Annotated in this window: 67 protein-coding genes, 2 pseudogenes and 1 riboswitch (1 of these 70 cut by a window edge); of the genes and pseudogenes, 53 read left to right on the plus strand and 16 right to left on the minus strand. The window is 37.4% G+C overall.

All coding sequences use genetic code 11. The features are described 5' to 3' along the window. Window positions 1-322: 322 nt before the first annotated feature. Together TE34_RS21660 and TE34_RS21175 are read left to right on the plus strand one after the other, a co-directional pair. A pseudogene (locus TE34_RS21660) lies at window positions 323-523 on the plus strand (DUF6199 family natural product biosynthesis protein). Window positions 524-539: 16 nt separating this feature from the next. Beyond that, window positions 540-716 (plus strand): hypothetical protein, encoded by a 177-nt coding sequence (locus tag TE34_RS21175; RefSeq protein WP_169749080.1) that lies wholly within the window; start codon window positions 540-542, stop codon window positions 714-716. A gap of 72 nt (window positions 717-788) precedes the next feature. Here TE34_RS21175 and TE34_RS20880 read toward each other — a convergent pair whose 3' ends face one another. Both TE34_RS20880 and TE34_RS00035 read right to left on the minus strand, forming a co-directional pair. Next, on the minus strand, window positions 789-953 hold the full coding sequence (locus tag TE34_RS20880) for a hypothetical protein (protein WP_157037550.1): 165 nt from the start codon (window positions 951-953) through the stop codon (window positions 789-791). Window positions 954-1,058: 105 nt separating this feature from the next. Next, a complete protein-coding gene (locus TE34_RS00035) occupies window positions 1,059-1,607 on the minus strand; it encodes a hypothetical protein (RefSeq protein WP_047982779.1) in 549 nt (182 codons plus the stop codon). A gap of 488 nt (window positions 1,608-2,095) precedes the next feature. On the opposite strand from TE34_RS00035, the gene TE34_RS00040 reads away from it, so the two are divergent. The 10 genes and pseudogenes from TE34_RS00040 to TE34_RS21665 all read left to right on the plus strand — a co-directional run bounded on the left by TE34_RS00040 (window position 2,096) and on the right by TE34_RS21665 (window position 9,405). Further along, window positions 2,096-2,248, plus strand: coding sequence for a small acid-soluble spore protein P (locus tag TE34_RS00040; RefSeq protein WP_047982780.1), 153 nt, complete (start codon window positions 2,096-2,098; stop codon window positions 2,246-2,248). Window positions 2,249-2,361: 113 nt separating this feature from the next. Beyond that, window positions 2,362-3,144, plus strand: coding sequence for an MBL fold metallo-hydrolase (locus tag TE34_RS00045; protein ID WP_047982781.1), 783 nt, complete (start codon window positions 2,362-2,364; stop codon window positions 3,142-3,144). An 11-nt stretch (window positions 3,145-3,155) separates the two neighbouring features. Continuing rightward, a complete protein-coding gene (locus TE34_RS00050) occupies window positions 3,156-3,689 on the plus strand; it encodes a DUF4269 domain-containing protein (RefSeq protein WP_047982782.1) in 534 nt (177 codons plus the stop codon). 42 nt (window positions 3,690-3,731) lie between these two features. Further along, a pseudogene (locus TE34_RS00055) lies at window positions 3,732-4,255 on the plus strand (GrpB family protein). 458 nt (window positions 4,256-4,713) lie between these two features. Continuing rightward, window positions 4,714-5,697 (plus strand): ABC transporter ATP-binding protein, encoded by a 984-nt coding sequence (locus TE34_RS00060; protein WP_047982783.1) that lies wholly within the window; start codon window positions 4,714-4,716, stop codon window positions 5,695-5,697. After that, window positions 5,675-6,448: an ABC transporter permease gene (locus TE34_RS00065; RefSeq protein ID WP_047982784.1), complete on the plus strand. Its 774-nt coding sequence runs from the start codon at window positions 5,675-5,677 to the stop codon at window positions 6,446-6,448. Before TE34_RS00060 ends, TE34_RS00065 begins: the two co-directional genes overlap by 23 nt. Before the next feature lie 94 nt (window positions 6,449-6,542). Further along, window positions 6,543-7,091, plus strand: a complete 549-nt coding sequence (locus TE34_RS00070; protein ID WP_053074911.1) for a hypothetical protein — start codon at window positions 6,543-6,545, stop codon at window positions 7,089-7,091. Window positions 7,092-7,196: 105 nt separating this feature from the next. Next, complete coding sequence (locus tag TE34_RS00075) at window positions 7,197-7,700, plus strand: CotD family spore coat protein (RefSeq protein ID WP_047982786.1); 504 nt, start codon at window positions 7,197-7,199, stop codon at window positions 7,698-7,700. 153 nt (window positions 7,701-7,853) lie between these two features. After that, window positions 7,854-8,408 carry an SLOG family protein gene (locus TE34_RS00080; protein ID WP_047982787.1) on the plus strand — a complete coding sequence of 185 codons (555 nt, stop codon included), beginning with the start codon at window positions 7,854-7,856 and terminating at the stop codon, window positions 8,406-8,408. Window positions 8,409-8,511: 103 nt separating this feature from the next. Next, window positions 8,512-9,405 carry a GNAT family N-acetyltransferase gene (locus TE34_RS21665; protein WP_064971715.1) on the plus strand — a complete coding sequence of 298 codons (894 nt, stop codon included), beginning with the start codon at window positions 8,512-8,514 and terminating at the stop codon, window positions 9,403-9,405. Between the two features lie 142 nt (window positions 9,406-9,547). Here the strand turns inward: TE34_RS21665 and TE34_RS00090 are convergent, their stop codons facing one another. Continuing rightward, the gene (locus TE34_RS00090; RefSeq protein ID WP_047982788.1) at window positions 9,548-10,600 is read right to left on the minus strand and encodes a hypothetical protein; all 1,053 of its coding nucleotides are present in this window, start codon (window positions 10,598-10,600) and stop codon (window positions 9,548-9,550) included. A 174-nt stretch (window positions 10,601-10,774) separates the two neighbouring features. After that, on the minus strand, window positions 10,775-11,653 hold the full coding sequence (locus tag TE34_RS00095; RefSeq protein ID WP_047982789.1) for a glycoside hydrolase domain-containing protein: 879 nt from the start codon (window positions 11,651-11,653) through the stop codon (window positions 10,775-10,777). Between the two features lie 143 nt (window positions 11,654-11,796). Here TE34_RS00095 and TE34_RS00100 point away from each other — a divergent pair, with 143 nt between their 5' ends. Genes TE34_RS00100 through TE34_RS00115 form a run of 4 tightly spaced genes read left to right on the plus strand, consistent with a single transcriptional unit; the run spans window position 11,797 to window position 14,335 of the window. After that, the gene (locus tag TE34_RS00100) at window positions 11,797-12,510 is read left to right on the plus strand and encodes a class I SAM-dependent methyltransferase (RefSeq protein WP_047982790.1); all 714 of its coding nucleotides are present in this window, start codon (window positions 11,797-11,799) and stop codon (window positions 12,508-12,510) included. A 5-nt stretch (window positions 12,511-12,515) separates the two neighbouring features. Then, window positions 12,516-13,073 (plus strand): NUDIX hydrolase, encoded by a 558-nt coding sequence (locus TE34_RS00105; protein WP_047982791.1) that lies wholly within the window; start codon window positions 12,516-12,518, stop codon window positions 13,071-13,073. A gap of 1 nt (window position 13,074) precedes the next feature. Then, on the plus strand, window positions 13,075-13,572 hold the full coding sequence (locus TE34_RS00110) for an NUDIX domain-containing protein (protein ID WP_047982792.1): 498 nt from the start codon (window positions 13,075-13,077) through the stop codon (window positions 13,570-13,572). Between the two features lies 1 nt (window position 13,573). Continuing rightward, a complete protein-coding gene (locus TE34_RS00115; protein ID WP_047982793.1) occupies window positions 13,574-14,335 on the plus strand; it encodes a nucleoside phosphorylase in 762 nt (253 codons plus the stop codon). A gap of 48 nt (window positions 14,336-14,383) precedes the next feature. Here the strand turns inward: TE34_RS00115 and TE34_RS00120 are convergent, their stop codons facing one another. The 3 genes from TE34_RS00120 to TE34_RS00130 are packed head-to-tail and all read right to left on the minus strand — an operon-like array spanning window position 14,384 to window position 16,480. After that, entirely contained in the window at window positions 14,384-14,851 is a 468-nt protein-coding gene (locus TE34_RS00120) for a CBO0543 family protein (RefSeq protein WP_047982794.1), read from the minus strand. A 24-nt stretch (window positions 14,852-14,875) separates the two neighbouring features. Beyond that, window positions 14,876-15,712: an aminoglycoside adenylyltransferase domain-containing protein gene (locus TE34_RS00125; protein ID WP_047982795.1), complete on the minus strand. Its 837-nt coding sequence runs from the start codon at window positions 15,710-15,712 to the stop codon at window positions 14,876-14,878. 3 nt (window positions 15,713-15,715) lie between these two features. Next, on the minus strand, window positions 15,716-16,480 hold the full coding sequence (locus tag TE34_RS00130) for a GNAT family N-acetyltransferase (protein ID WP_047982796.1): 765 nt from the start codon (window positions 16,478-16,480) through the stop codon (window positions 15,716-15,718). Between the two features lie 156 nt (window positions 16,481-16,636). Here TE34_RS00130 and TE34_RS00135 point away from each other — a divergent pair, with 156 nt between their 5' ends. The 7 genes from TE34_RS00135 (at window position 16,637) to TE34_RS00165 (ending at window position 20,561) form a co-directional block, all read left to right on the plus strand. After that, the gene (locus TE34_RS00135; protein ID WP_047982797.1) at window positions 16,637-16,969 is read left to right on the plus strand and encodes an HIT domain-containing protein; all 333 of its coding nucleotides are present in this window, start codon (window positions 16,637-16,639) and stop codon (window positions 16,967-16,969) included. 10 nt (window positions 16,970-16,979) lie between these two features. Then, window positions 16,980-17,384, plus strand: coding sequence for a VOC family protein (locus tag TE34_RS00140; protein WP_047982798.1), 405 nt, complete (start codon window positions 16,980-16,982; stop codon window positions 17,382-17,384). Window positions 17,385-17,408: 24 nt separating this feature from the next. Further along, complete coding sequence (locus tag TE34_RS00145) at window positions 17,409-18,011, plus strand: zinc dependent phospholipase C family protein (protein WP_047982799.1); 603 nt, start codon at window positions 17,409-17,411, stop codon at window positions 18,009-18,011. After that, the gene (locus TE34_RS00150) at window positions 18,008-18,547 is read left to right on the plus strand and encodes a GNAT family N-acetyltransferase (RefSeq protein ID WP_053074912.1); all 540 of its coding nucleotides are present in this window, start codon (window positions 18,008-18,010) and stop codon (window positions 18,545-18,547) included. The genes TE34_RS00145 and TE34_RS00150 overlap by 4 nt, the downstream gene beginning before the upstream one ends. Then, window positions 18,540-19,028, plus strand: coding sequence for an NUDIX hydrolase (locus TE34_RS00155; RefSeq protein WP_047982800.1), 489 nt, complete (start codon window positions 18,540-18,542; stop codon window positions 19,026-19,028). The genes TE34_RS00150 and TE34_RS00155 overlap by 8 nt, the downstream gene beginning before the upstream one ends. A gap of 12 nt (window positions 19,029-19,040) precedes the next feature. Further along, complete coding sequence (locus TE34_RS00160; protein WP_047982801.1) at window positions 19,041-19,826, plus strand: AAA family ATPase; 786 nt, start codon at window positions 19,041-19,043, stop codon at window positions 19,824-19,826. A 204-nt stretch (window positions 19,827-20,030) separates the two neighbouring features. Beyond that, window positions 20,031-20,561, plus strand: coding sequence for a hypothetical protein (locus TE34_RS00165; protein WP_047982802.1), 531 nt, complete (start codon window positions 20,031-20,033; stop codon window positions 20,559-20,561). Between the two features lie 34 nt (window positions 20,562-20,595). Here TE34_RS00165 and TE34_RS00170 read toward each other — a convergent pair whose 3' ends face one another. Next, window positions 20,596-22,098 carry a DHA2 family efflux MFS transporter permease subunit gene (locus TE34_RS00170; RefSeq protein ID WP_047982803.1) on the minus strand — a complete coding sequence of 501 codons (1,503 nt, stop codon included), beginning with the start codon at window positions 22,096-22,098 and terminating at the stop codon, window positions 20,596-20,598. A gap of 164 nt (window positions 22,099-22,262) precedes the next feature. Between TE34_RS00170 and TE34_RS00175 the strand changes: the two genes are divergently transcribed. From TE34_RS00175 to TE34_RS21350, 9 genes are all read left to right on the plus strand, one after another. Then, window positions 22,263-23,147 (plus strand): TetR/AcrR family transcriptional regulator, encoded by an 885-nt coding sequence (locus TE34_RS00175; RefSeq protein WP_053074913.1) that lies wholly within the window; start codon window positions 22,263-22,265, stop codon window positions 23,145-23,147. After that, window positions 23,148-23,513 carry a YybH family protein gene (locus tag TE34_RS00180; protein WP_047982804.1) on the plus strand — a complete coding sequence of 122 codons (366 nt, stop codon included), beginning with the start codon at window positions 23,148-23,150 and terminating at the stop codon, window positions 23,511-23,513. 154 nt (window positions 23,514-23,667) lie between these two features. After that, on the plus strand, window positions 23,668-24,168 hold the full coding sequence (locus tag TE34_RS00185) for a GNAT family N-acetyltransferase (protein WP_047982805.1): 501 nt from the start codon (window positions 23,668-23,670) through the stop codon (window positions 24,166-24,168). Window positions 24,169-24,192: 24 nt separating this feature from the next. Then, on the plus strand, window positions 24,193-24,654 hold the full coding sequence (locus tag TE34_RS00190) for a GNAT family N-acetyltransferase (protein ID WP_157037551.1): 462 nt from the start codon (window positions 24,193-24,195) through the stop codon (window positions 24,652-24,654). Window positions 24,655-24,740: 86 nt separating this feature from the next. Next, window positions 24,741-25,517: a glucose 1-dehydrogenase gene (locus TE34_RS00195; protein WP_047982806.1), complete on the plus strand. Its 777-nt coding sequence runs from the start codon at window positions 24,741-24,743 to the stop codon at window positions 25,515-25,517. Between the two features lie 19 nt (window positions 25,518-25,536). Then, complete coding sequence (gene fosB, locus TE34_RS00200; protein ID WP_407944344.1) at window positions 25,537-25,956, plus strand: metallothiol transferase FosB; 420 nt, start codon at window positions 25,537-25,539, stop codon at window positions 25,954-25,956. A 12-nt stretch (window positions 25,957-25,968) separates the two neighbouring features. Then, entirely contained in the window at window positions 25,969-26,580 is a 612-nt protein-coding gene (locus TE34_RS00205; protein WP_047982808.1) for a class I SAM-dependent methyltransferase, read from the plus strand. Window positions 26,581-26,699: 119 nt separating this feature from the next. Further along, on the plus strand, window positions 26,700-27,050 hold the full coding sequence (locus TE34_RS00210; protein WP_047982809.1) for a PadR family transcriptional regulator: 351 nt from the start codon (window positions 26,700-26,702) through the stop codon (window positions 27,048-27,050). Then, window positions 27,023-27,511: a permease prefix domain 1-containing protein gene (locus tag TE34_RS21350; protein WP_236687080.1), complete on the plus strand. Its 489-nt coding sequence runs from the start codon at window positions 27,023-27,025 to the stop codon at window positions 27,509-27,511. Before TE34_RS00210 ends, TE34_RS21350 begins: the two co-directional genes overlap by 28 nt. Before the next feature lie 51 nt (window positions 27,512-27,562). On the opposite strand, the gene TE34_RS00220 is transcribed toward TE34_RS21350, so the two are convergent. Continuing rightward, window positions 27,563-27,988 carry a DUF6376 family protein gene (locus tag TE34_RS00220; protein ID WP_047982810.1) on the minus strand — a complete coding sequence of 142 codons (426 nt, stop codon included), beginning with the start codon at window positions 27,986-27,988 and terminating at the stop codon, window positions 27,563-27,565. 153 nt (window positions 27,989-28,141) lie between these two features. On the opposite strand from TE34_RS00220, the gene TE34_RS00225 reads away from it, so the two are divergent. The 13 genes from TE34_RS00225 to TE34_RS00285 all read left to right on the plus strand — a co-directional run bounded on the left by TE34_RS00225 (window position 28,142) and on the right by TE34_RS00285 (window position 42,343). Further along, window positions 28,142-28,468, plus strand: a complete 327-nt coding sequence (locus TE34_RS00225; RefSeq protein ID WP_047982811.1) for a metalloregulator ArsR/SmtB family transcription factor — start codon at window positions 28,142-28,144, stop codon at window positions 28,466-28,468. Beyond that, window positions 28,455-29,153: an SRPBCC family protein gene (locus tag TE34_RS20120; RefSeq protein ID WP_053074914.1), complete on the plus strand. Its 699-nt coding sequence runs from the start codon at window positions 28,455-28,457 to the stop codon at window positions 29,151-29,153. The genes TE34_RS00225 and TE34_RS20120 overlap by 14 nt, the downstream gene beginning before the upstream one ends. A gap of 27 nt (window positions 29,154-29,180) precedes the next feature. Then, window positions 29,181-29,630: a DinB family protein gene (locus TE34_RS00235; RefSeq protein WP_047982812.1), complete on the plus strand. Its 450-nt coding sequence runs from the start codon at window positions 29,181-29,183 to the stop codon at window positions 29,628-29,630. A 249-nt stretch (window positions 29,631-29,879) separates the two neighbouring features. Then, window positions 29,880-31,730 carry a GAF domain-containing sensor histidine kinase gene (locus tag TE34_RS00240; RefSeq protein ID WP_047982813.1) on the plus strand — a complete coding sequence of 617 codons (1,851 nt, stop codon included), beginning with the start codon at window positions 29,880-29,882 and terminating at the stop codon, window positions 31,728-31,730. Beyond that, entirely contained in the window at window positions 31,708-32,358 is a 651-nt protein-coding gene (locus TE34_RS00245; RefSeq protein WP_047982814.1) for a response regulator, read from the plus strand. Before TE34_RS00240 ends, TE34_RS00245 begins: the two co-directional genes overlap by 23 nt. 148 nt (window positions 32,359-32,506) lie before the next feature. Continuing rightward, on the plus strand, window positions 32,507-34,957 hold the full coding sequence (locus TE34_RS00250) for a S8 family serine peptidase (RefSeq protein ID WP_053074915.1): 2,451 nt from the start codon (window positions 32,507-32,509) through the stop codon (window positions 34,955-34,957). A 308-nt stretch (window positions 34,958-35,265) separates the two neighbouring features. Then, a complete protein-coding gene (locus TE34_RS00255) occupies window positions 35,266-36,669 on the plus strand; it encodes a S8 family serine peptidase (protein WP_047982815.1) in 1,404 nt (467 codons plus the stop codon). A gap of 288 nt (window positions 36,670-36,957) precedes the next feature. Next, on the plus strand, window positions 36,958-38,133 hold the full coding sequence (locus TE34_RS00260; RefSeq protein WP_047982816.1) for an NAD(P)/FAD-dependent oxidoreductase: 1,176 nt from the start codon (window positions 36,958-36,960) through the stop codon (window positions 38,131-38,133). Window positions 38,134-38,163: 30 nt separating this feature from the next. Then, complete coding sequence (locus TE34_RS00265; RefSeq protein ID WP_053074916.1) at window positions 38,164-39,051, plus strand: RNA polymerase sigma-70 factor; 888 nt, start codon at window positions 38,164-38,166, stop codon at window positions 39,049-39,051. Between the two features lie 75 nt (window positions 39,052-39,126). After that, window positions 39,127-39,228, plus strand: a riboswitch (purine riboswitch). Window positions 39,229-39,369: 141 nt separating this feature from the next. Next, window positions 39,370-39,945, plus strand: coding sequence for a xanthine phosphoribosyltransferase (locus tag TE34_RS00270; RefSeq protein WP_047982911.1), 576 nt, complete (start codon window positions 39,370-39,372; stop codon window positions 39,943-39,945). A gap of 3 nt (window positions 39,946-39,948) precedes the next feature. Continuing rightward, complete coding sequence (locus TE34_RS00275; RefSeq protein ID WP_047982817.1) at window positions 39,949-41,235, plus strand: nucleobase:cation symporter-2 family protein; 1,287 nt, start codon at window positions 39,949-39,951, stop codon at window positions 41,233-41,235. A 178-nt stretch (window positions 41,236-41,413) separates the two neighbouring features. Then, entirely contained in the window at window positions 41,414-41,902 is a 489-nt protein-coding gene (locus TE34_RS00280; protein WP_047982818.1) for a GNAT family N-acetyltransferase, read from the plus strand. A 39-nt stretch (window positions 41,903-41,941) separates the two neighbouring features. Then, entirely contained in the window at window positions 41,942-42,343 is a 402-nt protein-coding gene (locus TE34_RS00285; protein WP_047982819.1) for a hypothetical protein, read from the plus strand. Between the two features lie 92 nt (window positions 42,344-42,435). Here the strand turns inward: TE34_RS00285 and pdxK are convergent, their stop codons facing one another. Then, window positions 42,436-43,251, minus strand: coding sequence for a pyridoxine/pyridoxal/pyridoxamine kinase (gene pdxK / locus TE34_RS00290; RefSeq protein ID WP_047982820.1), 816 nt, complete (start codon window positions 43,249-43,251; stop codon window positions 42,436-42,438). Window positions 43,252-43,480: 229 nt separating this feature from the next. Between pdxK and csaA the strand changes: the two genes are divergently transcribed. Next, window positions 43,481-43,810: a chaperone CsaA gene (gene csaA / locus TE34_RS00295; protein WP_047982821.1), complete on the plus strand. Its 330-nt coding sequence runs from the start codon at window positions 43,481-43,483 to the stop codon at window positions 43,808-43,810. Window positions 43,811-43,844: 34 nt separating this feature from the next. Then, window positions 43,845-44,534, plus strand: coding sequence for a CBS domain-containing protein (locus TE34_RS00300; protein ID WP_047982822.1), 690 nt, complete (start codon window positions 43,845-43,847; stop codon window positions 44,532-44,534). Window positions 44,535-44,584: 50 nt separating this feature from the next. Here the strand turns inward: TE34_RS00300 and TE34_RS00305 are convergent, their stop codons facing one another. Further along, entirely contained in the window at window positions 44,585-45,349 is a 765-nt protein-coding gene (locus TE34_RS00305; RefSeq protein WP_047982823.1) for an NRDE family protein, read from the minus strand. A 204-nt stretch (window positions 45,350-45,553) separates the two neighbouring features. Between TE34_RS00305 and TE34_RS00310 the strand changes: the two genes are divergently transcribed. Continuing rightward, complete coding sequence (locus tag TE34_RS00310) at window positions 45,554-46,963, plus strand: DHA2 family efflux MFS transporter permease subunit (RefSeq protein ID WP_047982824.1); 1,410 nt, start codon at window positions 45,554-45,556, stop codon at window positions 46,961-46,963. Window positions 46,964-47,010: 47 nt separating this feature from the next. On the opposite strand, the gene TE34_RS00315 is transcribed toward TE34_RS00310, so the two are convergent. Further along, window positions 47,011-47,673, minus strand: a complete 663-nt coding sequence (locus TE34_RS00315; protein WP_053074917.1) for a hypothetical protein — start codon at window positions 47,671-47,673, stop codon at window positions 47,011-47,013. A gap of 167 nt (window positions 47,674-47,840) precedes the next feature. Here TE34_RS00315 and TE34_RS00320 point away from each other — a divergent pair, with 167 nt between their 5' ends. From TE34_RS00320 to TE34_RS00335, 4 genes are all read left to right on the plus strand, one after another. Next, window positions 47,841-48,872, plus strand: a complete 1,032-nt coding sequence (locus TE34_RS00320) for a S66 family peptidase (protein ID WP_047982825.1) — start codon at window positions 47,841-47,843, stop codon at window positions 48,870-48,872. Between the two features lie 65 nt (window positions 48,873-48,937). After that, the gene (locus TE34_RS00325; protein WP_047982826.1) at window positions 48,938-49,534 is read left to right on the plus strand and encodes a short chain dehydrogenase; all 597 of its coding nucleotides are present in this window, start codon (window positions 48,938-48,940) and stop codon (window positions 49,532-49,534) included. Between the two features lie 298 nt (window positions 49,535-49,832). Then, complete coding sequence (locus TE34_RS00330; RefSeq protein ID WP_047982827.1) at window positions 49,833-50,369, plus strand: nitroreductase family protein; 537 nt, start codon at window positions 49,833-49,835, stop codon at window positions 50,367-50,369. A 9-nt stretch (window positions 50,370-50,378) separates the two neighbouring features. Next, a complete protein-coding gene (locus tag TE34_RS00335) occupies window positions 50,379-51,161 on the plus strand; it encodes an HAD family hydrolase (protein WP_047982828.1) in 783 nt (260 codons plus the stop codon). 45 nt (window positions 51,162-51,206) lie between these two features. Here the strand turns inward: TE34_RS00335 and TE34_RS00340 are convergent, their stop codons facing one another. Genes TE34_RS00340 through TE34_RS20885 form a run of 4 tightly spaced genes read right to left on the minus strand, consistent with a single transcriptional unit; the run spans window position 51,207 to window position 54,778 of the window. Then, window positions 51,207-51,806 (minus strand): hypothetical protein, encoded by a 600-nt coding sequence (locus TE34_RS00340; protein ID WP_047982829.1) that lies wholly within the window; start codon window positions 51,804-51,806, stop codon window positions 51,207-51,209. 13 nt (window positions 51,807-51,819) lie between these two features. Next, complete coding sequence (serA, locus tag TE34_RS00345) at window positions 51,820-53,409, minus strand: phosphoglycerate dehydrogenase (RefSeq protein ID WP_047982830.1); 1,590 nt, start codon at window positions 53,407-53,409, stop codon at window positions 51,820-51,822. Continuing rightward, on the minus strand, window positions 53,406-54,563 hold the full coding sequence (locus TE34_RS00350; RefSeq protein ID WP_047982831.1) for a pyridoxal-phosphate-dependent aminotransferase family protein: 1,158 nt from the start codon (window positions 54,561-54,563) through the stop codon (window positions 53,406-53,408). Before TE34_RS00350 ends, serA begins: the two co-directional genes overlap by 4 nt. Before the next feature lie 44 nt (window positions 54,564-54,607). After that, complete coding sequence (locus TE34_RS20885; RefSeq protein ID WP_157037552.1) at window positions 54,608-54,778, minus strand: hypothetical protein; 171 nt, start codon at window positions 54,776-54,778, stop codon at window positions 54,608-54,610. 130 nt (window positions 54,779-54,908) lie between these two features. Between TE34_RS20885 and rbsK the strand changes: the two genes are divergently transcribed. Further along, window positions 54,909-55,750, plus strand: the 5' portion of a protein-coding gene (gene rbsK / locus TE34_RS00355) for a ribokinase (RefSeq protein ID WP_047982913.1). The gene runs 43 nt beyond the window's last position; 842 of the gene's 885 nt are visible here — the first part of the coding sequence; its start codon is at window positions 54,909-54,911; its stop codon lies off the right edge, out of view.

The following is a 55,750-nucleotide window of genomic DNA, read 5'->3' on the forward strand; positions in this document are numbered from 1 at the left end:
ATTATTAGAAGGGCTGTAAACATCATTTGGCGAGGGGTTAGAGGATGAAATGAAGTTAAGGGAGCCTTTTAACATCATTTCCGCTTGAAATTAGTGCTGAAATGATTATTAGAAGGGCTGTAAACATCATTTCACGTGGAGTCAAAGGATGAAATGAAGTTAAGAAGGGTTATTAACATCATTCTGCTACGAATTTGAATATGAAATGATTTTAAGAAAAGCTATTAATATCACTTTAACAAAAGATTGAGTATGAAATGAATATAAGATGCCTCTACTTATATGGAATTGTGTTAATATTTAATTAAATGGGGTGCCTATCATGTTAGTACTCGGTATACTATTAGCTGCAGTTGGCTTGATGATGATTTTAAAACCTGGATGGATCTGGTTAATCACAGAGAGCTAGAAGTCTAATGATGGAACGGAACCTTCTGATTTATATATTTGGTCAACTCGTTTTGGTGGTGTCATGTGTACTATTGTTGGCCTTGCATCCTTTATAGTTAGTTTCATCGATTAGAATTGTGGGGGATAAAATGGAGAGGTTCATATTTTTATTTGGTATACTCGTGTTTTTCTTTAGCTTTATATTTTTTGTCATGAATTTCATAGGTGATTATGACGGAGTTGCTATGGTTATATCTGTATTCGCTATGTTAAATGCCAGCATCGCTATAGGTGTTTCGGAAATATTAACTAGAGTAAAAAATTAAATGAACGAACAAAAAAAGCTTTGAGGGCAACTACTCAAAGCTTTTCTACAAAGGAGAGATGTAGCAATTAAGTTATCGGTTGGTAATTCTATTCACTAAGCTCTGTATTACTTGTTGTACTGTAGAGGTATTTCGGATGGAATGCATCTCGGATCGAAATGCATTCATATTTTGATTGAAATTGTTTCCTGCTGAACGCATTAATTGCTGCAATTGACATCGTAAATCTTGAAACATATTTCTACCTCCTTTCTATTAGCATCTTATGAAAGGAGGTAGAGGGTGCTTTGTATGTTTTCCTCACTTCTATTAAAAATGGTAGATAAAATAGGCTTCATGGCATTATTTATTATTATCCGGGTTAAGCATTTTTGACATCATTTCTGTCATTTCTGCCATTTTCTTCTCGTCACTCATCATCTCCTGCATCATATCCATAGCAGTTTTCTTCATTTCTGGATTGTTCATCATATTTTGTAGCAATTCTGATGAGTTGCCATCTCCTCCTAGGTTCTTTAACAGGTCTGAAAGATTTTGGTTATTTGACATTGGATTCACCACCTCTTTATAGGGTAATTTTTTCATTACCTTTTTCGCGCCATTCATAACGTTTTGGGCATATTTTTTTCCATCCTCGGTCTGTAGTACTTGAAGTAATCCCTGAAAGCGATCCAATGATTCCGTATTTAAATTCCTGCTACGCCATTCTTTTCTTAACTGTTCGATGAAGTTTTCTAATTGTGGATTGTTAGTTGAGCGACTTTGAATTGAAAAGTTAGTAGGAAGGATTGGCATTCGATTGTGTCTCACAGTAGAGGATGGATTTCTTTGGTTTGATTTAGCTTCTCGGTATTTTCCAGCACCAGTACGTTTAAAGGTTGCATTAGTCATTTTATCACCACCTTTACAAAATTCCTTACGCTACATACGTACGCAAGGAAGAATCACTCGGGAAGTGTGGGAGTCTATTTTTTTAATAGAAAATATATGCTTGCCTACTAGAAGTAGTGTTAATAGGTTATTAATCCTGTTTGATTTAACCATTTTTCGGTAGAGGGGTTACTTCGTCCAAACTAAAGTGCTAGAAGTACATAGTTTATTAATGTGAGGCCTCACAGTAAAGGTTTGGGAGGTGTTAATAGATGTTAGCAGCATTAGTGTTACTATTCGTTTGGTTCGTAATCTTTACACCAATTATCTTGTTAATTGCGGTTCTTGCAGCTTTAACTTAATAAATAGCGTGTAGCAAGTCCATCCATTAAAATCTCTTCCATTATGAAAAGGTAGTAGTTTCTTGCCAGAAGCTACTACCTTATTTAATAGATGTATAAATTCTAATCTCCTCCCAAAACTAACTACATATGGAAAGGAGGAGTAGCATGAGTCCAAGACCAAAAGGACCAAAACAACAAGAGCAACCAAATCTTCCAAAAGCACCAGAAATGCCATATGGAGAAGGATTAGACGGATCAAAAAAGGTGAAACAACGAAATCACTCCCGTCAAAAACGCAACCCGCATCATGATATGTAACACGCTTAAAGACAGTCTTCGGGCTGTCTTTTCTTATGAAAAAATTGATTATATGGATAGGTTAACCTATTATAAAAAATATACGAACAAATGGAAAAAATGGGGGAAATACGATGCAAATAAAAGATCCATGGTTTACGGTGCAGGAAATTGATTCTACAACCTATGCAATAAGCGAATACGGCCATTGGGAGAAAGTACATTCATTTTTACTTATTGGTAAGGAAAAAGCTGCGTTAATTGATACAGGACTTGGAATTGATAACATGAAGCGGATTACTGATCAACTAACGGACTTACCGATTATTGTGATTACTACTCACGTTCATGCAGACCATATTGGTAGTCATGGCGAGTACGAAACGATTTTGGTGCATGAGGCAGAAGAGGATTGGTTAGTGAATGGAATAAAAGGGCTGACGGTGGAACAAATTCGAAAAGAGATGTGTCGAGACATCACAAAGCCGACTCCTGAAAACTTTAATCCAGATACCTATACGCCTTTTACCGGTAAACCAACGGCACTAGTATCAGATGGGGATTTGATTGACTTAGGAGATCGTTTACTTTCTATTTTCCACACACCAGGTCACTCGCCTGGACATATTAGCGTATTGGATAACGACAGAGAATATTTGTTTACAGGAGATTTACTTTATACCGATACTCCAATTTATGCTTTTTACCCGACGACAGATCCGGTGGCATTAGTGGATTCATTAGAGCGTATTTCATATTTACAAGTACAACGAGTTTTCGGGGCACATAACACATTAGGACTTGATCCGAGTATATTATGGGAAGTCCAAGATGCGGTTTATGAACTACGTAGAAAAGATGTTGTAAGACATGGGACAGGCTTACATACGTTTAAGAACATTAGCATTAAGTTTTAGGGGGGAGCTTGTTGTTTGATTCATTAAGGGTACTTAAGGATGGTACGGAGAAACAACAAAGAGCTTACAAAGCGATTCATCAATTGAATATAATGAATGATTTAGCTGACTTCAATCCAATCGTATGTGGCACGATACCAATAGGGATTGGTGTGGATCAGTCCGATTTGGATATCATTATGGAAGTTTATGATGGTGAAAACTTTAAGAGGAGGATTTATCAGCTTTATCATAGTCAAACTGGCTTTCGATTAAAAGATAGCTTTATTAGAGGGAAAAAGGTAGTTAAAGCTAATTTTCAATTCAATGGTTTTGAATTTGAATTGTTTGGTCAAGCGCAAGCGGTACCTGAGCAAAATGCATATGTACATATGGTTATCGAGTTTGAGCTATTAAAGAAATATCCAACTATTAGGGAAAAGATTATACGGTTAAAGCAGCAAGGGGTTAAAACTGAGCCAGCGTTTTGTCAGGTGCTTGGCATATCATGTGACGACCCCTATGAAGATTTATTAGTTTATGGTCGAGAATTGTTAGGAGATTAGCATGGGGCGTTAGCTAAAAGCTAAGGATGAGAGGTGTGACTAATGAGATTAGGATTGAAAAGAGATGAAGTGAAATTAGAAGCACATACCGAAGAATGGAAGGAAGAATTTCTTAGTATCAAACAAGAAATTCTGAACGCAACTCCGATCAATGAAGGTCGAATTGAACATATCGGTAGCACAGCCATTATAGGAATTGTTGCCAAACCAATATTGGATTTAGTTGTGGGTGTTAATGATATTGAGAATGTGGATGAAGCAATCTTCCATGGGCTTAAGGAAGTTGGATTTTTAAGACTTCGAGTGAAACGTCCAAATGAGATTGTTCTTGCTAAGTTTACGGATGAACGTATGAAGAAAAAACGCACTATATTCATCTCGTAGAATTTGAAAAAGAACTCTGGAAGGATTTAATATTCTTTAGAGATTACTTAAATGCCAATGAAACAGCAAGGGAACAATACAACGAATTAAAACTGAAATTCTTGGAAGAAAAAGATGGTGGAATCAAGGACTATACAGATTATAAGGAACAATTTGTAAAAAGTATTTTTGCGAAAAGATAATTAGAAAACAGAGGCTGTGACACAAGTTAAACAAAGGTTTCTAAGACGAACAATGCACTAAATTAGCCCCGGAAATATACGGAGACTCCTGCGGGAGGAAAGGCATCGGTGAGACCCCGTAATGCACCTGCGTCTGCTAGTAACGCTACGAAGAAGGATTCCTCGGTGCAAGGCAGCAAAGAAGCCTATTCAAGTAGTAGCCTGGCTCACCAGCCGCCCGCGGAAAGCGCAGTATATTTCCGGGGCGAGGTATATGCGCTAAATATCACTGTTCGGATTTATCTTTGTAATGAACGCTTATGTCCCAGCTTCTTTTTAATACATTAAATCAATATTGGTCCGAGTTATCCCTCCGCCTTAAGTCTGAAACTTTTTCGAACTGAGGGCCGTAGTAGGTACTATTACATTCGTTTACACTGAATATAGAAAATAAGTAAATAAAGAGGGGATGAGAGAAGATGCAACCGATAGTTGAAGTGAAGAACTTAAAAAAGTCTTACAAAAAACGAAAGACCAAAGAGTACATAACAGCTGTAAATGACATATCGTTTACCGTAAATAAAGGAGAGATCCTTGGTCTACTTGGTCCAAACGGTGCTGGGAAAACAACGACTATTAAAATGATTTGCGGCCTGGTAAAACCAGATAGTGGTTCGATTTCGATTAATGGGATTGATAATCAGAGTAAAAGACTCCAAGCACAGGAGCATATTAGTGCTGTTTTGGAAGGAAATAGAAATTTATATTGGCGTTTAACGGTTCGTGAAAATTTGGAGTATTTTGCCGGGAATCGTGGAAAGTCTCGTAAAGAAGTTTCCACACAGATTGATGATTTGTTAGAGCAATTTAACCTAAAGAATAAAGAAAAAGAAATGGTTAATCGTCTTTCGAGAGGAATGCAGCAAAAGTTAGCAATAGCGGTCGCTCTCCTTGCCGGTAGTGAGGTTATTTTGCTAGATGAACCAACACTAGGGTTGGATATTGAAACTGGCTATGAGGTACGTGAATTGCTTCGGGAAATAGTGCGAACACAAAAGAAAACAATCATTATTACCTCACACGATATGGATGTTATCCAGGATTTGTGTGAACGTACAGTGATTATTAATAGTGGAAAAATAGTTACGAATGATTATGTAGAAAATCTAATGAAATTGTTTGATGTGCGTGCGTATTCGATTAAGTTGGATGGCCATCTCAGTGAGGAGCAGCATCATCTTCTTCTAGAAAAATTCCCACAACTCGTGTACACCCCTGATACCTATCAATCGGTACTGGAAGTAGATCTAACACAGAGTCAAGAAATGTATGACCTATTTGATATTTTAAAATTAGAACAAATACCAGTCGATACCATTGATCGGAAGACAGTAAACTTTGAACAAGTGTTTATGAAGATTGTAAAGGGGGAAAGTGAAGATGCAATTCCTGAACGTGCTTAATGCGAATATCCGTAGAGAGTATATTTTATTAAAACGATATTTACCAAATACAATCGCAATGCTTATTACGTTTTACGTGCTATTTTTGGGAATGTTTTTCGGTATTACGTTAATTGGTGACCCTAGTACACAAGATGCGAATATCCAATATGTGATTGTAAATTATATTTTTTGGTTTTTAGCAATGGTTGTCGTCAATGATATTGGCTGGCAAATTACGAATGAAGCGACACAAGGGACGTTGGAGCAACTCGGTATGTCACCGATGGGGATTTGGAAAATCATGTTCTCTCGGTTGCTTTCAACGACATTAATAGAATTTGTTATTATTATTGGGTTATTGTATTTGAGTATGTTTACCGCTGGACAGTGGTTAAATGTAGACGTGTTATCCATTTTACCTGTATTAATCTTAACGCTGATAAGTATGTTTGGACTGGGGCTAATTATTGCTGGTTTTACAATGATTCTCAAACAAATTCAAGCTTTCTTACAGATTTTACAATTTATATTGGCAGGGCTAACGTTTGTGCCTTTATCTGTTGCACCATTCTTAGCATTTTTCCCATTTGTTAAAGGAATTGATATGGTGAGAGAGATTATGATTAATGGGGTAACAATAAGTGAATTTGCAATGGCAGATATCGCGATTTTAGTATTTAATGCCATCTTCTATTTTGGAATAGGATTATTTATTTTCTTACGTTGTGAGCGGTTTGCAATGCAGAAAGGGTTACTGGCTCATTATTAATACTTACGGTGTATTCCTTGGAATGACACCGTTTGATATTTTTTGAATCTTTTTTTAGTGTGTCTTCGTCTTATAGTATAGGGGGGAGTTTTTGATGAAGGCTTTACGTATTTCGATGATTTTTATTCTGATTATTACATACATTCTACTTTTTCCAGTCCCTAGTGGTGCTTGTTCTTGTGTGGAACCACCTGCTGTGCAGGATGAACTAGACCGTTCCTCTGCAGTTTTTCGTGGGGAAGTGATGGAGATCAAAGATGCTGATTATACGAAAAAAGTGCTCTTTCAAGTAAAGGAAATCTGGAAAGGGATTGAACAATCCCAAGTTATCCTGCTCACTGCAGAAAGTGGGGATTCATGTGGTTTTAATTTTAATGTGGGTCAAGAATATGTGGTCTATGCGACTGGAGAAGGAAGTTTTTCCACGAGCATATGTGACAGGACAGCTTCCGTCCAGTCGCTAAAAGTAGAAGAGGATTTAGAGGCACTTGGGCAAGGAGTGTCACCAGTTGAAATTGTAGACTTATCAAAAGAGATGAATAAATTACCAATCGCACTTGAAGTTGGATTGTGGGTTATTGGTGGCATAGTTGCCTTAATTTCCATATTGGCATTTATTCAATTGAAGAAAAGGTTACCATAAGAATAAAATTAAACTTTTTCCCCATAAATAGGTACATGTCTGATACAAGTACCGGTCACTTGTCATAGGTTAATAGTGAACTTATCACAAGAAAGGGGAATTTAAATGAGACACCGACGCGGTTGCAGATGTCCGAAATGTGTTGTTTATCCAACAAAGCATAATGTCGTGCATAACTGCACAGAAGAAACTGTTCAACATGTTCATCCTTCCCATACAACAGTAATGAATCACCATTTAATCAAAAATCAACATGTATTCCCACACTCAACTTCCGTTCAAAATACGGTTAATAGTGTAGATGTATATGGAGGTTCATTCGAGGTTCCTGCTGGACCAGGAATGGGTCCTGGAGCAGGACCAGGTCAAGTAGCAGGTGCAACATCACCAGGCATGGGACCAGGAATGGCACCAGGCATGGGTATGGGCCCTGGGATGGGACCAGTCATGAACCCAGGTCCTACTCTTGGAGGAAATGGAGGGTCTCCATCACCTAATCAGGTAGCGGGTGCAACATCTCCAGGTATGAACCCAGGTAACCCAGGCATGGGAATGGGCCCTGGTCCAGGGTGGGGACCAGGAAATCCTAACTCTCCTTGGAGAAAATAAACAACAGTAGCAAGAATGAGCTAGTAGAAACTGGCTCATTTTTTGTTTTTGCGAATGCCTGTTTAAAAGAGTAGTATAATGGACAAGTAGTTGTGAATTCGTGCAGAATAATTAATAAGGAATATAGATTTTGTAGTAAAAGGATGTTGTTAGATGAAAGTACTAACGGTAACAGGATATAAATCTAGAGAAATTGGTATTTTTAAAGAGAATGATCCAAAGATAGCTATCATAAAAGCGGCGCTGGAGAAGCGTTTGTTAGAATTTATTGAGGAAGGGCTAGAATGGATTCTTCTTTCCGGTCAGATGGGAATTGAGTTATGGACGGCGGAGATCGTAATGGACTTGAAAGAACAGTATGATATTCAGCTTGCTATAATCCCTCCTTTTGAGAATCAAGATGAACGCTGGCCAGAGGATTTAAAATTTAAATATGAGGAACTAACCATGGTAGCGGATTTTTATCAACCCCTGTATCAAGGGGACTATAAGGGACCATATCAATTCCGGGCAAAGAATAAGTGGCTTGTGGAGAAAAGTGATGGTTGCTTAATACTATTAGATGAAGAATATCCAGGAAGTGGAAAGTTTTTTTATGAAGAGGCGAAAAGGTCAAGTAAGGATTATCCAATCTATTTGATTACTCCTTCAGACTTAGATGATATGGCAGAAGAAATCCGCATGAGCGACCCAAATTATTGGAATTAGCGATATAATTTGCAGGAATTTCCTTTTTTAAAATCGAATACTATGTTAGATAGAAGGTTTTTAGTTGGAAACGACTAATATCGAACGAATAAGGAGTGGGAAAATGAAGAAGTTCCCTATACGCTATACTTCTAGACTTACTTTAATAGAAATCGAACAGCAACATGTCGGTGCAATCTTTGATATATTATCCAAGGATGATGTAACGAGATATTATGGTAGAGAAAGCATGAAAACGATAGATGAAGCCGAAGAGTTAGTGAACCACTTTCACATGCTGTTCCAAGGTGGTCGTGGTATTAGGTTCGGAATTGTTTGGAAAGAAACCCAGGAATTTATCGGTACAATTGGTATACATAATTACTCTCCTGCTATGAAGAGAGCCGAGATTGGCTTCGAACTTCATCCTGATTTTTGGAGGAAGGGTATTTTAAGCGAAGCGCTTGCTAGTATTCTCGAATATTGTTTTGTAGAGTTGGGACTCTATCGAGTTGGAGCTATCACTTTCCCGGATAACCTTGCATCGAATAGGCTGCTAGAAAAAGCAGGTTTCAAGCAGGAGGGAGTGCTCCGTGGTTACCTGTTCCAAAATAACCGTTCCCACGATGCCAATGTGCTGTCCTTGCTGAAGCCTGAATGGAGACGGAAGCAGCTGGAAGATGAGGAGCCAATCCAGTATACCGATTATATGACAGAGATTGTCAAGCGTTCAGAAGCTGCTGGCGATTTCGATGATCTACCTGGTAAAGGTAAACGACTCGATCTCGGTCCGAATTATGTGAATCCTTCAGAAGCGCAGCTGTATAAAACATTGAAGGACAATCATGTGTTACCCCAATGGGTCGAACTAGCTAACGAGATTGATAAATTAAAAGAGCAACTTCCTGATCTGGAGGGAAAAGAAAGGCGTAAACTAATAAAAGAGATCAATAAAAAAATAAAAGCATACAACTTCGCTTGCCCGCCTTCGTTGCAGAAGAATAAAGTGGCAGAGTAAGTGAGGAACAGCCCTTCTAAGTATATCGTGGGATGTATATTATAACGAATGAGAGGTTGGTCCTTAGAGTACGCTAGTATAAAAGGAAATATGAAAAAACCCGAACTAGGGTCTCTAGGACCTGGAGTTCGGGTGAGTTATTTTATTGGATGCTTACAATTTTGTAGTTATCATCAACCGAAGGGCGATCGAATTCATAATACCCAAAATGTGTTACTGTTTCAGTTTGCCCATCTGGAGTTGTTAAGTAAAAAGTAACATCTATGACGCCACCAAAACGAAAATCACTATATTCCATTAACGTGCTTTCATCAATGTAGACTTCTACATCAACAGAAGTGTAATCACCATGAAATGCATCTAAATAAGTAGAGTAGTTCTCATCGTAGTTTGTAAATGACTCTGCAATAATTTGCATATATTCTTCTTCTGTTTCTACAGTATAAACATTAGCGTAATGTTGTATTAAAAACGTTGCTATTCCAGCAAGGTCTGTTGGTTGGTCTAAATCTCGTTCTTGAATTTCTAAATCATCAGTCTGTTCTTCGCTATACAAGTTTTCCAGATATTTACTTGGAAGTATATCTTGGGCAATCATTTCATTAATGTGGTTATCCCATACCTCTACTTCATCCGTTGCTGGGTAGATTTCTCCAAGTTCATCTAATGTGCCATCCTCTTTTAACCATGCCTGTTTCGTAATAATCGTATTCTTGATTTTCCACCCTTCATCAGTTAGGTGTACAATATGGATTGCAAATGCATCATTTTGATAGTTGCTTTCAGGATTAATTTCATCCGTTCTGGTATTTTGTTGTACTTTTACTACAGCTTCATTTTCTTTATAATAGACAACTTCTTCGTTACTAATTTCTATGTTTAACCCAATAGATTCATATGTAGAGAAAGTAGTAGTGAAGTAGTCTTTCATCTCAGCTATCGTTTGTTCAAATGTTATTTGAGAAACATAAGTATCGACATCACGATTATTAGCAGCCGCTACATTTTCTCGAACCAATGCAATAACTTCCGATTCTATATCTACCGGCACATTATATTCGTTAACCTCTGCTTCTTCAGAAATTTCATTCGAACCATTTACCTCAACCTCATCATGTGTAGAAGTACTAGTTCCACAAGCAGTTAATAACATAAACGGTAAGATTAATAATAAAATATAAGTACTTTTCCTCATTTTGTTTCCCCCTGATGAATATATAATTATGTACAAAGTTGATTATACCATGACTTTTAGCCTATACTACTGGTTTATTTTACCAATCAGGGGTTGGTTTAGTAAATGGAGATAGATAGATTACTAACATCAAAAATAATCTCAAAAAAAGCGGGCCACTAAGCCCGCTCCTTCTTACCACAAATACTCCAACATATTCCCATTAAATAAATTCGTATCGATATTACAAGTTTCTGCATCAATAGCGTATTGCCAGCCGTATACTTTTGCGTTTTCTGGTCCTTGAGGATTATATTCTGGGGCGTTATCCTTTGTGGTGATTTCTTCTTGAGGGTATGCGGTCCAAACGATCATATTTTCTTGAGCATCTTTTTCCATCGAGTTGAAGGCATTCATGAGTTCGCTTTCTTCATCAAAGACACCGTAGACGCCTGGTTCATAGTCGGAATCACCTAAAGTCGAATACCAGCCTTCCATAAAAGCAGCATCCACTGGATAATTAGGTTCAATGTCTAGAAAAATAGCAACGCCTTTTGGAATTTCGAGCTCCTTTGCCATTGCGATAGCTTCTTCTGCATGACTAGCACCGTTGTCAGAGCCACGAGCATCTTCTACGTGGTTGTAAATGATGAGTAGTTGAATATCATTGTCGTGTAGTAGCTTTACTTCTGCGTTGTCAATTCCTGCGGATACTCCCTCTTTCTCTCCAAGGTACCTACCCCAAACTGTTGGTTTTCCGAAATTGTCTACTACGCAACCAAGGAACTCTTCATCCGTATAGCTTGCGGAGTCAACTCCCCAATGGATTTCATCACTTTTATCTTCCTTCTTTGCATCATCATTGTTTTTGTTGTCCTTATCTGACTCTTTTTCTTTATCCTTCTTTTTGTCTTTTTCCTCATCTTCTTTGTTCTTATTATCCTGTTCTTCTGTTGCTGGATCTGAGTTTCCATCGTTTGTTGGGGGAGATGGTGTATAGAAGAAATAGAAGAGTAAGGGAATGGATATGACAATAATCAAACTAATTAGGGTGAAAAGTTCATACTTTTTCATGGGTTTAACCTCCCTTCAGCCCCTATAGCATTTTATGGCTGCAAGGTGGAGGAAGTGTGGGCAAGTAGTATTGGAATATTTTGAAGGAATTCATACAGCGATGTCGAATAATAAACTATAAACACTTTGAACTAGGGGGAAGTATGGGAGAAATTCGAGAAATTCGTAAACGAGAGAAAGCTTATCATGATTCCTGTTATGAAAACTATAAATTATTTGAGTCGGGGTCTTGGTTGCATAAGCCAGTAGCAACAGTGATGAATTTACTACCTACATTTGAAAGCTACCAAACTCTAAAAGTTCTTGATTTAGGATGTGGGGTAGGCCGAAACAGTATACCAATTGCAGAGTGGATTCGCGATTCAGAGAAGAATGGTCAGATTGTATGCGTCGATCTACTAGATTCTGCAATTGAAAAGTTAACCACCTATGGGAAAGACTTTGGCGTATCCAATATTATTCAGCCTATTAAGGCATCAATTGAATACTTTCACATAGAAGAAAATACATATGATTTCACTGTGGCAGTTTCAAGTTTAGAACATGTTGAAAGCATGAAGATGCTCCAGGATGTACTAGTCAAAATAGCAAAAGGGTCAAAGCCAGGTGGGGTTGTTTGTATTATTATCAACTCTAATCTAGAAGAAATTGATATAGAGACCGGAGAAGATTTGGAAGTAAATGTAGAAATCAATATTCCTACTGAAGATATGTTTCAGGCTTTAGAGGAGGCATTCTTTGGATGGTCTATAATCAAAAGCATAACAAAACCACTAGCTTACGAGATTACTAGAGGTAGTCGTGAAGTACTCTTGAAAACAAATGCCATAACCTATGTAGTTAAAAATGAGAGGTGAACACCATGGATAAATGGAAAACATTATCATCTGATTATATCTATAAATCGCAATTTGGTAACCTTCGGAGAGATAAATTAGAACTTCCTGATGGGAACCTTGTTGATTCGTACTATGTGAATGAATATGAGGATTGGGTGAATGCCATCGTGCTTACGAAGGATCAACATATTGTACTTGTAAGACAATACCGTCATGCAGCACAAGATTTCTTTTTAGAAGTCCCAGCTGGAAAGCCTGAAGGAATGGAATCCTATCAGGAAGCAATAATCCGTGAGGTACGTGAAGAAACGGGATACATCACAGAATACGAGCCTATTAAACTTGGAGAATTTTTTGTTAATCCTGCAACGCAAACAAATAAGGTAATTAGTTATTTATTCCTAGATGCTTATCAAGCCTATGAACAAGACTTGGATCCTACTGAGTTTATCGATGTTCATTTAATTGATCTGGAAGAGATGGAGAGAATGATATCCTCTGGTGAAATCAATCAGTTATTCACAGCAAGTGCCTATTACATGGCAAAGTCATTTCTAATGAATCGGTTGAAGGAGGATTAAAATGACATCTTTGTATGTGAACTGGGGTGGTGGTATCGTTAAACTTACCTGGAAAGAGGATTACATCCCATCAACAGAGATAATTACGAGTGTACATGGGTTTTGTTTTTTAGATGGAAAGGTATTATTAGTAGATTTAAATCACCGTGGTTGGGACTTTCCTGGAGGACATATTGAAGTAGGGGAGACTCCAGAGCAGTGTTTTCAAAGAGAAGCAATGGAGGAAGGGTATGTAGAAGGAGATTTGAAACTCCTTGGTGCTGTTGAAGTTAGTCATCATGAAAATCCAAAGTGGGATGAATCTAGTAAGTACCCAATTGTCGGTTATCAATTATTCTATCGTATGGATATTACAAAGGTACATCCATTTGATGCACAATTCGAGTCAGGTAGAAGAAAATTTGTTCCGCCATCAGAATTAGCAAAAGAGAAAGACTGGCATGATATTTATCAGGCAATCCTGAATGCAGCATTATCACTTCAAAGGGGAAGAGTATAATATGAAACTTTATGGCGATTTCAACAGAGAAGACTGGATGCAAGCTCTAAAACTTAGTAAAGAAGAGATTCCAGAAGCATTTATTCTTCACGGCGAATGGGAACATCAAGAAAATATTGCGCTGTGGAAAAGGATATTGTCAGATGGGCAGTCGCTCCCGGAGTGGAATACGGTTATTGGAAAGTATCAAGGTACGAGAGTAGGATTTTCCAATGTGTTTGGAGGTCCTTCCGCAGCCATTTCAGCGCATAAATTTGGGATTATTGGAACTGAAAAATTCATCCAAACTGGATACTTTGGTGGACTTTCTCATGACGTTCAATATGGTGATATCCTGATTGTGACTAGTGCTTATATGGAAGATGGGGTTTCACAATGGTATTTACCTAAGAACACGCAAGTATATGCAGATCAGAAGCTAGTTGAGGATGCAATTGAATTCTGTGAAGCAAAAGGCTATCGCTATGTAACTGGTTCAGTCATGTCTACGAGTGCGATGTATATGGAAACAACGGATATTGTAAAAAGTTGGTCTGAAGATGGGCATATCGGCGTGGATATGGAAACAGCAACAACCTTTGCTATTGCGAAATATTTTAATAGAAGAGCTATTGGGTTGTTAAATCTATCTGATCATATTATTCAGGGGGATACTTTCTATACAACTACGCAGAAAACAAGAGATGTCATGGATGAAACAGACGAGAAAATTCGTGCTTTGGCATTGCATTTAGCTTCCAATAATGTAAATGCTTCCGTCTAATATCGTGAAAAAGGAGAACGAAATTGTCGTTCTCCTTAATTATTCCCATTATAACTTTCTACTCTCCAACCATCTAAAGAACTTAAAATGTAAAACGAAAAACAAAATGATAAATGGATAACACAAAGCGGAATACCACAACTTCCACTCATTATAGTTAATAAATTCAAATTGATGAGAAATAAACTCAAAAATAACAGCTAGCATGGAGCAAAGTAAGATATAAGCTATTTTCCATTTTATTGCTTTATGAAAAGGATAATAGTTCAAGATAATAACACAACCTGTAAAATATAAAACAACCTGTCCAACTAAAGGAGGTATTTGTACTCCGGCAGAATCCAACACATAAAACTTATATTTTACCGCTAGTACCATATCAACTATTAGCCCAAAGAGCGCTGCGAATATGGAGGTAGTATAGAGTTCGTGAGGGTTAACTTTTTTTGGAATGAAGTAAGCTATGAGTATAAAAACGAAGCTCGCAACAAACACAAAAGCAGTTTGTATATTCATCTGCAACCCCCATTTGTAGTTTTTCTAAGTATTATGGGTGTATTTATTTGGAAATATACTACTATTACAACTATCAACTAGGTATTTTGAAAACTCTATCAACGCAGTAATTCTTTCGTGAGATGGTTGAGATTCTCGCTGCTTTGTACCATTACGAATATGAATAGCTTCATTGATTAGTGGGTGCCATTTTGGTGGCATGTGACGTATTCCATATTCACCAGCTCCGAGTTTAGAAATGATACCGATTTCTTTTAGCGTGTAAAATTGGCGCAATAATCCTAGAACTGTCCATTCAATCTCTGTATCAATATCGTTCGTGGATAGTTTACTAATTTTATCGATGGAACCCTCCATCTGCTGAATTCGGTTTACCCAGTAGGAATTCATATTTTCTTGGACATAGTTAACTAACTGATTGCCATCAATATCCATTCTATATGCCTCTAACGAAGGCCCGAGGACACTAACTCCATTCTCTTTTAATAACCACCAAGTAATTGGATTAAAATTAAAGTAGTTTCCGAAGTAGAGTTGACCATCGTTATAATATGGATAGGAATCATCAGGGTGTTGGTCAAGCTTCCCTACATCCTCTGTCATGATATAAACGCCATCCATTTCAGGCTTATTATAGTTGGTTGCTAGTGTTGTATGAATAGCAGTTAACGCTTCTGTATCTTCTTCCGTTAATCGGCGGTTTGTAACCGTGATAAAGTCGATGTCACTTGATCCGTCCACATATGCATCTAATGCAATAGAACCGTGTAAATAGAATCCTTCCAATGTCTTTGGAAGATGCTTATTAAATAGTGAAATATAATTCTTAATCACTATTTCAACTTTGGGTGATAGCTTCATATGTCAATCTCCTAACTCTCTTAGTTTCTTTATAGCAGAATGGATGGTCAGTCTATGATAGGATAATAATTGATTCTTGTAGATAACACCGTAGACCCCATAAGGTGTAGGAGAAAGCCTCATTAATTCTTCCCGATTCTCTACGTCAATGATCGTGGCTTGTATCCCCAGTTTGTCTGCTCCTGTCACAACATTATCCGTTGCAATATCAATAAAAGGGCATTGCTGGGTACGAATAATCGTTAAATCTTCAAAACGTTTAAGGCGATCATCCCAGTCACTTGGAAAGTACGGCTCGGGTGCGTCTTTTAATTGATGAACGAGTAATTCAAAACCATACGGTGCCCGTGCAATTTCTTCAAAATTATTCTTGATAAAAATATCTTTACTGGGGGTCCAAGAAGTATCCGGGTTAGTAACAACCACAACCCCAGCTTTATTCTGTTCTTTAGCATCTTCTATACATTGTTGAATAAGCTTGGATGCATAACCTTTTCCAGTTATGCTTACCCATAAGCAATGAATCACGAGGTAATCCTCACCAAATACAACTCTAGAAGAATGCTCGATTGGCGTGTATTCAATAAATCCTGCAGGCTTATTATCTTCCATGATTTTAATGTACTTTAATCCTTCACGAAATCTATTCTTCAGCCAACCATTTTTGTTTTGATAGCCGGTTGAATTTGGCTTGCTTCGAAGACAAAAACAACCTTGCTGCTCTATATTTCCTTCTTCCAATTCAACCAATTCAATAGTTTGTACCATTAGATTTACCCCCACATTAACTATTCGCTATGATTCTATTTCACACATTTTGTTATTTGTGATTCCCTTGGTAAAAAATACCGATTTTGTCTTTATACTACCATAATAAGTGTTATAATGTTTACAAAATTTATATTTTTACAATTAGGAGGTTAGATGGTGACTAGTGATTTCTATTGTGAAGAGGTATTGAGTGGAAAGACAGAGGTAGAAAGAGTTTACGAGACAGATAATGTTCTAGCATATTATCACACTCGTCCCTTTTATCCAGTACATATAGTAGCAATTCCAAAGAAACATATACCATCATTAACTAGAATAGATGTAGCAGATACTGCAATTCTCCATGAATTATTAGAAGTTATTCAGAAAGTTGCACTAGAAGTAGAAGAAAAGCACGGTGCATGTAGAGTAATAACTAATTTGGGGGAATACCAGGAATCTAAGCATCTACATTGGCACATAGTTTCAGGCAAAAGTTATTCTTAGGAGGATGGATATGGAATTTAACAGCTTTTCTGCAGTCCAGGTTCGAATTGCGAGACCTACAGATAAATATGATGAAGTAATCGATTTCTATGAGAATGGCTTAGGACTAAAGAGATTAACAGATTTCACAGGGCATAGAGGATATACTGGCGTTATTTATGGTCTGCCAAACGCCCCCTACCATCTAGAGTTTACAAAGCATGTGGATGGCTCACCTTGCCCGGCACCAACAAAAGATAATTTACTAGTATTCTATATTCCAAACCAAGCAGAAATCCTATCAGTAAAAGATAGACTTGAGAAGATGGGTTACCTAGAGGTTGAACCAGAAAATGGATATTGGGAAGAAAAAGGAGTTACGATTGAAGACCCTGATGGCTGGCGAATTGTGTTAATGAATACAGAGGGTATATAACGTTTTTCGGAAAGGAGTAATCACATGGGTTCAAGAATCATGCACTTAATTATTGCTAAAAGAATAGCAGAACAAATCGAGATTAAAGATAAGGATGCTTTTATGCTTGGAGGTGTTGCTCCTGATGCTGTATATCCAAAAAATCTTTCTCATTTTTTTAGTGGAAGTGAAGACGATTATTCAACTACGGTTAAATTAGATAGGTTTCTGGAAAAATATCCTGAACGTAGCGATTACCTCTTAGGTTACTACACACACTTAATAGCCGATTATGTCTGGATTAAAGGTTTTTATTTTGGCTGGTTAAAGAATCGAATGAATGCAGATGAAACACTTTATGAAACATATCATCAGGATTTTCGTTTGTTAAATGGGAAACTACTTCATCATTACCAGATAGATTCCACTATCTTAGATGACCTTCAATTGGATGGGATTCATAATACGAAAGAAGTAAAAGCTGAGGATGTTATCAATTTTATTCCTTACGTGAAAGGGGATATGAATTATCCGAAAGAGCATCTTGAAGCTCCACTAAAAGTTTTTACATTCCAACAGATTATTGGTTATGTAGAAACTTCTGTAGAGCGAGGAGTGATGAAATTACGGGAGTTGGGAATCTCATGATGAAAATTCGGAATGTGTTGTTTAATGACCCTGAGATGAGCGGTATTGCACGTCTTTATAAAAGCGTTTGGGATACTAGCATGGAGGACTTCTTGGAACGGTTTAAACGACATGCGACATATCCTGGTTTCAGAGGAATAGTTGCTTGTCAGGAGGAAGAAATAGTAGGCTTTGCTTATGGCTATACCTCGATGAAAGGTCAATATTATCATGAACTTCTTTGTGAATCCCTTTCGAATACTGAACAGAAGGTGTGGTTAGCAGATTGTTTTGAATTGGTCGAACTTGTGGTTGACCCATCCTACAGAAGGAATAAAATAGGAGAAAAATTAGTTGCTGAATTAATTGGAAATGTCTCAAATCAGACTGCTCTATTAACAACACAAATGGATAACCTAGCAGCTCGAAATTTATATGGGAAAATTGATTGGGAAATCATTCAAGAAGATTTTATTCCAAATAACCAAGCAGTTCCTTATGTTATCATGGGTAAGAAACTAAATGGATGTACAACGGGAGAAGAAACGAATGCTTAAATATACAATAGGATTTATCAAGCGTGGGGATGAAATTTTGCTATTAAATCGAGAGGCTTCAACATGGATGGGCAGCTGGAATGGTGTTGGAGGAAAGCTAGAAGCAAATGAAACACCAATGGAATGTATTCTTAGAGAAGTTCGTGAAGAAACAGGTATTATTTTAGAGAATATGCAGTTTAAAGGGATTGTGACTTGGAAGGTAGATGATCAATATGATGGTGGCATGTATGCGTTTGTAGGTGAGGCCCCTGAAATATATGAGTACTCTACACCGATTAAGACAGATGAGGGAATATTAGATTGGAAGACGATTGATTGGATCTTTCACCCAGAGAATACAGGTGTAGCTAATTTGCAATACTTTCTAGCAGAGATGCTTCAGGATGAAGAAAATTATGAGCATCAGTTTATTTATCAAGAGGGTGAAGTGGAGAAGTTCGAGCGCAAAAAGTTACCTATTCTGGAAGAAATATACTAAGGAGCTATTGTAATGATTCATTTAAAATCAGTAACAAAAGGCGGTAAAACAAATAACGAATCCTATCCTTTCCATCTACCATTTATTAAAAACTTCAAGGAAATCTCGTTTTCTAATCCCGTAACTATTATCGTTGGTGAAAACGGCACTGGGAAATCAACCTTGCTTGAAGCAATTGCAACCAATATGGGGAGTATATTAATTGGTGGAGAAAATATTGATTCAGATCCAACCCTTGGTCCGGCAAGAGAATTAGGAATGGAGATGAAGTTAGTCTGGACAATAAAAACGAGAAAGGGATTCTTTTTTCGTGCAAATGATTTTATAAATTTTGCAAGTCGTCTTGCTGCCATCAGACAAGAATCAAAAGATACACTTCAAGAAATAAAGAAAAGAGATCCTCACAGTCTGGAAGTTCTACCCTATGCTCGTACTTTGTATGACCTTCAAAATTTATATGGAGAGGGTCTAGACGTTCGGTCGCATGGTGAAAGTTTCTTGGATTTATTTCAAGCTAGGTTCCAGCCAGATGGAATATACATATTGGATGAGCCTGAGGCACCACTCTCTCCGTTAAAACAGTTAACCCTTATTTCTATGATTAATGACATGGTGGTGGAAGGTGGCCAATTTATCATTGCTACACATTCACCTATTTTAATGGCAATTCCAAATGCTGATATTTTCGCCATAATCGAAGATGAATTAAAGCAAGTAGATTATGAAGAAGTAGAGCACGTAAAGTTAACTAGAGATTTTCTTAATAACCCCGAAAGATTTCTACGACACCTAAATTAAGACCCAATATGGGTCTTTTTGATTATTTTCCAATATTTTGAAACCTTTTACGATATATAAACGTCTATATAAGAGAACGAAATTAGAACCTTCAACAATATATTGTACATTATCCTCATAAAAATATTTCCCACTATTATTGGTTCGAGAAGAATAGAAATAGAATTGCGGGCGGAATGGTGCCCTGTTATCAGGGAGGAGAAAATGAGAAAGTTACTAGCAATCTTAGTGTTCTTAATATTATTTACCATAGGTTGTTCATCACAGACGCTACACGATGCCATTAATGGAAAATATGAAAGTCCTGAGATCTTGTATCAGAATGATGATGTAGGGGTTGTCATATTTTTAACGAAGAATAACGATGGAGATTATATTATTTGTCGGAGTTCTTATGAGCGGAACAACTTTAATCGCTATGTATTTGATTCTAATGATGATTTTTCATTCCCAATTGATATCAGTAACAAATCAGAATTTATTTATATGGATATTATCGGAGAGCATACGGAAACGCCACTTCATATGGTTTGGGGGGGGATTTTTCATTATCCTAGTGCAAAACATGTGGCATATAAGGTTCAGAATAATGAAGGTACTGTAATCCAGAATGAAGTAGACATCAATAAAAAACATATCTTTGTCGATATATTAGCAGAAGGTATTGAGGAATCCCATTCGATAACATTTGATGTGATGGACAGAGATGGAAATATATTATTTAGTTATAATTAAAGGCCCCTTTAGTTGAAGGGGCCTTTGCATGTCGTTATTTTGGTGGATTTGTTAGATCCACGGAATTTTCTTGTTTATCAATTGGGACACGCTTGATGAAAAATGCTAAGACCAAAGCTATGGTGACAATCAATGCGGAAACGAAGAAAGAAAAGTTTATCCCGTTTAACATGGCTAAGTTCGATAGCTGTTTCGTCACTTCGACTGAAGACTCCGGATCGATTAAACTCATATCAATCGGTTCCCTCGTTATTTCTTCCAGTCTTGCTTCACTTCGTTTATTCATGACGGTAACTAACAAAGCCGATCCAATCGCACCTGCAACTTGTGACAATGTATTATTCATTGCGGTACCATGTGGATAATCTTTCACAGGTAATTGGTTCAATCCATTTGTCATAACTGGCATATTCACTAAAGACATACCAAATGCACGAATGGAGAACATCAGACCAACGAGTAAATAAGGTGTTGTCATGGAAAGCTTACTGAATATAAGTGTAGTCACGGTAATAATAATTAATCCAACTATACTCAAAGTCTTTGCACCGTGTTTATCGAATAGTCGACCAGATATTGGTGACATAATACCCATCATTAATGCTCCTGGAAGCATTAACAATCCAGCTTCCGTTGGGGAGAACCCACGCACCTCTTGAATATAGAGTGGAATTAAAATCATCCCAGAAAAGAGTGCAAGTGCAATCGTAACAGAAATCGCTGAAGAAAGTGCGAACATCGGATATTTAAAAATACGAAATTCTAATAATGGTTCGTCTAACTTAAATTGGCGTGTAATCAGTAGAACTAAACCGAGAGTACCAGCGGTGATTGTACCGTAAACAATTGGATTGCTCCAGCCTAATTCACCTGCAGAACTGAATCCGTATAATAATCCACCAAACCCAATACTTGATAATAAAATGGATAGTACGTCGAGTTTAATTTTATGTTGTGGTGTGAAGTTCTTTAGACGTAAGACCGCAAATACAAGTGAAAAAATGGCGAATGGTAACACAATAGTGAAGAGCATTCTCCAACCGAGATGTTGCACTATAACACCTGAAAGTGTTGGTCCAAGTGCTGGCGCTACAATCATAACTAAGCCAAAAAAGCCCATCACTTGCCCGCGTTTTTCAATCGGAAATGCTACTAGCATTACATTCATGAGTAATGGCATCATGATAGCCGACCCAGATGCTTGGATCATGCGGGCTGTTAATAAGATACCAAATGTTGGTGAGATACTTGCTAGAAGTGTTCCTAATGTGAACAATCCCATTGCAGCTAGAAAAATGCTGCGGTTTGTAAACCGTTGAATGAAAAATGCACTTGCTGGTATTAGAATACCATTTACTAACATATATCCAGTTGCTAACCATTGTACTTTTGCTGGACTAACAGCAAATTCATTCATGATAGAAGGTAATGCAACATTTAAGAAGGTTTCATTAAGTATCGCTACAAATGCTCCAATAAAAAGTATGGCAATAATACCATAAGGTGGTTTTTGTTCTTGTGATATATTTTCTGTCATTCATTTTCCTACTTTCCGTTTCAAATAAGCACTTAAGTATTTTATACCGATAGTATATTTTTTGCAATGCTAAAATTTAATTTTGTTCTGTTCATTGAAATTAACCCGTTTATACTGTTAAAATAAAATTATACTATCGTTATAATTAGGTGATTATATTGAAAATGAATAAAAGAAAATGGAAGATAATTGATGCAGCCCATCGGCTATTTATTGAGAAAGGATTTCATGCTACTTCGATACAAGACATTTTAGATGAAGCAGAAATCTCAAAAGGGACCTTCTATAATTACTTTACGTCCAAAAATGAATGCCTTTTAGCAATTATTGAATATGTCGAAGCAGAAGGCTATCAGAAGCGAATCGAGCTTGCAATTGGTAAAGACCAACAGGATGAAGAGGTATTTATTAAGCAACTAGCAGTGCGGTTAAATATGAATAAAAAGTATAATATGCTCGCTTTATTTAATCATGTCATGCAACTGGATGATAAAGAAATCAGGAAGTACATGGACAAGCAATATCGTGCAGAGCTGAATTGGGTTTCAAAGCGAATTGCTGACGTGTATACCCCGGGGAAGAATGATTATTCGCTCGATCATGCTGTCATGTTGCTCGGAATGGTACATCACTTTTTGCATGTATGGAAAATGGGGATGGAAGAGGAAGTCGAACCAGAAAAGGTAATTCGTTTTATCCTAAAGCGAATGAAGTCAATGATGAACGATCAAATGAAGTCAGGTGAGAAATTCTTTTCCGAAGAATTGTTTTCTTTCGAATTAAGTGGTGAAGGTAGAGCACAAAGATTGCTCGACTCTTTTATCAAGAAAATAGATTACATTACAAAAAAGGCAGACTCAGAACAACTAGATTACCTTCACTTTCTACAAAAAGAAATAACCTCTGAATCCCCAAGGAAATTTATCATTGAAAGTATGATGCTTTCCTTGAAACATGTTTTTAAAGATACGGAATTGGAGTATGAGATTAGTCAGGTGGTACAACTTGCTGAAAAATATATAAAATGCCAGGAAGGAGAAGAGGTTTAAGTGGGATACGAACAAGCATTAGCAGATTATATTACTGCTACGAATTCACATGATTTTAGAAATGTAAGAAGTATGTTGGCAAAAGATGCGGTATATTGGTTTTCGAATAAAACTTGTAGATCACTAGAGGAAATCCAGCAATATTTCGAAAATGCATGGCAAACCATTAAGGATGAAGTGTATCGTGCGACAGATGTGGAATGGATAGCAACAGAAGAGAATACGGCTACCTGTATCTATACATATCAATATGAAGGTTATTATAATGGGGATTATGTTCAAGGTAGTGGTAGAGCAACGAATGTATTTATAAAGGATGTAGACGGTAGATGGAAGTTAGTACATGAGCATCTGAGTAGATTATAAAGGGTTAAAAAGCCTTATCAGAAATCCTGATAGGGCTTTTTAGTTCAATAAAAAAGCCAAATATCGTCAATTTTGATTATATTCGTAAACGAAAAAGGATTTTCTAAACAAAAGATAGAATTATAGAGAAGGGACATAATGGGGAGTGAAAGAGATGATACGTCTATTAAAACCTACGGACGCTGAACAATATTATGAACTACGACTCGAAGCTTTAAAAGAAAATCCAGAAGCTTTTGCGGCTAGTTACGAGGAAGAGCTAAATAAAGCGAACCCAATTCAATTATATGAGGAAAGATTCAGTAGCCCTAGCCATTATAACTTCGGGGCGTTTGAGGATGAAAAGCTAATTGGTATGGTGTCATTAATCCCTGAAACAAGGGATAAATTAAAGCATAAGGCTAACATTTTTGCGATGTATGTGACTCCAAAATATAGAGGTAAGGATATTGGGAAGGGACTAATAGAGACAGCGATTAAGCAAGCAAAAGAAATTGAGGGGCTGATTACGATTAATCTTACAGTAGTCTCGGTTAATCATGGTGCAAAAGCTCTCTATAGAAAATTTGGCTTCGAAACGTTCGGTCTAGAAGAAAAAGCATTAAAAGTAAAGAATGTTTATTTTGACGAGGAATATATGTCTTTAACATTATAACTTCTTGAGAATTGAGGGAAACAATTGAAATTAACAACTAGTAGAATGACAGACAAGTATGCTATCGAAATTCTGAAATGGAAATATGATAAACCCTATGATTTATACAACAATGTTCTTTCAGGTGATGCCATCATTGAGCTGACAAGTAACGCTTATAAAGCAATACTTTCTGAAAATAGGGTTGTCGGTTTCTATTGTACGGGAAAAGATGCCCAAGTACCTGCTGGAAATGACATAGATGCTTATGAAGATGAGTGTCTCGACATTGGATTAGGGATGCGGCCCGATATGACTGGCAAAGGTTTTGGAACAGCATTTTTTGAATACATTTTGGGAGATGTCAATCGTGAGTCTGTTAAATGTTTGCGGTTAACCGTAGCAGATTTTAATAAACGTGCGATCCGTCTTTATGAGAAGTTTGGCTTTAAAACAGTTAATGAGTTTTGGCGTGGGGAAATGAAGTTTATTGTAATGGTGAAATAGTAACGATTGTTAGTATTAATCACGTAGGAAGTGATATCTTTCAATTATTGGAATAAAATGTAATACATGTAGAATGGGGGGATTAGATGAAGTTTGCGGATAAAGTAGCTTTAATTACTGGTGGCACATCAGGAATCGGTTTTTCTGTTGCAGAACGTCTGATGCGGGAAAGAGCAAAAGTTGTTATTGCTGGTAGAAGTGCTAGTAAAGGGGAAAAGGCATTACAGAAACTAAGAAAAATCCACTCCGATGTTTTATTTGTCCAGACGGATGTTAGTAGATCCTATGAGGTAAAGAAGATGGTAGAAAGTGTAGTAGAGGCTTTTGGGAAACTAGATTATGCTTTTAATAATGCTGGTCATGCGGAAGGAAAACCAGCACTCACTCATGAATTCAGTGAAGTTGATTTTGACAATATGATGGGTGTAACGATTAAGGGAGTTTGGTTGTGTCTAAAGTACGAATTACAAGCAATGCTAAAGAATGAAAGTGGTTCTATTGTAAATACCTCTTCTTTAGACGCTCTAATCTGTTCACCGGGTACAACCGCTTATGCAGCTGGGAAGAGTGGTGTTATCGCATTAACGAAAGCCGTCGCTCAGGAATACGGAGGGAAAGGTATTAGGGTTAATACTTTAACACCTGGTGCGATTAGAACGCCTATGATCGAAGCTAAATTTGAGAACCTATCCGTTGAACAGGGACAATTACTTGAAGAGAAATATAATAGTCTGAACGCATTAGGTAGAATAGGTAAGCCTGAAGAAGCAGCGTCTACTGTAATGTGGTTGTTTTCAGATGAAGCAAGCTTTATTACAGGGCAAAATATAATTGTAGATGGTGGAGTCAGCTTTGTTGGGTAAGAAAGGGGAAAAAAAGAGACTGAGTGGGATTAACCATCTATTATTTTCCGTATCTGACTTAACTAACTCTATTGATTTCTATGAGAAAGTCTTTAATGCTAAGCTATTAGTAAAAGGAAGAACAACAGCTTATTTTGATTTAGGTGGTCTATGGATTGCTTTAAATGAAGAAAAAGACATACCTCGAAATGAGATACATAAATCTTATACGCATATCGCATTTTCTATTGATGAAAAGGATTTTGATTCCTATTATGAAAAGCTAAAGAGACTAAATGTTACGATATTAACAGGAAGAGAACGAGATTCTCGGGATAAGAAATCGATTTATTTTATTGATCCAGATGGGCATAAATTCGAATTCCATACGGGGAATTTGGAAGATAGATTGGCTTATTATAAGGAAGCTAAGCCTCATATGGATTTTTTTATAGAATAAGGGGGATATAATTTGGGGAATACAAAAGAAATTATTGAGTCTTATAATCAAAAAGCAAATGAAAGAGACAGGTTAACTGTACAGGATTGGAAGGTAGCAGAACGTAATACGTTCTTATCATTCCTGCATAAGGAAAACAAGAAGAGCTTGTTAGAAATTGGCGCAGGGCCAGGGAAGGATAGTCTTTTTTTTCAGGAGAAAGGGTTAGAAACTTTCGCTACGGATATTTCTGTTGAGATGATTAAACTGTGTAAGGAAAAGGGTTTAACAGCTAAAGTAATGGACTTTGCAGATCTTGATTTTCCTGATAATCACTTTGATGCTATTTGGTCCCTAAATTGCTTGCTACACGTTCCTAAAATGGAAATAAGAGGGGTACTGCAGGAAATAAAAAGAGTATTAAAACCATCTGGTTTATTTTATATGGGCGTTTACGGTGGAGAGAATCATGAAGGGATATGGGAAGAAGACCACTATACTCCAAAGAGGTTTTTTTCATTTTTTGAGGATGAAACGATAAAGGAATTAGTTTCGGAGTTTTTTACTATCGAATATTTTGAGGTTATCCCGAAAGAAGTGGTTGGAGGAAAATTTCAATTTCAATCAATTATTCTGAGAAAGTAACATTATAAGGAAAATGTATCCGGATCATTATTAATTTTTTAATATTGATCTTATTTTTTTGAAATATACCTTGTGCAGCGATGTATTATTTGTTAATCTTATGAAAAGAGGTGATTGAAATGGATAAGGATTTAATGCGTGGGAGTATTGACATCCTTTTGCTTTCTTTGATTGCAAAAAAAGATACCTATGGCTACGAAATAGTAAAAGACCTTAGAGAATATAGTAATGAAATATACAATATGAGTGAAGGAACATTGTACCCAGCACTAAAACGGTTGGAAAAGAAAAATTGGATTGAATCGTATTGGGGTGACTCCGACACTGGTGGTAGACGTAAATATTACAGAATAACGGTTGATGGTGAAAAGGAGCTGCGTGCTAAAGCTAACGAATGGTTTCAAGTAAGTGACTTAATCAATGTATGTTTGGAGGGAGTAAATTGGAAAAGGAATTTGAAGTCTACATAGCGAAAATTGTGAAGAGGTTGGATTGTAGTGAGCGGGAAAGGGAGGAAATTGCAGAAGAAATCCAAGATCATTTGATACTATTGAGGAGAGAATTCCTTGAGAAAGGGAATACAGAGAGGGATGCTGTTAAGTTAGCGATCTCAACATTTGGAAATGAGAAAAAGATAAGTGAGGAATTACAGCATGAAATGTCTCCTTATTTAAAATTTATAAGACTGTTTGCTGTTATAATATGCAGTGCATTAACCGTTTTGATGATCCACAAAGGAATTACCCTTTGGAATATGGGTAGTTCTGTTGATGGTCAGGGGATTGGGATTTATTTCTTATCTTTTGAAATTAATGATAGAGTACCAGAACAAAGTATACCAAGGTATGCTATTGGATTTTTTGTAGCTAGTATTATAACAGCACTTGTACCAATTGCACTTGTTGCTAAGAAGGTTCTAGCCTATAGATAATCGATTTTAAAAAAGCTTGGGGTGGTAGCTTACCCCCAAGCTTCGTATCTTTTATTCAAATCCAAGTTGTTCTATTTGATCCATGAAACTTGTAATACTTTCAATGGTTTGGACAATCTCAGTGTTTTTCAACTCTTCTAGAGCAATTTCCCCATTGGATTGCACTTGATCTATCGTTTCGAGTAATTTCTCATTTTGTGCTGTGATATCATCATGAATACCTTCTGCTAAGGCAGGAACTTCAATGGAATTAAATTCTTGAATAGTTCCTTCAATCTCAGTAAGTTTCCCATCTAAATCTGCGGTATTGCCTTGATTCATTAACGTTTGAATTTCTTCAGCTGCTGTACTAAGCTCATTCAAGTATTCTGTTGTTTCGGTAGCGTAGTTTATCGTATTTTGAGTATCTTCTAAAAAACCACATCCTGATAGGAATAATACGGCTGTGAAAATAATCATACTAACTAGTTTCTTCATTTATATATAATCTCCTTCGTTTAAGAATCAACCACTTTAAGAATAACATGGATGGAAGATTAAAACATTTTTTCAAAAAAATATTGACCTCAAATTATTACCCTGTTATATTATATATAACCAAAAGGTTATACGTTGGAGGTGAGTGAATCAATGTCTGATATTTATCGAGCTTTAGGTGATGCAACAAGACGGCGCATTATAACGATGCTTAAAGAAAGAAGTATGACCCAAAAAGAGATTGTCGAGGCATTTGATATCTCTCAACCAGCTATTAAGAAGCATCTAAATGTTCTATTAGAAGAGAAAATTATCTCTGCAACGGTTCAAGGGAAATATCGACTGTATAACTTGAATTTAGATATGCTACAAAGGGCATACAATGAGATGCTTCATTTCATCGGAGAACTACTTGATGATCAGCTTGCCAGCTTGAAAAATTATGTGGAAAAAGGGGAAATGCAGGATGGCGAAAGTTAAAGATTCAGTGAGAAGAGAAATTGTAGTGCAGGCATCACTAGAAAGAGTTTGGGAGGCACTAACTAAGCCGGAACACCTTAATCGCTGGTACACGAAAGAGGCTGAAATAGATTTTCGTATCGGTGGAAAAGGATATATGAATCACGGTTGGGGCGCTACGTCTGAGGGTGTTTACAAAGAAATTGACGCAATGAAACGATTTGTATTAGAAAGTCCAGATGGGGATTTTAGAACCATAACGGAATTAGTCGAGGTGGAAGATGGTATTAAAGTAAGTATTGAATATCGAGCTACCTTTATTTCGGAAATGGATGAGGCGGCTAAAGAAAATATGTTATTTGGTACTGGACAGTTTTTAGAAAATCTAAAAAGTGTTTACGAGACTGGACATGATAATCGTAACAATCTATGGAGAACATGGATAGGTGTTTCCCATACTACGAATCAAGGCGGCAGTGGTACGAAAATCCTTCGAGTAAAGGAAGGAAGCACCGCTGCGAAAGCGGGAGTAAGAATAGGTGATATTATAACCGATATTGATGATGAGAAAGTGTTAGGCTATGAGTATTTTGAAAGATTAATCAACTCGAAGTCAATAAACCAGACTGTAATGTTACATGTAGTACGTGGATCTGAAGAATTGGATTTAGCATGTGAAGTCGATACATATCCAGTTCCATATTAAATTTGGACTTTCCATAGGAGGGGAATCATGAGTAACATTCTTAACCGATTTGAAAAAGCAGTAGTAGATATAATTCAACTAAAGGAAATTGAGGAAGCGAGATTGCTAGAATCAATAAGTGAGGGAAAGTGGTCGATTCGGGATATTGTAGCACATCTTTATTATTGGGATAAGTTCAATCTCGAGAATATGTTACCTTACATGACTGATGGAGCAAATTTACCAGTTTTTCCCGATCATGATACACATAATGCAGAGGGTTTAGCCTTGTTAAGGGATCATTCAATAGAATCAATTGTAGACCTTTTTGTTAAAGAAAGAAGAAAACTAATTGAACAATTGAATATGATTGATGACGATATTAGATTTACAATTGGAAAAGGTAAAAGGAAATTTTCTGTAGAAAGCTTTGCTAAAATATTTTTAGAGCATGATCTACATCACCTGAAGCAAATTAATTTGAAATTATTGGCTTAGAGAAATTACTTCAGGGTTAGTAAGGCCGAAATGTTATACCCATATGGATTAGAATTCAATATATCCAATTAACAGAGACGAAACGCCTTCACTTAATAAGAGAAGGCGTTTGTTGTATATTAATTATAATAATGGTTTTTAATCATGAAGAGATAATTGAAGAATTAAACCAGAAATATTCTATCAGTCTAGACATTTCTGCTCGATTGATTCATAATTTAGAAAATTACTAATTAGGAGGAGGAGTAAATGCAGACTAGTAGTTTTCGGTTAAGAGAAAATATATCTAGAATCTTCATGACTAGTGTATCCATTGCTGGTAGTTTATTGATATTAACTCATTTAATGAATGTCGAAGTACCACATAACCCTATTATTCTCCTGCTTTTTTCTGTCTATATCATTATTTGCGAGTATTTTCCTATCCCTGTTTGGAAGGGGAATACGACGTTAACATTTCCAATTATAGTGACTTTGTATTTGCTGTATGGACTAAGCTGGACCATTGTTATTTATGGTCTTGCGGTATTGCTCGTGAACATTCTAAGTAGGCGACCATTACGTATTGTTCTATTTAATCCTACAACTCTAGTTTTGAGTTTCTTTATAGGAGTAAAAGTAATGGAAAGTCTAGACTTTTATATTCATTATGATTCATTAGTATTAGATAGTTTTGTTTCTTATAGTATTCTTCTAATTGTATTTATAATAGTGAATAATCTAATGGTAGATATTGTGCTATGGCTACGCCCACAAACATACTTTGGAAAAGCGTGGATGCAAAAAAATATAGTAGAAGGTTACAGTGCAATTATTTCCCTCGTATATGGTTTTATGGTATTTCTACTTGGCAATGAGAGAAAAGAGGTTCTTGATTTCTATTCCTTTTTCTTCTTCTTTTCTCCACTGGTAGGTTTTTCGTTGCTTAGTGCGGTAATTACACGATTAAGAAAAGAAAAGAATAGATTAAAAGCTCTATTTTCAGTCACTACTGATTTAAACAAATTGGTACCAACCAATAGATTTATAAGTATTATGGACTCAAGCTTTCAGAAGCTAATTGATGTTGATGCTGAAATGCTGTGGTTGAAAGAGAATGATAGTTGGGAGGTTCAACATATTAATGGCATGGTGCAATCAACTGAGCCACTCTCTTCTGAGCTTATTCAACTAGTGAATACAGTTACCAAACCAGTCTTAATTGATAACAGAAGGAATGACATTGGGATTGCAGATGCGTATTTTGATTACGATCTAAAGTCTTTTATTTATGCGCCTCTCGTTATAGAAAATGGCCAAGTCGGGATGCTTATCGTTGGTAGAAGCAGAACGAAAAGCTTTTCTGAAGATGATTTAAGTTCAGTTGCAACTTTTGCTAATCAACTAGCAATCGCGGTAAAGACACAGTCACTGATTAAGGAAAAGGAGAAACGCTTACTACTTGAAGAACGTAATCGAATTGCTAGAGAAATCCATGATGGGATTGCCCAATCCCTAGCTGGAGCGATTATGAATTTGGAAACAGCCGAACGAAAATTTCCTCATCACCCAAACGAAACCATACAAATCGTTTCTGATAGTACTAAAAAATTGAGAGATAGTTTAAAAGAAATACGTCAATCTATTTATGCATTGAGACCTTATCCAACCGAACAAGTAGGGCTAGTCCCAGCAATGAAAAATGTCATTCAGTCACTTGAGAAAGAGGGTGGTCTAGATATAAGATTTGAAATAAGAGGAAAAGAAGTAAGCCTTAGTTCGGTGGTAGAAAAGTTGTTATTTGAAGTGTTTCAAGAGGGTATGGCAAATAGTGTTAAGCATAGTAGGACAAAGCGAATAGATGTCTTATTAGGGTACCAATCTGAACAAATATTACTAAAAATAAAAGATTACGGTATAGGATTTTCATTGATAGAAGAAGTGATTCGAGCAAAGAGTACGCCACATTTTGGCATATTGAATATGAATGAGTCCGTAGAAAAAGTAAATGGATCCTTGCAAATTGATAGTAAGGATGGGGAAGGAACGGAAATTACCATAATCGTCCCAATAGCAAATTTAGGAAGGGGGAAGGAATATGATTCGAGTTTTGTTAGTTGATGATCATGCAGTTCTAAGAGATGGATTGAAAAATATTATTGGTATGGAAGATGATATAACAGTAATTGGAGAAGCTGTGTCCGGTTCAGAAGCGTTAAAGAAAGTGGAAGAACTTCAGCCAGACTTAGTCTTGCTAGACATTAATATGCCTAATGGGACCGGTATAGAAATTATACCTCAAATTAAACAGAGAAGTCCCCATGTTAAAGTTTGTATATTAACCATGTATAGTCATGAAGAATATTTTATGACAGCCATTCGTGAGGGGGCAGATGGTTATTTACTAAAGGACTCTCCATCAGAAGAAGTTGTTTCTGCCATTAGGAATGTGGCTAGTGGCCAATCTGTCATTCATCCTTCTATGACCAAGGCGCTAATTTCAATTCATCAGCAACCCCAATCACAGGAAAACGAGTTAAGTGCTAGGGAAAAGGAAGTACTGCTCTGTCTGTTGGAAGGGATGAGTAATAAGGAGATTGCTTCCAAACTATTTATCAGTGATAAGACAGTTAAAATACATATTAGTAAAATTTTTAAAAAGTTTGGGGTAAAGAGTCGGTCTCAAGTGATTATATATGCCGTACAAAATCAAGTTGTCCCTGTTCCTGATAATTTTAAGAACAATTAACTGAAAGCACTAGTGTATTACTACTTTTGGCTAATCAAAAATAGTTCTTTAAAGGGCAGTTTTTATATCTTTTGATTGATAGAAAAGCGTCCCCACTTATTCCATAATTAAGAAAAGTAACTATACTTTTAAAAATGGAGGGGACTAGATGAATAAATTATTAAAGTGGATTGCAGTAATCGGGGCTTCACTTATTCTTTTAACAGTAGGTATAAAACAGACCGACGCAAATATAGAGCAAGCAACTTTGGATCCATTATTATTGGATGCGATTGCTGAAGGGTTAAATGAATTTCAGGTTATTGTAACATTTGAGGGTGATCAAGCTCCAACAGAAGCTAATCTAAATGTATTAGAAGAATTAGGAATTACGGAAGGTATCTCTCTTAATTCCTTACCAATGGTAGCAACTATTCTTACCAAAAGCCAAATTGAGGCTTTGAAAGAAGAGGGTATGGTTCGATCTATTTTTCTAAATAAAAAGCTAGAATATTTTAATGAAGATTCTCGTAATATTACTGGAGTTGAGGAAGTTCGAACAGATAATGATATGCGAGTTCAAAATGGTGGACTACCCGTTACTGGGAAAGGAATAGGTGTCGTAGTCAATGATAGTGGGGTTGACGGTTTACACCAAGACATCGAGTTTGGCAATCATTTAGTTCAAAATGTTATGGCTAACGCAAATCTTAGTAGTTTAGCTCCTGGTATTTTACCGATTACATACCTGGAGAATGTTCCGAGCACCGATACCAATTCTGGTCACGGTACCCATGTAGCTGGGACTGTTGGTGGAACAGGTGAAATGTCAGGTGGGAAATATGAAGGTGTTGCTCCTGGTGCAGATCTAATTGGTTATGGTTCTGGTGCGGCGCTATTTATTTTAGATTCACTTGGTGGGTTTGATTACGCAATTACTAATCAAGCGCAATACGATATTAGAGTTATTACGAATTCTTGGGGATCATCAGGTGACTTTGATCCAGATGACCCAGTAAATATCGCAAGTAAAAAGGCGTTTGACCGTGGTATCACCGTGCTATTTGCAGCTGGAAACTCCGGTCCTGGTGAAAATACCCATAATCCGTATGCAAAAGCACCTTGGGTCATTTCGGTTGCGGCTGGAGAAAAAGACGGTACATTAGCTGACTTTTCTTCCCGAGGAACAAAAGATGTTGGTGGAACATTTACAGCAGATGGAGAAACATGGGAGTGGAAGGATGAGCCTTCTATTACGGCACCAGGAGTAGATATTATTTCAACCCGTGCAGTGTCGCCAATTCCGCTACTAGCGACCGATTTGGATTTAGAATTAATTGATCCAGCGCATATACCTTACTATACAACAATGAGTGGAACATCCATGGCTACTCCACATGTAGCAGGTGTAGTCGCATTAATGCTTGAGGCAAATCCACTCCTTTCACCAGATGAAGTGAAAAATATCTTACAACAAACTGCAACAAATATGCCAGGGTATGAATCTTGGGAAGTTGGTGCTGGTTATGTGAATGCCCATGCAGCAGTGGAAGCAGCATTTAATTCTGTTGATAATTATGGAAGTACGGTCAATATGTTTAAGACATTTAATAGTAGTGTAGAATCAAGTACATCTTCACAAGATTTTACTGTTGACTATAACCCAATTACCGCTGTTTCAACAAATCAATATACTTTTGAGGTCGAAGAGGGTGTAGCGAGTTTAGAAGCAAGAGTGGATGTTGGAGGTCTATTACAACAGACTGGTAATCCGCTAAACTTAGTATTGATAGCGCCTGATGGAACTGAATATAGTTCAGGGATTAGCTTATTATTTGCAATAGAATGGGCAAGAACTGTCTCCGTTAATGCACCTCAAGCAGGTACTTGGGCAGTGGAAGTTCGTGGTTTACGAGGTGTGGAGGAGAATCCATTAGGAATTGGGTTACCGGAAACCGTTCAAGGAACCATAAAAAGTACAACAATTAGTGGTTTTTCTGGGTTGAATGATATTGAAGGTCATCCAGCAGCTTCAGCAATTCAAATGGGTGTGAAGGAGCAATTGTTTGACGGCTATGCGAATGGAAAGTTTAAGCCGAATAAAGCAATAACGCGTGGAGAATTAGCAGAGTCATTAGTAATGGGAGCTGGTATCCGCCAAGCCTTACCTAGTGAGGATGGACTTTCACCAGTTGAATCTGCGGTAACACAGCAAGGTGCTGCCATTCGCGATGCAGCACAAGTACAAAATGGCGTTATGCTACTGGATAGCAACGGTGCTTTCAATGCAGATGCTAGCGTTACTAGAGCAAGTCTTGCCTATTCGTTCGTTCAAAGTCTTGGCCTTCAGGATATGGCGATGGAGTCTGTTGATCAAGTTACAGTTCAGTACGGAGACCAACGTATACCTATCCAAGACGCTAGAGATATCCCAGAGGAATGGAAAGGATATGTTCAATTAGCGTTAGATTTGAATATATTAAATGCGTCATTTGACGTAGAACAAGGACCATTTGATCTTAAACCAACTATTACTGCAACCTTTTCACCAAATCAAAATGTAACAAGAGGTGAATTTGCGGTTGCGATGACTCGATATTATAATGCTTTTTTCAAGTAGTAGCTAAGAATTAATGAATTTGATTCCTCCCCAACCAGCACTGAATTTTAGTGCTGGTTTTTTATTTGTTAAGAAGCATATTCCTTTAGTTATCTGTACTAAGGAAAACGAATCAGATAAAAGTAATATAATTCCATTTAAAGTAAAAATTGTAAATAAAGATAACTAGTGTGTCCAAAAGGCTACAAAAGTATGGCATCAAAAGTCCTTTAATAAAGGGAAGATTGTTACTATTAGGCGATAGTATTCTTCTTCTCCTTTCTCCATAATAAATTTATATCCAAATATTCGAAATAGGAGGAGAATACATGAAGTATATTATTAAACTTGTCTTAGTAATTGGTGTGATCGGCCTTTTCTTTACGTATAACGTAAAGGATACAGAAGCAACGTTAGACCTGACAAAGCTTGGGCCGACACTAGTTGAAGAGCTATCGAAAGGGTTAAGTGAATATCAGGTTATCGTTACCTTTGAGGGGGAGGAAGAGCCATCATTAATAAATTTAGAGCTACTAGAGGATCTTGGGGTAACGAAGGCGATATCTTTATCCTCTTTACCAATGGTAGCAACTGTTCTGACGGAATCACAAATTGAAGCATTACAGAACGAAGCTTCCGTTCGCTCTATTTATTTAAATAAAAAAATGGAGTACTTTAATGAAGACTCAAGAAATATCACAGGTGTCGTGGATGTGCGTAATGATGCCAATATGATTGATCAAAATGGTGGATTACCTGTGACGGGTGAAGGTGTTGGTGTTGTGGTGAATGACAGTGGGGTAGACGGGCTTCATGCTGATGTTCAATTTGGCGATAATCTAGTTCAAAACGTTGCGGCAAATGTGAATTTGGCAAGCCTTGCTCCTGGACTTTTACCCGTGACCTATTTAGAAAATGTACCAAGCACCGATGTGTTATCCGGACATGGTACACATGTAGCGGCAACAGTAGGAGGTTCTGGTGAGCTTTCCGATGGGAAATATGAAGGAGTTGCTCCTGGGGCCGATTTAATTGGATATGGTTCTGGGGCAGCTGTCCTCATGTTAGATGCTCTAGGTGGATTTGATTATGCGTTAGAGCATAAGGATGAGTACAATATTAAAGTTATTACGAATTCATGGGGATCTTCTGGGGATTTTGATCCGAATGATCCAATTAATATTGCTAGTAAGCAAGCATTTGATGCTGGGATTACGGTTCTGTTTGCTGCTGGTAATGAAGGACCAACAGAAAATACACATAATCCATATGCCAAGGCACCATGGGTCATTTCTGTAGCGGCAGGTAACAAAGATGGCTTAACACTTGCAGATTTTTCATCTAGGGGTACAGAAGGTGTTGGTGGGACGTTTGAAATCGATGGTGAGACTTGGGAGTGGAAGGATGAACCAACTGTAACAGCACCAGGTGTTGATGTAATATCTGCCCGTGGAGTATCACCACTACCGTTACTAGCAACAAGTACGGATTTAGCTTTAATATCACCATTGCATCTACCTTTTTACACTACTATGAGTGGTACTTCCATGGCAACACCTCATGTGGCTGGTATTGTAGCGCTAATGTTAGAAGCTAATCCATCATTAACTCCTGATGATGTTAAGAGTATATTGATGCAAACAGCAACTGATATGCCGGGATATGAGTCTTGGGAAGTTGGAGCGGGTTACGTCAATGCGTACTACGCAGTAGAAGCAGCATTTTCACATTAATAAACACATTCCATGGGATAAGCGAAATTCTCGCTTATCCTTTTTTTAAAAAGATAAGAAAGTATAAATTCAGAGATGTCTAGCTCCGGGCGCCTGCGACTAGCGAGACTTCCCTCACCTCCGTACGATAAGTCAACATCGACTCCCTCCGGTCATCGTGTTTCCTTTATCTCCTACGGCTCAGTCCAGTCCGTACGTCGCAAAGCGGGCTCCCTGCGCTTTTCTTTTGTTGTCACAAAACTAGCCACTCAATCGTTCTATTAGTAAATGCAGAAGGAGTTGTAAATAATGAAAGAATTAACTTGTGTCGTAATTGGTGGTGGCTATGCTGGTATACATGCCGTTAAAGCAATTCAGAAAAGGTTGCAAAATAAGCAAGCATTACGAGTCATATTAATCAATGCCAAACCTTATCATGTTAAGAAGGTATTGTTATTTAAACCCGCAGCTCAAGAAACTCCTATAAAAGTACCGTTAAAGCAAATCTTTCCAGAAGATGTAGATATTGTTCAAGGTAACGTTTTCTCTGTTGATTATATAAAAAAGTCCATTGCAATTAGGAACGATAAAGAGGAGCAGCAGCAAATAAATTATGATTTTTTAGTAATAGCTGCTGGAAGTTCTTTTCAACAGCTAATTGAGGTGCGTGGTGGGATTAGTCTATCTAGTTATGAGAATGCTCAGCGCATTCGCCAACAATGGTTGAATAATTTACGTATAGCTAAGGAAACAAAAGACCCTATGGAGCGTAAAAGGCTTTTAACTATTGCAGTAGCAGGAGCAGGTATTAGTGGTATAGAAACATCGGCTTATCTAGCAGAGCAAGTAAGAAATACTGCTGAATCTAATGACTTCAACCTAGAGGAAGTCCGTGTCTTACTAATTAATTCCAAGGAACGGCTATTTGTTGATGGACCTAAAAAATTAAGTGGAAAATTGGAAAAAAGGCTAAACAAGTTGGGGGTTAAAGTCATTCATGATGAAAAGGTTGTTAGGGTGAAAGAAGGAAAAGTAGATTTAGAAAATGGTAACAGTATTCCAACGGGATTATGCATCTGGACGACAGGCTTGATCCCGAATCCCAACCTTGCTTCTTGGGGCTTGCCTTTAACCGAAGACGGTAGATTAGTAGTGGATAGCTCCTATCGGGTGAAAGGTATGGATAGCATATACAGTATAGGGGATTGTGCAAGAATAATCGACCCTAGTACCGGGGTTGAAGATAAGATGACCTGTAAGGAAGCAACCATCCAAGCTAGAAGATTAGGAAAGGTCATCCGAGCCGATATCTACCAAAAAAAAGCACCAGTTCATCAAACGCCAATAACAACCTATTGCTTTGGACTTGGTGAGAAGAAGGGGTTAGTCTGGGTAGCGTTACCTAAGCTCGATCTATATTTATCAGGAAAAATTGGCTATTGGATAAGAAAAACAACCTGGGATATTGCTAGTTTGGTAAAATAAGAGAAAAGCAGGTACTGGAGTGTGTGATAAATGGAGATAGACCAGTTGTACCAAAACTATAAGCCCTTACTTTTCACCTTAGCTTATCAATTAACAGGAACTAGATCCGATGCAGAGGATGTTGTCCAGGATGTATTCGTAAAGTTGCATGGGATGGATGTGCAGCGTTTAGAACATGAAAAAGCTTATCTCTGCAAAATGGTAACCAATCAGTGCTTGGATTATTTGAAGTCTGCAAGAATGAAGAGAGAACAGTATGTTGGTACATGGTTGCCAGAGCCGGTTAGAACAACTCCTGAAGATTTAAGCGATATAGTGATCCAAAATGATTTGTTATCGTACGCCATGCTCGTCGTAATGGAACGGTTAACAAACGTAGAAAGGGCTGTATTTGTCCTGAAAGAGGCCTATTCCTTTGATTACCGGACCATTGCAGAAATGGTAGATAAGAGTGAGGTGAACTGCCGTAAGCTATATAGCCGGGCAAAGGAAAAACTAGGAACCGATAAAGAAATGATGAATCCTCAACAGATAGATAAAAAGTGGATGGAGAACTTGCTATCCGTCTTACAGGTAGGCGATATAGAGCAATTATTACCACTATTATCCGAGGATGTTACTGTTTACTCCGACGGGGGAGGAAAAGTTCCAGCAGCTGTACATCCTATCCGCACGCCAGAACTGGTACTTCGCTTCTTAGGCGGTTTATTAAAACGACTTCCGATGTTTGGAGAGAGTACACGTTTTAAAGCGATATCTATTAATGGCGAGGAAGGGCTCGTTTTATACAATGATCAAGAAATTATATTAGTCGCCATGTTTGAATTGGATTCCAATCTATTAAAAAATATATACTTTATACGAAATCCAGATAAGCTAGAAATATTAAAACACCAACTGATTAATACAGTACAATAAATGGAATTGAAGATGTCTGAATCTTTTTATATTCATATTTACTATTGATTTCGTCGGATTTTGTCGGTATACTAAATAACAATTTCATACGATTTTCATATAATCGCAGGGATATGGCCTGCAAGTTTCTACCAGCTTACCGTAAATGAGCTGACTATGAAAAGTACTAGAATAAAATACAATCCGTATTGGGATTGTATAATTGTTCTATTTTTTCGACAGCCTTTTAGCTCGAAAACATTACTTTTTCATAGTGATGTTTTCGAGCTTTTTTTATTGAAAATTCGTCTGGAAATTCTCCTAGAAGGGAAAGATTCTGTGAAACTATTAAAGCAAGCAATAATGGAAAAGGGAAGGGTTTTGTCTAATGATGTGCTCAAGGTAGATGCCTTTTTGAATCATCAGATTGATCCGGAATTGATGCAAGAAATTGGGAAAGAATTTACAGAACGATTTAAGGATGAAGGCATTTCTAAGATTCTAACAATCGAATCATCAGGTATTGCACCTGCTATGATGGCGGGACTGTATTTAGGAGTACCTGTTGTTTTTGCTAGAAAAAGAAAATCATTAACATTAGTGGATGGTTTGTTTACGGCAAAGGTTCACTCCTTTACTAAAAAGGAGACGAATGAAATCTCTGTATCTAGCGAATATTTGCTTGCAGGTGATGTTGTGTTAATTATTGATGATTTTCTAGCTAACGGTCAAGCAGCACGTGGCTTAGTAGACATAGTGAAACAGGCCAACGCAACCTTAGCGGGAGTTGGTAATGTCATAGAGAAAGGATTTCAGGCTGGTGGAGATTTACTACGGGAGCAAGGCATTCGAGTGGAGTCCTTAGCCATCATCGATTCATTAGAAAATAATCAAATCACGTTTCGGGAGGAATAATAGATGAAAACAGCGGCACTTGGTATTCAACATGTATTAGCGATGTATGCGGGGGCAATATTAGTCCCATTAATTGTTGGTGGAGCACTCGGCCTAACGCCTGAACAGCTAACGTATTTAGTAGCAATCGATATTTTGATGTGTGGCGTTGCTACATTACTTCAAGTGGTTACAAATCGATTCTTTGGTATTGGTTTACCGGTTGTTCTTGGTTGTACTTTTACGGCAGTTGGACCGATGATTGCTATTGGTAGTCAATCTGGTATTAATGCTATGTATGGAGCAATCATTGTTTCTGGATTAATCGTTGTACTAGTTAGTGGTATTTTTGGTAAGCTTGTACGATTCTTCCCACCGATTGTGACAGGAACAGTAGTTATGATAATTGGTGTAACATTAATTCCGGTTGCTATTAATGACCTTGGTGGTGGACAAGGTGCGGAAGACTTTGGATCACTTTCTAATATTGCGCTTGGATTTGGGACATTGATTTTTATCGTTTTAATGTACCGATTTTCAAAAGGTTTTGTTCGTTCGATTTCTATACTAATTGGTTTAGTCGGAGGAACAGTTGTTGCTGCTTTTATGGGTAAGGTTGATTTCAGTGCTGTTCGTGACGCTACTTATTTTAAATTACCGGAGCTTTTCTATTTTGGAATGCCTACTTTCGAGTGGTCAGCGATATTAACTTTGACGTTAGTTGCATTAGTTTCATTGGTAGAATCTACTGGTGTTTATTTTGCATTAAGTGATATGACAGATAAAAAGCTATCAGAGAAGGACTTATCAAAAGGTTATCGTGCAGAAGGTCTGGCGATTTTCTTTGGTGGGCTCTTCAATGCTCTTCAATACACAACGTACTCCCAAAATGTAGGGCTTCTTCAGTTAACAGGTGTAAAAACTCGTAAGGTAATAATTGTAGCTGGAATTATGTTAATTGGTTTAGGGTTAATTCCTAAAATTGCTGCTTTAACAACGATTATTCCAACTTCTGTTTTGGGTGGAGCTTGTATTGCGATGTTCGGTATGGTTATTTCACAAGGGATCAAAATGCTAAGCAAAGAAATCTCTCAATCTACTGGGAATTCAATGATTGTTGCTTGTTCGGTTGGTATGGGATTAGGTGTTACCGTTGTTCCTGAGCTATTCGCCCAACTACCAAACAGTGTTCAGATATTAACAAGTAATGGAATTGTGGCAGGAAGTATTACGGCAATCGTGCTGAATATTGTATTTAATATGTTGCCATCCAAACAACCCATTGCAGTTCTACAAGAAAAAGAAGCATAGGATATTATAGAAGGAACTCTCATGATACTCATGGGAGTTTTTTAGTTAGCAATACATTTAGTTATCCCATTAATTATCTAAATAATAACAAAATTTTTCTAATTTGTTATGATGGTAGAATTTTATGGTAAAATTTATTGGAATCATAAATTATGGTATTTAGGAAGAGGTTCGTAGGATGTTAAATTTGACCAAGGTACAAGTAAAAGAAGAAGAGGTATTACATAATTTAATACAATTTTACATCTATGAGTTCAGCAAATACATTCCAACGATTAGAATGGAGGAGAATGGTGCATATAAGCCATTTAATTTACAGAAATATTGGGATGAAAACAACTTTCATGCATATTTTATCAAGCTAGAAAATGAATTGATTGGATTTACGCTTGTGGAAAGTGCAACGGAGTCTGAACCTAACACCATTGAAGAGTTCTTTATTATGGCTAAACATAGTGGTAATGGCTACGGGAAGGAAATTGCTAAAAAGTTATTCCATATGTTTCCTGGTGATTGGTTTATTACTCAAATTGAAAACAACAAGCCTGCTCATGCATTTTGGTATGGATTAATAAAAGAAATTACTAATGATAGATTCTCGGAGCGATTTCAAGAGGGAATGTATATCCAAGAGTTTAATACAAAACAAGTTTGTAATTTACAATAAGGAGAGCGTTGAGAGAAATCGCAAAGGGGGAGATGGGCATTGAAAAAGAAGAAAAAGATTTTCCTGACAATAGTAGTTGTAGCCATTATATTTGGAGGACTATATGCTACTACATACATACCTAAAAAGCTTATTTCTATAAACCCATCCGAAGTATCAAAATTAGAGATCTTCGACGGCAATCAGGGTAAGGCACTAACTGTAAGCGATGGAGAACATATAAAACATATCATAACTAATCTTAATGGAATCACGTTTAGCAAAGGGAAATCTAGTTTAGGATACTTGGGTTATCGTTTTCGAATGACGATTTACGATGAAGACGGGGATGAACAGAAAGTACTGATCATTAATAGTAATGATAAAGTAAGATATAAAGGTTTTTTCTATACGGATCCAACTAAGCGCATTGATATTGATTATATTGACAGTCTCTTTTAGAAGGAAAAACATTAAGTGAATATACCGTGGTTACTGACGGGAAAACATTAGAGGAGCTTGTTTTGTACAAGCTCCTCTTTTTATAGAAAAAATTAATTATTTGCTTCTAATTTATTGTAAGCACCGTGCATAACAGGGCCAACGTAATCATTTAACTGCCAACCATGTTTGATAGCTGCAGAAACAAATTTCTTTGCATTTGTGACAGCATCTAATACGGATTGTCCATTAGCAAGATTTGCTGTAATGGCAGCTGCAAAGGTACAACCAGCACCATGGTTATAGGTCGTGTCAATTTTTTCACTTTCTAGCAATGTAAAGTCTTTTCCGTCAAAGAACAAGTCAACTGCGTTTTCGTGTTGAATTGCTCTTCCGCCTTTAATTACAACATTTTTCGCGCCTAGTTCATGGATTTTTACTGCAGCTTCTTTCATATCATCAATAGTTCTAATTGGACCAGAAGTTTGCGCTAATTGCCATGCTTCAAAAAGGTTTGGAGTTGCAACTAAAGATACTGGAAGAAGTACTTCACGCATTGCATCGGTATTCTCAGGTAATAGAAGTTCATCTTCACCTTTACATACCATTACTGGATCTAGAACATATTTATCAATATTATGCTCTCTAATTTTTCTTGCACCGAGCTCTATTACGTCTACAGTACCAAGCATACCAGACTTCATTGCGTCTACACCGACGGATAGTACGGTTTCTAATTGTTTTTCTACTACACCTACATCGATCGTAGTTACATTGTGATTCCAACCATTTGGTTCCATTGTTACGATAGAAGTTAATGCATTCATTCCATATACACCATGCTCTTGGAATGTCTTCAGGTCAGCCTGAATGCCGGCCCCACCACTTGTATCAGAACCTGCTAGGGTTAATGCTTTTTTCAATGCCATGATAAATCCCCCTTAATATTAAGCCTACACATTCACTAGGATATAATATTTTACCGATAAAATAAAGGATACAAACTTAGGGTTCCCTTAATAAGTATAAAATACTTTAACAATAGTATAAGAGCTTGTAAAATAGTAATAATAGATGATACTGCAACTAGACTAAGTAGCCTCCCAAGATAAGTTTGTTTATTTTTGGGAGGTATTATTTTTATTGGGGGTTATACATATGGCAACGATTGAAGACTTTATGGAGCTAGATTTTCGCATAGGTACGGTAATAAAGGCAGAGCCTTTTCCTGAGGCACGTAAGCCAGCAATTAAGTTAGAAATTGATTTTGGTGAACTAGGCATTAAACAATCTTCAGCACAAATTACGAAACGTTACGAAACTGAGCAATTAATTGGCAGACAGGTAGTTGCTGTTGTTAATTTTCCACCTAGAAGAATTGCAGGATTCAAATCTGAGGTCTTAGTCCTTGGTGGCGTTCCGTCAGAAGATGACGTTGTGTTGTTACGGCCAGATGAAGTAGTGGAAAATGGAACGAAAATATCCTAGCTAAGCTACTTTTACTATAGAAGGAGATTGTGTCATGACAAGAAACTCAGATCGTTTTATTACTGCATTTAATCGCATTGATAAAGCAATGGATAATGAAATTGGAAATAGTAAAGGTATCGGATTTTCCAAGGCGGTAAGAATTCTTACAAAATATAATCCGGTTGTTCGCCGATATAAGGATGATTTATTAGAATTCGCCGAGCTTAGGAATGCAATCGTGCATAACCGGATGGATACGGATCAAGTAATAGCCGAGCCCCATGACTCTGTCGTGGAGCAAATAGAACAAATTGAAAGTGAAATCACGAAACCTAAGCAAGTCATTCCTCAGTTTGAGAAAAGAGTACTATCTTTTGATTTAAAGGATTCTCTATCCCGTCTATTAGATGCCATTCATGGGAAAGGTTATTCCAAATTTCCTGTATATGATGGGGCAGACTTTAAGGGATTAATTACAGAAAGTGGTATTACCAAGTGGTTAGCAAAGAATAAAGATGCTATCATCGCTGAAGTTACTATTGAACAAATTATGCCCTATCAAAAGGAAAATAATTACGAATTTATTGCAAAGAATGCTTCTGTCTATGAAGCGGTAGAGGTGTTTAAAGAGAATATCGGTAAAGGAAACCGAATTGATGCACTTCTTATTACAGCTGATGGTGAACGAACCAATAAACTAAATGGTATTATTACTACTTGGGATATTATGGGGATACAGTAACAAACTAAATGAAGTTCAAACACGACTACTGTCAATGTTTGAACTTCATTTTAGTTTACCGAGAACTGGTAATTCACTTCTTCTACGAACTCTCCAGCTTCAAACGTTCTTTCTGTAAAAGATACCTGATTGTCGTAATCAACAGTTAGCACTGTCGAACAACGTGTTCCATACTCCGGAAGCTTGATAAACATCGAGGATAACTTTTTCTCTAACTGTAATCCTATTCCTGTATCAGGAAGGGATTCTTCGTGCGCTTGATCCGTGTTAGCTAGAATTTGGAATAATTCTTCTTTTTCGACGTTATCAGTAGATTTTAGATAGTTACGTAATCTTTCTTTACCCTTTACTACCTTTGGCCAGGGTGTGTTAAGAAAATGATTGCTTAATCCGTGTGTTCCTGGTGGGATGGTAGTAACTTTATCCTCAATGTTGTTGAAATACAGGAGTTGATCCACATCTCCAACGAGAACATTAAAACCGACATAGTCAGATTTCTTTTTACTTAACTGATCTAAAAAGGAGCTTGCGACTTTACTTGATTCTAAATAATCTGCTACAATATGACCCCGTGAATGTTTGCTTGGTTTCATATGTGCTGGGTCTCTGTAGTTCGTTATCGCAGCGAATCGGCCACTCTTGGTCATTCCTAACCAAGTCCCCATTTGCAATAAATCTCTTCCTGCTAGGATATTTGGCTTATCCTGCCAAAACTGTGCTTGTGCAGTAGGGCGATTGTAGGACTCATCTCGATTTGCTGCTAGGACTAATTTATATTTTGGATGTTCTTGTACTTGGAAAAGAATCAGACACATAAGTTAACTTGGCCCCCCTTTTTTTTATTATAGGTTATTGTTATTGAGCGAGTACATTCGTATGTTTTGATGATATTTGCTATAATAGGAAGTTATTAGCATCAGTGGCTATTGGATACGGAAACAAATAGCTTACACACAGACATAAAATAGTTGTCTTGTGGTATCAATAAACATGAGACGTTAGAGAAAGAAGGCTACATTATGGTACATCATCAAGAGGTACAAACTGGGGAGAATGTACGGAAAGTTCCCCTTTTAATTGTGTTGTTAACAGGTGCGTTTGTAGCAATTTTAAATCAAACTCTGTTAGTTACAGCTTTACCAGTTATTAAAGCTGATTTAAATATTGATGATAATACGGTGCAATGGTTACAATCTATCTTCTTATTAGTTAATGGGATTATGATTCCGATAACTGCATTTTTAATTGCTCGTTTTTCAACAAGAGGATTATTCCTTTTTGCAATGGGATCATTTGCCGTTGGTACAATGGTGTGTGCAATTGCACCTGAATTCTATACATTATTAATTGGAAGAGTCCTCCAAGCAGCTGGGGCAGGTATTATGATGCCACTCATGCAGACCATCATGTTTTTAATTTTCCCTATCGAAAAAAGAGGTGCTGCGATGGGACTATTCGGATTAATTATTTCCTTTGCACCTGCAATTGGACCAACATTATCAGGTTATTTAGTCGAGCATTATCCGTGGCGAAGCTTATTTTATGTAGTTCTTCCAATAGCAGTTATTGATATTATCGTAGCATACTTTGTACTAGTCAATGTCACAAAGCAAACCTTTCCAAAAGTGGATATTCTCTCGATCGTGTTATCCACTCTAGGTTTTGGTGGGTTGCTATATGGATTTAGTGTTGCTGGGTCGAAAGGTTGGACTAGTGGAGAGGTAATCATCACAATGATTGTTGGTGGAATTATTCTTACCTGGTTCATATTAAGGCAGTTAAAATTAAAGACGCCAATACTAGAATTTCGAATATTTAAAGATAAGTTATTTACATTAACTACAGCACTTGGTATGACTGTCTTTTTAGCGATGATAGGTGGGGCGGTGATCCTACCATTGTTAATGCAAGATATGTTAGGGTTCTCCCCAGTAGAATCTGGTTTGGCTTTATTACCTGGTGCAATTATTATGGGACTAATGAATCCAGTAACAGGGAGACTGTTTGATAAGTTTGGGGCGAAGTGGCTATCTCTAGTGGGTCTCATCCTTATTACTTTTACAACATTCATGCTGAGCATTCTCACGACTGAAACGACTTTTACTTATATAGCGACCGTGCATGGATTTCGAATGCTTGGTATTGCGATGGTAATGATGCCTGTTACAACAGCTGGATTAAATCAACTCTCCAATGAAATGTTGCCACATGGTACAGCAATGAATAATACATTACGTCAGATGGCAGGAGCAATTGGTACAGCGTTACTCGTCACAATTATGACATCAACTGCCATTCCAGAAGAAGGACTAAGTGGAGCAATACATGGTGTTAATATGGCATTTGCAGTAGCTGGGATAACAGCAGCAATTGGGTTAGTGATTACATTGTTTATCAAGTATGACCAGCCAAAAAGAGCTAAAGGATAAACTATATGATGGAGACAAACAGACGAACCGTGATGGATTCGTCTGTTTTATTTTTTTGCAACTATAGCTTTCAATATTGTTCTGAGACCTGAATCTGTATCTTTATGAATACTAACCTTTTCAATAAAAGGAAAATCATTTGGAGTAACAGATAATTTTGCTAGTGGTTTTATTCTATCCTCACATACCCATTCATCCCCAATACCACCTTTTTTAAAGGGAGACTTTGGAAATATGTAAATTGTTCCATTAACCCAGCGGTTGAGTACATTACTATTATTTGTAGAAAAATAATAATAGTGTTTTTTACCTTTTTTAGTTGTAACGGTTAAACAGAGGTTTCTAATCGACCCATCATATCCATCTCTATTTAAAACAGCGAAAAAAATAGACCATACGCCGTCAGAAGAAGCAAAAACGGCTTTAATCGGCGTACCATTAAATAAAGAGCTATTTTTAGGTTCAAATTCTCTAATATTAGGATTATTAGAACCGTGTATTAACACTCCTTTTTCCTCAATTATATAGTTCAAAAACATATATAAAGGATACTCACTCGTATATGAAAAAAGGCTACCAGCACCAATGGAAATGTAACGAGTATATAATTCTTCAAATTCAGTAATTGCCTGTTTAGGCAAATTCAACTCTTTTATCTTTAATAAATGTGTTATATCTAGGAGGGCCTTTTTAAGTGGACTTCTATTCAACTATCCCACCTCCAAATAGGTATAAGTCCTTAGCCTTATTATATCATTTGTATTAATTATTTATAGATGATTCTGAATCTAATGGTTAACTATACATTTTGCAGTCAAATAGAAGGAAAAAATGTAATAAGTGAAGAATATGTTAAGGAAGAGAGGAGGATGAAATAATGCTTAAAAAGCCTAATAAATTGCAACCGGGTGATACGGTTGCAACAGTAAGCTTATCTTGGGGTGGTGCAGGTGATCCGGAACTCAGGTGGCGTTATGACCAAGGAGTTAAACGGTTAAAAGAAGTCTTTGGGTTGAATGTAATTCCAATGCCTAACAGTCTAAAAGGAACAGATTTCGTTTACAATAACCCCGAAGCTCGTGCAGCAGATTTAATGGAGGCATTTCGGGATCCAAATATAAAAGCGATTATCTCCAATATAGGAGGAGACGATAGTATCCGTTTATTGCCTTATATTGATTTTGAGGTAATACGAAGTCACCCAAAGATATTTATGGGTTTTTCGGATACGACTATTTCTCATCTCTTTTGTTTAAAAGCAGGAATCTCATCCTTTTATGGTCCGGCTATCATGACAGACTTTGCAGAGAACGTAGAGATGCACCCTTATACTATCGAAATGATCAAGCGTACACTTTTCTCAAATGAACCATTAGGCGAAGTTAACGCTGCTCCGGAATGGACGAGTGAGTTTGTTGCATGGGAAGAGTCTAATAAAAATAGAAAGAGAATAATGAATCCGAATAAAGGATATGAGATTTTGCAGGGAAGCGGAATCGCTCGTGGCCACTTAATTGGTGGTTGTATAGAAGTCTTGGAGTTTGCTAAAGGAACTAGCATTTGGCCAACACAGGAGCAGTTTATTAATAGTATTCTATTCTTTGAAACATCAGAAGAAAAGCCTGTTCCAAGTTCTATCGGTTATTGGTTGCGGAATTATGCTGCACAGGGGATATTAGACAAAATAAACGGGATTATTTTTGCTAAGCCTAAAGATGAGAAATATTTTGAGGAGTATAAAATGGAAATCAAAAAGGTACTAAGTGAGTATGGTCTAGAGGAACTGCCGGTACTATATAATCTTAACTTTGGCCATACGGAACCGAAATTTTTACTACCCTATGGTGCAATGTCTGAGATTAACTGTAACGAGAGAACATTCTCCATTATTGACAGTGGAGTGGAATAGTTTAATCACCGTCCTTCATAGAAATAAAGTATGGAGATTTTTAATTCCAAAAAGGAGACATGTCAATGAAGATATTAGTAATTGGTGCCAGTGGAACGATTGGAAGTGAAATTTGTAAGGCTTTAGCACATCATGATATTATTCGTGCCGGAAGAAATGGCCTAGATGTTTCAGTTGATAACACATCCATCCAAAGCATTAAAGATATGTATGAGAAAATTGGAAAAGTCGATGCAGTTGTGAATGCAGCTGGAGGCGCCAATTTTGCTTCCGTCTCAGAACTAACTCCTGAACTGAATGAGCGGGGAATAGAAAGCAAATTAAAAGGTCAGGTTAACTTAGTATTACTAGGTTTAGACTATGTGAATGACGGGGGAAGCTTTACCTTAACTACAGGAGTCATGATGGATGATCCGATTCGTATGGGAGCTTCAGCAGCAATGGCAAATGGCGGTGTGAAGGCTTTTGTCAAAGCTTCTTCCATTGAAATGCCTAGAGGAATCCGAATTAATAGTGTAAGTCCTAATATTGTAAAAGAGTCCTATGAGAAGTTGGAGAAGTTTTTTGTTGGTTTTGACCCAGTTCCAGCAAGCCGTGTAGCCTTAGCTTACCGCAAAAGTGTAGAAGGCGCGCAAACTGGTCAGAATTATGAGGTTTATTAAATGTGTTGTGGAGTAGCGCCGAGGTAGGGGATTGCCTTGGCGTTTATTTTGATTGGTTCGGGAGTAGGTATCAACCAATTTTTACGGAATATCAACCGAAATGAATGTTTTATCAACCAAATATTGAGATGTATCAACTGAAATCAATTGAGTATCAACCGATAGTGTGAAACATCAACTGTTTTGGGGTAACATCAACCAAAAGAATGGACATATCAACCGTTTACTCAACTAGGTAAGTCTTCATTCCAGCCTAGTCTAATATGTTAGAATGAAAGAAAAGAAAGGTGGAGATAACATGGACGTTTTCAAAGCAATTCAAGACCGACGTGAAATTACTAGTTTTGAAAGTAAACCAATTCCTGATGAGGTATTAGAGCAAGTAGTGGATGCTGGGCTGTTTGCACCAACAGGTAATAATCTACCATCAAAGAATCTAATCGTTGTTCAGGACCGGGTGATGCTGGACAAATTGGCAGAAACAACACCGTATATGAAGTGGTTAACGGAGGCGCAGGCAGGAATTGTGGTTACTGGTAAACCGAATGTGAGTAAGTATTGGCTTCAGGATGCTTCGTTTGCTTGTGCGTTTATTTGGCTTGAAGCGGTAGAGCTTGGACTCGGTTCTGCCTTCGGTGCGGTATATCATTCAGAAGATGCAGAGGAGTCACAAAAACGTGAGGGTTATGTACGGAACTTAATTAATATTCCGGATGAACAACGAATTGTTGCCGTTTTAGGTCTAGGTTTTCCAGCGACGACACCGAAACCCAAAAAGCATGTGCCTCGAGAAGAAGTCGTTTTTTATGAGAAGTTCGGAAAAAGCGGTAAATAGGTGTCATTCATGTTAAAGGGTATTATTTTTGACCTAGACGATACATTATTAAACGATAAAAAAAGCATTGAAGCGGCTTTTCATGCAACAGTCGAACTGGCTGTACAGAAATATTCAATTGATGGCGATTTACTAAAGGAGAAAGTTCGGGAGTGGGCCCGTAAACAATATGCTACTTACTCAACCTATGATTTCACACGGGAAATTGGTATTAACCCGTTCGAGGGATTGTGGGGGACATTTGAAGATAAGGGGGAAGATTTTCAGGCATTACATAAAATTGCTCCTGATTATCAACGAATTGTCTGGAGGGAAGGATTAGAGGCGTTGGGCATTCGTGATGATGACCTATCAAATGAGTTGGCAAAAGCCTTTCCGGCGTTTCGAAAACAGCATCCATTTGTATTTGAGGACACGTTTACGGTGTTAAATCAGTTAAAGGATAACTATCAGTTAGTGATGCTAACAAATGGCTCTCCATCCCTTCAGAAAACAAAGCTTGAATTAACTCCTGCATTACTTGCTTATTTTGATACGATCTTTATTTCTGGGGACTTCGGTATTGGTAAACCGGATCCAAGTCTATTCAACTATTTACTGGAAGAGACAGGTTTAACAACAAGTAATTCGATTATGGTTGGAGATAATTTAAATACAGATATACTAGGGGCAAATCGAGTTGGAATGAAAAATGTCTGGATCAATCGGAACAACCAGAAGACAAAAGAAATTCAACCAACCTATGAAATTGATAAACTAGTAGAGCTGGTACCGATTATTAATAGCCTATAAAGCAAAAATCTAGCTTTCTGCGTAAGAAGGCTAGATTTTTTACGTTTATATAGTTTTCCTCAACCCACGAAATACTGCCCATGTAATTACAAGTACTAATCCACCGAAAATAAAAATATCCAGCTTCATATTCATCACATGATCAAGGCCACGTAAAATAGAATGCCAAAAAGGCTCTGGGATGTGTTCTTCACGATCATCTGAATAATTAATATGAGCAACAGAGTCCCCACCTAAAACAGGTTCCCAGCCATAGTCGCCTTCTTCAAGCCAAATCGTAAGAACATCATCTAAAGCGATATCCATTCTTTTGCCACCGACATATTCTCCAACATCCCACAGTGGAATGTACGTATAATATACCTCAACAGTGTTGTTGTCGAAAACATCATCAGGAGCCTTGATTACTTCTGATACTTCCATTTTCATTTTACGCAACTGGACAGGATGTTTATCATTTCTAGTCATATCCTGATAAAACTCATCTGCAATAACTGTTCCAACAAGCTGGTAAGGTGCTTCTTCATTCAACCGTTTTACTTCTTCTGGATCCATAGCGGCTGATGCTGACTTCAGATAAGTACTCCCGATAAGCAACATACATAATATAATTAACATCCTTCTACTAATCTTAGAAACACGCATCTCCATACCCCTTCTATAAGTCGATAGCTCGCACACTATGAATCTCTACTAGGGATAGAAGCTCCTGTAGTACGTCATCATTAACATGTTTATCAACAGCTAGCATCATAATCGCGTCCCCACCAATATCAGAACGGTCAACCTGCATCGTTGCGATGTTGACGTCATGTTTAGCGAGTAGGCTTCCCATTTTACCGATAACTCCCGGCTGATCCGTGTGATGAATGACGATAATGTGCCCTTCTGGTTTTATATCGACACGATAATGATCGACCTTTACAATTCTTGGGCCTAATCCGCTAAGTAATGTTCCAGCAACACTACGAGTTCCTGATTTTGTTTTGAAAGTAACGGTGATGAGATTGGAGAATCCTTTTTTCTTATACGTTTTATTTTCAAGAATATGAATACCTCTTTTTTCAGCAAGATAAAGGGCGTTTACTTCGTTTACATGGGTACCAAGATGTCGTTTCAACATCCCTTTGATAACTTTCCTACTTAGTGGGGATAATTCGTTATTAATCAGCTCTCCTGCATACGTAATGGAAACTTCTTCGACCACTTCATCTGTTAAATAGATGAGAAATTCTCCAAGCTTCTCAGAAACTAGAAAGTATGGTTCTACCTTTTGAAGTATTTCATTATCAAGTGATGGCATGTTGACTGGATTTCTAACCGTGTCATCGTTAAAGTACCTGATTATATCATGACTTACATCTATGGCGACATTTTCTTGTGCTTCGACCGTGCTTGCTCCAAGGTGTGGCGTAGCGATCACTTCTGGCAGCTCGAGCAGCTTATGGTGTAAGAATGGTTCCTCCTCAAAAACATCTAAAGCAGCGCCAGCAACTTTTTTTGAGAGGATTGCTTCATAGAGCGCATCTTCATCAATTATCCCACCGCGAGCACAATTAATAATTTGCACCCCTGTTTTCACTTTTTGAAAGGCTTCTTTATTCAGTAGATGTTTTGTTTCTTTTAGTAGCGGTGTATGCACTGTGATAAAATCTGCAACTTTTAACACATCATCGATACTCCCGTATTTAATCCCCATTTTTTCTGCTTTTTCTTTTGTAAGGAAAGGATCGTAGGCAATGATATTCATGCGTTGACCGCGTGCTCGATAAGCAACTTCTGCCCCAATTCTTCCTAGTCCGATGATGCCAAGCGTCTTGCCCTTTAGCTCTACACCGATATAGCGTTTGCGATCCCATTTATTTTCCTTTAACGCTAGATATGCCTGTGGGATTTTTCGTGAAAGTGCCATGAGCATCGCCATCGTATGTTCTGCAGCTGAGTTCGTATTACCATTTGGAGCATTAACGACAATTATTCCGTGCTCCGTAGCGGCGTTCATATCGATATTATCAACGCCAACACCTGCACGACCAATTATCTTTAGATTGGTTGCTCGTTCAATGACTTCACGGCTAACTTGCGTCTGACTCCGTACAATGAGGGCATCAAATTCATGAATGTTTTCAAGTAAATCCTCAGAATTCCAATTGGAAGGCTGAGTAATGTTTATATTGTATGCTTCTTTAAGTGGCTGGATCCCATCCTCACTTAATGGGTCGGAGATAAGTACATGATACTGTCTCATGATGATCCCTCCTGTAAATATGTAACTTGTGCTGCTTTGACACCGTCACCAAGGTTGATTTGCTTTCCAATTTGCTGGAGTCCTAATTCGATACAACTAATGGTCTGTAGGACATCGGCTGGTGTACAGTAACCCATGTGACCGATTCGGAAAATATTTCCCTTTAGGTGATTCTGACCACCAGCAAGAACAAGACCGAAATCCTGCTTTAACTTTTTTCTCAAAACATCGGCTTTAAAATCGTCTGGCTTAATGGCGGTAACAGTAGGTGAAGCATCTTGGTCATTTGTTAATAATGGGATGTCGAGTGCACGGAACGCAGCCCGTGTCATATCTTTCATCAATTGATGTCGTTGGTAGACCGTTTCAAGTCCTTCTGAATGAAGTAATTGCAGTGATTGCTCGAGTCCAAATAATAGGGAGAGAGCTGGAGTGAAAGGTGTAGAGTCTTGTTGGATACTAGATCGGTACTTTCTTAAATCTAAGTAAAAGCGAGGTTGATAGTTTTTTTCGATTATATTCCATGCCTTTTTACTTGCAGCAATAAACACGAGCCCAGGTGGGAGCATAAGTGCTTTTTGTGAGCCCGTCACACAGACATCAATTTGCCACTCGTCAAGTTTGGTTTCTACAGCGCCTACACAGGAAACACCATCGACGATGACTAGGGCATCTGAAACTTCTTTAACAGCTTTTGTAAGTTGCTGAATCGGATTGAGGACACCAGTAGAAGTTTCGCAATAGGTTGCAAAAACTGCTTTAATGGAAGGGTTGTTAGTTAAATATGTTTTAATTTCATCAGGAATAAGTGCCTTTCCCCACTCATATTCAACTCTTTTAACTTGTAGATGGTAGGCTTCACAAATTTTTGCAAAACGATCGCCGAAAGAACCTGTAACGACCACTAGCACTTCATCTTCAGGGCTAACTGTATTTACAACTGCTGCCTCAAGCCCAGCTGTTCCACTTCCAGCAAGGGTTACAACTTCCTCCTTTGTGCCAAAGATGCTCTTTAACCCTGGTTGGATACGTTGTAATAACTCCTTTGTTTCTTGATCACGATGCCCAATCATTGTTTTCATCATCGCTTGCTGAACCGTGGGTGGAATTGGTGTCGGGCCTGGAATTCGCAGTAATTGATAATCATTCACGATATGCTACACTCCTTTCAAATATACAAAAAAACATCAGGATAATCCTAATGCTTTCTTCTTAAACGACGACGTTTTCTTGCAGAAGGGTTTTCTTCTACGTTATCATTTACTTGTTCTCTGGGTTGTTTATTAAAAGCAAGGCGATTGGAAAGATAATATAACCCTTCTTCTAGTACAATTAATAATATGATGATAAAAATAATCCAAAACCACATAGGGAGGTTCCTCCTGAAATTCGGTATATAGTATTATTAGTTATATTACATTTTACCAAAGTTCGGTAAAATATTTTATAGTTTTTTACATTTATCCTTGAATTTTTAAAAAAGGTGAGGGAATAGAATGATGAAATCGGTGAAAGTAGCGGTTGTTGGAAGCATTAATATGGATTTAACGGTAACAACGGATAGAGTACCAGAAAAAGGGGAGACAGTTCTCGGGAAGGAATTTGCCACTTTTCCAGGAGGCAAGGGTGCAAATCAAGCTGTAGCAGCATCAAGGCTAGGAGCAACAGTTCAATTAATTGGAGCGGTAGGTAATGATACTTTTGGTACTGAACTATTAAAACATTTACGAGAAGAAAATATTCATACGGAAGGAGTAACGGTGGTAGAATATATTGCTACAGGTACGGCTACAATTATTTTATCAGAAAAGGATAATCGGATAATTGTTGCTCCTGGGGCAAATGCTTTTGTAACTCCTGAATTAGTGGAGAGGCATATAGAAATCATTCAAAACAGTGATGTGATTTTATTACAATTGGAAATACCACTTGAAACGGTTCAGTATGTTTCAAAGATAGCTCAGGAGTTTAATATTCCAGTTATAATAAACCCTGCTCCATATCAAGATTTACCAGCAGAAGTATTAAAAAGCGCAACGGTCCTTACACCTAATGAAGTGGAATTTCAAGAAATGCTTCACTCTGTGTCTAAGGAGACGATTCAAGATAAACTCATTATAACGAAAGGTTCTCTAGGATCTTCCTTTTATAAAGAAAGCAATGAACTATCCATCCCAGCCTACAAGGTAGCTGTTGAGGATACAACTGGTGCAGGTGATACGTTTAATGGCGCGTTAGCTGTTCAATTAGGGGGAGGAGCGACAAAAGAAGAGGCAGTGCGATTTGCCAATGCAGCTGCAGCAATCTCTGTTACTAAGATCGGAGCGCAGGCGGGTATGCC

It is taken from the genome of Ornithinibacillus californiensis, assembly GCF_001038485.1.
GTDB lineage: Bacteria > Bacillota > Bacilli > Bacillales > Amphibacillaceae > Ornithinibacillus > Ornithinibacillus californiensis.

Excerpts from the sequence above, each read along its gene's own strand:
- TE34_RS20885 (WP_157037552.1), bottom strand. The coding sequence starts at position 54,778 with ATGTGGTTTTGGATTATTTTTATCATCATATTATTAATTGTACTAGAA.
- TE34_RS00335 (WP_047982828.1), top strand. The coding sequence starts at position 50,379 with ATGTTAAAGGGTATTATTTTTGACCTAGACGATACATTATTAAACGAT.
- serA (WP_047982830.1), bottom strand. The coding sequence starts at position 53,409 with ATGAGACAGTATCATGTACTTATCTCCGACCCATTAAGTGAGGATGGG.
- TE34_RS00330 (WP_047982827.1), top strand. The coding sequence starts at position 49,833 with ATGGACGTTTTCAAAGCAATTCAAGACCGACGTGAAATTACTAGTTTT.
- TE34_RS00250 (WP_053074915.1), top strand. The coding sequence starts at position 32,507 with ATGAATAAATTATTAAAGTGGATTGCAGTAATCGGGGCTTCACTTATT.
- TE34_RS00265 (WP_053074916.1), top strand. The coding sequence starts at position 38,164 with ATGGAGATAGACCAGTTGTACCAAAACTATAAGCCCTTACTTTTCACC.
- TE34_RS00320 (WP_047982825.1), top strand. The coding sequence starts at position 47,841 with ATGCTTAAAAAGCCTAATAAATTGCAACCGGGTGATACGGTTGCAACA.
- TE34_RS00245 (WP_047982814.1), top strand. The coding sequence starts at position 31,708 with ATGATTCGAGTTTTGTTAGTTGATGATCATGCAGTTCTAAGAGATGGA.
- TE34_RS00210 (WP_047982809.1), top strand. The coding sequence starts at position 26,700 with ATGGATAAGGATTTAATGCGTGGGAGTATTGACATCCTTTTGCTTTCT.
- TE34_RS00115 (WP_047982793.1), top strand. The coding sequence starts at position 13,574 with ATGAAACTTTATGGCGATTTCAACAGAGAAGACTGGATGCAAGCTCTA.
- TE34_RS00100 (WP_047982790.1), top strand. The coding sequence starts at position 11,797 with ATGGGAGAAATTCGAGAAATTCGTAAACGAGAGAAAGCTTATCATGAT.
- TE34_RS00170 (WP_047982803.1), bottom strand. The coding sequence starts at position 22,098 with ATGACAGAAAATATATCACAAGAACAAAAACCACCTTATGGTATTATT.
- TE34_RS00130 (WP_047982796.1), bottom strand. The coding sequence starts at position 16,480 with ATGGTACAAACTATTGAATTGGTTGAATTGGAAGAAGGAAATATAGAG.
- TE34_RS00150 (WP_053074912.1), top strand. The coding sequence starts at position 18,008 with ATGATGAAAATTCGGAATGTGTTGTTTAATGACCCTGAGATGAGCGGT.
- TE34_RS00110 (WP_047982792.1), top strand. The coding sequence starts at position 13,075 with ATGACATCTTTGTATGTGAACTGGGGTGGTGGTATCGTTAAACTTACC.
- TE34_RS00155 (WP_047982800.1), top strand. The coding sequence starts at position 18,540 with ATGCTTAAATATACAATAGGATTTATCAAGCGTGGGGATGAAATTTTG.
- TE34_RS00235 (WP_047982812.1), top strand. The coding sequence starts at position 29,181 with ATGAGTAACATTCTTAACCGATTTGAAAAAGCAGTAGTAGATATAATT.
- TE34_RS00220 (WP_047982810.1), bottom strand. The coding sequence starts at position 27,988 with ATGAAGAAACTAGTTAGTATGATTATTTTCACAGCCGTATTATTCCTA.
- TE34_RS00120 (WP_047982794.1), bottom strand. The coding sequence starts at position 14,851 with ATGAATATACAAACTGCTTTTGTGTTTGTTGCGAGCTTCGTTTTTATA.
- TE34_RS00160 (WP_047982801.1), top strand. The coding sequence starts at position 19,041 with ATGATTCATTTAAAATCAGTAACAAAAGGCGGTAAAACAAATAACGAA.
- TE34_RS00310 (WP_047982824.1), top strand. The coding sequence starts at position 45,554 with ATGGTACATCATCAAGAGGTACAAACTGGGGAGAATGTACGGAAAGTT.
- TE34_RS00255 (WP_047982815.1), top strand. The coding sequence starts at position 35,266 with ATGAAGTATATTATTAAACTTGTCTTAGTAATTGGTGTGATCGGCCTT.
- TE34_RS00090 (WP_047982788.1), bottom strand. The coding sequence starts at position 10,600 with ATGAGGAAAAGTACTTATATTTTATTATTAATCTTACCGTTTATGTTA.
- TE34_RS00340 (WP_047982829.1), bottom strand. The coding sequence starts at position 51,806 with ATGCGTGTTTCTAAGATTAGTAGAAGGATGTTAATTATATTATGTATG.
- TE34_RS20120 (WP_053074914.1), top strand. The coding sequence starts at position 28,455 with ATGGCGAAAGTTAAAGATTCAGTGAGAAGAGAAATTGTAGTGCAGGCA.
- TE34_RS00140 (WP_047982798.1), top strand. The coding sequence starts at position 16,980 with ATGGAATTTAACAGCTTTTCTGCAGTCCAGGTTCGAATTGCGAGACCT.
- TE34_RS00165 (WP_047982802.1), top strand. The coding sequence starts at position 20,031 with ATGAGAAAGTTACTAGCAATCTTAGTGTTCTTAATATTATTTACCATA.
- csaA (WP_047982821.1), top strand. The coding sequence starts at position 43,481 with ATGGCAACGATTGAAGACTTTATGGAGCTAGATTTTCGCATAGGTACG.
- TE34_RS21665 (WP_064971715.1), top strand. The coding sequence starts at position 8,512 with ATGAAGAAGTTCCCTATACGCTATACTTCTAGACTTACTTTAATAGAA.
- TE34_RS00280 (WP_047982818.1), top strand. The coding sequence starts at position 41,414 with ATGTTAAATTTGACCAAGGTACAAGTAAAAGAAGAAGAGGTATTACAT.
- TE34_RS00135 (WP_047982797.1), top strand. The coding sequence starts at position 16,637 with ATGGTGACTAGTGATTTCTATTGTGAAGAGGTATTGAGTGGAAAGACA.
- TE34_RS00225 (WP_047982811.1), top strand. The coding sequence starts at position 28,142 with ATGTCTGATATTTATCGAGCTTTAGGTGATGCAACAAGACGGCGCATT.
- TE34_RS00260 (WP_047982816.1), top strand. The coding sequence starts at position 36,958 with ATGAAAGAATTAACTTGTGTCGTAATTGGTGGTGGCTATGCTGGTATA.
- TE34_RS00070 (WP_053074911.1), top strand. The coding sequence starts at position 6,543 with ATGAAGGCTTTACGTATTTCGATGATTTTTATTCTGATTATTACATAC.
- TE34_RS00145 (WP_047982799.1), top strand. The coding sequence starts at position 17,409 with ATGGGTTCAAGAATCATGCACTTAATTATTGCTAAAAGAATAGCAGAA.
- TE34_RS00185 (WP_047982805.1), top strand. The coding sequence starts at position 23,668 with ATGATACGTCTATTAAAACCTACGGACGCTGAACAATATTATGAACTA.
- TE34_RS00125 (WP_047982795.1), bottom strand. The coding sequence starts at position 15,712 with ATGAAGCTATCACCCAAAGTTGAAATAGTGATTAAGAATTATATTTCA.
- TE34_RS00105 (WP_047982791.1), top strand. The coding sequence starts at position 12,516 with ATGGATAAATGGAAAACATTATCATCTGATTATATCTATAAATCGCAA.
- TE34_RS00040 (WP_047982780.1), top strand. The coding sequence starts at position 2,096 with ATGAGTCCAAGACCAAAAGGACCAAAACAACAAGAGCAACCAAATCTT.
- TE34_RS00175 (WP_053074913.1), top strand. The coding sequence starts at position 22,263 with ATGAATAAAAGAAAATGGAAGATAATTGATGCAGCCCATCGGCTATTT.
- TE34_RS00060 (WP_047982783.1), top strand. The coding sequence starts at position 4,714 with ATGCAACCGATAGTTGAAGTGAAGAACTTAAAAAAGTCTTACAAAAAA.
- TE34_RS00305 (WP_047982823.1), bottom strand. The coding sequence starts at position 45,349 with ATGTGTCTGATTCTTTTCCAAGTACAAGAACATCCAAAATATAAATTA.
- TE34_RS00065 (WP_047982784.1), top strand. The coding sequence starts at position 5,675 with ATGCAATTCCTGAACGTGCTTAATGCGAATATCCGTAGAGAGTATATT.
- TE34_RS00080 (WP_047982787.1), top strand. The coding sequence starts at position 7,854 with ATGAAAGTACTAACGGTAACAGGATATAAATCTAGAGAAATTGGTATT.
- TE34_RS00275 (WP_047982817.1), top strand. The coding sequence starts at position 39,949 with ATGAAAACAGCGGCACTTGGTATTCAACATGTATTAGCGATGTATGCG.
- TE34_RS00035 (WP_047982779.1), bottom strand. The coding sequence starts at position 1,607 with ATGACTAATGCAACCTTTAAACGTACTGGTGCTGGAAAATACCGAGAA.
- pdxK (WP_047982820.1), bottom strand. The coding sequence starts at position 43,251 with ATGGCATTGAAAAAAGCATTAACCCTAGCAGGTTCTGATACAAGTGGT.
- TE34_RS00240 (WP_047982813.1), top strand. The coding sequence starts at position 29,880 with ATGCAGACTAGTAGTTTTCGGTTAAGAGAAAATATATCTAGAATCTTC.
- TE34_RS00075 (WP_047982786.1), top strand. The coding sequence starts at position 7,197 with ATGAGACACCGACGCGGTTGCAGATGTCCGAAATGTGTTGTTTATCCA.
- TE34_RS00300 (WP_047982822.1), top strand. The coding sequence starts at position 43,845 with ATGACAAGAAACTCAGATCGTTTTATTACTGCATTTAATCGCATTGAT.
- TE34_RS20880 (WP_157037550.1), bottom strand. The coding sequence starts at position 953 with ATGTTTCAAGATTTACGATGTCAATTGCAGCAATTAATGCGTTCAGCA.
- TE34_RS00325 (WP_047982826.1), top strand. The coding sequence starts at position 48,938 with ATGAAGATATTAGTAATTGGTGCCAGTGGAACGATTGGAAGTGAAATT.
- TE34_RS00045 (WP_047982781.1), top strand. The coding sequence starts at position 2,362 with ATGCAAATAAAAGATCCATGGTTTACGGTGCAGGAAATTGATTCTACA.
- TE34_RS00095 (WP_047982789.1), bottom strand. The coding sequence starts at position 11,653 with ATGAAAAAGTATGAACTTTTCACCCTAATTAGTTTGATTATTGTCATA.
- TE34_RS21175 (WP_169749080.1), top strand. The coding sequence starts at position 540 with ATGGAGAGGTTCATATTTTTATTTGGTATACTCGTGTTTTTCTTTAGC.
- TE34_RS00195 (WP_047982806.1), top strand. The coding sequence starts at position 24,741 with ATGAAGTTTGCGGATAAAGTAGCTTTAATTACTGGTGGCACATCAGGA.